The 42,460-nt window shown below is 33.9% G+C and carries 46 protein-coding genes and 2 pseudogenes (1 of these 48 cut by a window edge); 16 read left to right on the forward strand and 32 right to left on the reverse strand.

Annotation, left to right across the window (positions count from 1 at the left end; translation table 11 throughout):
* On the reverse strand, positions 1-412 hold the 5' end (the start) of the coding sequence (locus tag CDH49_RS11375) for a DHH family phosphoesterase (protein WP_100615649.1). Its footprint begins 608 nt before the window's first position; only the first 412 of its 1,020 coding nucleotides appear in the window; its start codon is at positions 410-412; the stop codon falls past the left edge of the window.
* Between the two features lie 177 nt (positions 413-589).
* Between CDH49_RS11375 and CDH49_RS11380 the strand changes: the two genes are divergently transcribed.
* On the forward strand, positions 590-1,009 hold the full coding sequence (locus CDH49_RS11380; RefSeq protein ID WP_100615650.1) for a nucleoside-diphosphate kinase: 420 nt from the start codon (positions 590-592) through the stop codon (positions 1,007-1,009).
* Between the two features lie 92 nt (positions 1,010-1,101).
* On the opposite strand, the gene CDH49_RS11385 is transcribed toward CDH49_RS11380, so the two are convergent.
* The 5 genes from CDH49_RS11385 to recF all read right to left on the reverse strand — a co-directional run bounded on the left by CDH49_RS11385 (position 1,102) and on the right by recF (position 3,857).
* A complete protein-coding gene (locus CDH49_RS11385; RefSeq protein WP_100612357.1) occupies positions 1,102-1,293 on the reverse strand; it encodes a cold-shock protein in 192 nt (63 codons plus the stop codon).
* A 116-nt stretch (positions 1,294-1,409) separates the two neighbouring features.
* A complete protein-coding gene (locus CDH49_RS11390; protein ID WP_100612358.1) occupies positions 1,410-1,601 on the reverse strand; it encodes a cold-shock protein in 192 nt (63 codons plus the stop codon).
* Between the two features lie 153 nt (positions 1,602-1,754).
* Positions 1,755-2,051 (reverse strand): DUF721 domain-containing protein, encoded by a 297-nt coding sequence (locus CDH49_RS11395; RefSeq protein WP_100615651.1) that lies wholly within the window; start codon positions 2,049-2,051, stop codon positions 1,755-1,757.
* A gap of 42 nt (positions 2,052-2,093) precedes the next feature.
* On the reverse strand, positions 2,094-2,774 hold the full coding sequence (locus CDH49_RS11400) for a 2'-5' RNA ligase family protein (RefSeq protein ID WP_100615652.1): 681 nt from the start codon (positions 2,772-2,774) through the stop codon (positions 2,094-2,096).
* A 3-nt stretch (positions 2,775-2,777) separates the two neighbouring features.
* The gene (recF, locus tag CDH49_RS11405) at positions 2,778-3,857 is read right to left on the reverse strand and encodes a DNA replication/repair protein RecF (RefSeq protein ID WP_100615653.1); all 1,080 of its coding nucleotides are present in this window, start codon (positions 3,855-3,857) and stop codon (positions 2,778-2,780) included.
* Between the two features lie 133 nt (positions 3,858-3,990).
* Here recF and CDH49_RS11410 point away from each other — a divergent pair, with 133 nt between their 5' ends.
* The 8 genes from CDH49_RS11410 to CDH49_RS11445 all read left to right on the forward strand — a co-directional run bounded on the left by CDH49_RS11410 (position 3,991) and on the right by CDH49_RS11445 (position 10,677).
* On the forward strand, positions 3,991-4,761 hold the full coding sequence (locus tag CDH49_RS11410) for a tetratricopeptide repeat protein (RefSeq protein ID WP_100615654.1): 771 nt from the start codon (positions 3,991-3,993) through the stop codon (positions 4,759-4,761).
* Position 4,762: 1 nt separating this feature from the next.
* Entirely contained in the window at positions 4,763-5,248 is a 486-nt protein-coding gene (gene ribH / locus CDH49_RS11415) for a 6,7-dimethyl-8-ribityllumazine synthase (protein WP_100615655.1), read from the forward strand.
* Positions 5,249-5,534: 286 nt separating this feature from the next.
* Positions 5,535-5,771 carry a hypothetical protein gene (locus CDH49_RS11420; RefSeq protein ID WP_100615656.1) on the forward strand — a complete coding sequence of 79 codons (237 nt, stop codon included), beginning with the start codon at positions 5,535-5,537 and terminating at the stop codon, positions 5,769-5,771.
* Between the two features lie 18 nt (positions 5,772-5,789).
* Entirely contained in the window at positions 5,790-6,077 is a 288-nt protein-coding gene (locus CDH49_RS11425; protein WP_100615657.1) for a riboflavin synthase subunit beta, read from the forward strand.
* Positions 6,078-6,080: 3 nt separating this feature from the next.
* Positions 6,081-7,931, forward strand: coding sequence for a DNA mismatch repair endonuclease MutL (gene mutL / locus CDH49_RS11430; RefSeq protein ID WP_100615658.1), 1,851 nt, complete (start codon positions 6,081-6,083; stop codon positions 7,929-7,931).
* 89 nt (positions 7,932-8,020) lie between these two features.
* The gene (locus tag CDH49_RS11435; RefSeq protein ID WP_100615659.1) at positions 8,021-8,770 is read left to right on the forward strand and encodes a rhomboid family intramembrane serine protease; all 750 of its coding nucleotides are present in this window, start codon (positions 8,021-8,023) and stop codon (positions 8,768-8,770) included.
* A gap of 2 nt (positions 8,771-8,772) precedes the next feature.
* Positions 8,773-9,642, forward strand: a complete 870-nt coding sequence (locus tag CDH49_RS11440; RefSeq protein WP_100615660.1) for a rhomboid family intramembrane serine protease — start codon at positions 8,773-8,775, stop codon at positions 9,640-9,642.
* A gap of 9 nt (positions 9,643-9,651) precedes the next feature.
* Entirely contained in the window at positions 9,652-10,677 is a 1,026-nt protein-coding gene (locus tag CDH49_RS11445; protein ID WP_100615661.1) for an endonuclease/exonuclease/phosphatase family protein, read from the forward strand.
* Between the two features lie 7 nt (positions 10,678-10,684).
* On the opposite strand, the gene CDH49_RS11450 is transcribed toward CDH49_RS11445, so the two are convergent.
* From CDH49_RS11450 to CDH49_RS11485, 8 genes are all read right to left on the reverse strand, one after another.
* On the reverse strand, positions 10,685-10,993 hold the full coding sequence (locus tag CDH49_RS11450; protein WP_100615662.1) for a DUF6122 family protein: 309 nt from the start codon (positions 10,991-10,993) through the stop codon (positions 10,685-10,687).
* On the reverse strand, positions 10,993-11,616 hold the full coding sequence (locus CDH49_RS11455) for a WbqC family protein (protein ID WP_100615663.1): 624 nt from the start codon (positions 11,614-11,616) through the stop codon (positions 10,993-10,995). The genes CDH49_RS11450 and CDH49_RS11455 overlap by 1 nt, the downstream gene beginning before the upstream one ends.
* Positions 11,617-11,628: 12 nt before the next feature.
* Positions 11,629-11,994 (reverse strand): four helix bundle protein, encoded by a 366-nt coding sequence (locus CDH49_RS11460; protein ID WP_100615664.1) that lies wholly within the window; start codon positions 11,992-11,994, stop codon positions 11,629-11,631.
* Positions 11,995-12,028: 34 nt separating this feature from the next.
* Complete coding sequence (lepB, locus tag CDH49_RS11465) at positions 12,029-13,615, reverse strand: signal peptidase I (RefSeq protein ID WP_100615665.1); 1,587 nt, start codon at positions 13,613-13,615, stop codon at positions 12,029-12,031.
* A gap of 66 nt (positions 13,616-13,681) precedes the next feature.
* On the reverse strand, positions 13,682-14,386 hold the full coding sequence (dapB, locus tag CDH49_RS11470; protein WP_100615666.1) for a 4-hydroxy-tetrahydrodipicolinate reductase: 705 nt from the start codon (positions 14,384-14,386) through the stop codon (positions 13,682-13,684).
* A gap of 7 nt (positions 14,387-14,393) precedes the next feature.
* Positions 14,394-15,008, reverse strand: coding sequence for a DUF5683 domain-containing protein (locus CDH49_RS11475; protein ID WP_100615701.1), 615 nt, complete (start codon positions 15,006-15,008; stop codon positions 14,394-14,396).
* Positions 14,998-15,909: a ParB/RepB/Spo0J family partition protein gene (locus CDH49_RS11480; protein ID WP_100615667.1), complete on the reverse strand. Its 912-nt coding sequence runs from the start codon at positions 15,907-15,909 to the stop codon at positions 14,998-15,000. The genes CDH49_RS11475 and CDH49_RS11480 overlap by 11 nt, the downstream gene beginning before the upstream one ends.
* 3 nt (positions 15,910-15,912) lie before the next feature.
* On the reverse strand, positions 15,913-16,677 hold the full coding sequence (locus CDH49_RS11485; protein ID WP_100615668.1) for a ParA family protein: 765 nt from the start codon (positions 16,675-16,677) through the stop codon (positions 15,913-15,915).
* 214 nt (positions 16,678-16,891) lie between these two features.
* Between CDH49_RS11485 and CDH49_RS11490 the strand changes: the two genes are divergently transcribed.
* Positions 16,892-19,660: a M16 family metallopeptidase gene (locus CDH49_RS11490; protein ID WP_100615669.1), complete on the forward strand. Its 2,769-nt coding sequence runs from the start codon at positions 16,892-16,894 to the stop codon at positions 19,658-19,660.
* A 79-nt stretch (positions 19,661-19,739) separates the two neighbouring features.
* Here CDH49_RS11490 and lpxD read toward each other — a convergent pair whose 3' ends face one another.
* On the reverse strand, positions 19,740-20,732 hold the full coding sequence (lpxD, locus tag CDH49_RS11495) for a UDP-3-O-(3-hydroxymyristoyl)glucosamine N-acyltransferase (protein WP_100615670.1): 993 nt from the start codon (positions 20,730-20,732) through the stop codon (positions 19,740-19,742).
* A gap of 70 nt (positions 20,733-20,802) precedes the next feature.
* Positions 20,803-21,975: an LETM1-related biofilm-associated protein gene (locus CDH49_RS11500; protein WP_100615671.1), complete on the reverse strand. Its 1,173-nt coding sequence runs from the start codon at positions 21,973-21,975 to the stop codon at positions 20,803-20,805.
* Between the two features lie 150 nt (positions 21,976-22,125).
* Between CDH49_RS11500 and CDH49_RS15825 the strand changes: the two are divergent.
* The 4 genes and pseudogenes from CDH49_RS15825 to CDH49_RS11520 form a co-directional block, all read left to right on the forward strand.
* Positions 22,126-22,353: pseudogene (locus CDH49_RS15825) on the forward strand (DUF4331 family protein); the annotation flags it as partial.
* An 81-nt stretch (positions 22,354-22,434) separates the two neighbouring features.
* Positions 22,435-23,358, forward strand: a pseudogene (locus CDH49_RS11510) (DUF4331 family protein).
* Positions 23,359-23,446: 88 nt separating this feature from the next.
* Positions 23,447-24,739, forward strand: coding sequence for a tetratricopeptide repeat protein (locus CDH49_RS11515; RefSeq protein WP_193434731.1), 1,293 nt, complete (start codon positions 23,447-23,449; stop codon positions 24,737-24,739).
* 14 nt (positions 24,740-24,753) lie between these two features.
* Positions 24,754-26,988: a TonB-dependent receptor gene (locus CDH49_RS11520; RefSeq protein WP_193434732.1), complete on the forward strand. Its 2,235-nt coding sequence runs from the start codon at positions 24,754-24,756 to the stop codon at positions 26,986-26,988.
* 146 nt (positions 26,989-27,134) lie between these two features.
* On the opposite strand, the gene CDH49_RS11525 is transcribed toward CDH49_RS11520, so the two are convergent.
* From CDH49_RS11525 to CDH49_RS11535, 3 genes are all read right to left on the reverse strand, one after another.
* A complete protein-coding gene (locus CDH49_RS11525; protein ID WP_100615674.1) occupies positions 27,135-27,920 on the reverse strand; it encodes an alpha/beta fold hydrolase in 786 nt (261 codons plus the stop codon).
* A 162-nt stretch (positions 27,921-28,082) separates the two neighbouring features.
* Complete coding sequence (locus CDH49_RS11530; RefSeq protein ID WP_100615675.1) at positions 28,083-28,904, reverse strand: alpha/beta hydrolase; 822 nt, start codon at positions 28,902-28,904, stop codon at positions 28,083-28,085.
* Between the two features lie 255 nt (positions 28,905-29,159).
* A complete protein-coding gene (locus tag CDH49_RS11535; RefSeq protein ID WP_100615676.1) occupies positions 29,160-29,720 on the reverse strand; it encodes a helix-turn-helix domain-containing protein in 561 nt (186 codons plus the stop codon).
* Between the two features lie 379 nt (positions 29,721-30,099).
* Here CDH49_RS11535 and CDH49_RS11540 point away from each other — a divergent pair, with 379 nt between their 5' ends.
* The gene (locus CDH49_RS11540) at positions 30,100-31,278 is read left to right on the forward strand and encodes a PAS domain-containing sensor histidine kinase (protein WP_100615677.1); all 1,179 of its coding nucleotides are present in this window, start codon (positions 30,100-30,102) and stop codon (positions 31,276-31,278) included.
* A 61-nt stretch (positions 31,279-31,339) separates the two neighbouring features.
* Here CDH49_RS11540 and CDH49_RS11545 read toward each other — a convergent pair whose 3' ends face one another.
* The 3 genes from CDH49_RS11545 to CDH49_RS11555 form a co-directional block, all read right to left on the reverse strand.
* Positions 31,340-31,894, reverse strand: coding sequence for a DUF2867 domain-containing protein (locus CDH49_RS11545; protein WP_100615704.1), 555 nt, complete (start codon positions 31,892-31,894; stop codon positions 31,340-31,342).
* Between the two features lie 90 nt (positions 31,895-31,984).
* Complete coding sequence (locus CDH49_RS11550; RefSeq protein WP_100615678.1) at positions 31,985-32,431, reverse strand: response regulator; 447 nt, start codon at positions 32,429-32,431, stop codon at positions 31,985-31,987.
* Positions 32,428-35,811 carry a CheR family methyltransferase gene (locus CDH49_RS11555; protein WP_239970650.1) on the reverse strand — a complete coding sequence of 1,128 codons (3,384 nt, stop codon included), beginning with the start codon at positions 35,809-35,811 and terminating at the stop codon, positions 32,428-32,430. The genes CDH49_RS11550 and CDH49_RS11555 overlap by 4 nt, the downstream gene beginning before the upstream one ends.
* Between CDH49_RS11555 and CDH49_RS15830 the strand changes: the two genes are divergently transcribed.
* Positions 35,762-35,923: a hypothetical protein gene (locus CDH49_RS15830; RefSeq protein WP_239970651.1), complete on the forward strand. Its 162-nt coding sequence runs from the start codon at positions 35,762-35,764 to the stop codon at positions 35,921-35,923. The two genes, CDH49_RS11555 and CDH49_RS15830, sit on opposite strands and share 50 nt — an antisense overlap.
* Here CDH49_RS15830 and CDH49_RS11560 read toward each other — a convergent pair.
* The 10 genes from CDH49_RS11560 to CDH49_RS11605 all read right to left on the reverse strand — a co-directional run.
* Complete coding sequence (locus tag CDH49_RS11560; RefSeq protein ID WP_100615680.1) at positions 35,918-36,403, reverse strand: response regulator; 486 nt, start codon at positions 36,401-36,403, stop codon at positions 35,918-35,920. The two genes, CDH49_RS15830 and CDH49_RS11560, sit on opposite strands and share 6 nt — an antisense overlap.
* 193 nt (positions 36,404-36,596) lie before the next feature.
* A complete protein-coding gene (locus CDH49_RS11565; RefSeq protein ID WP_100615681.1) occupies positions 36,597-37,931 on the reverse strand; it encodes a hypothetical protein in 1,335 nt (444 codons plus the stop codon).
* 341 nt (positions 37,932-38,272) lie between these two features.
* Positions 38,273-38,650: a hypothetical protein gene (locus CDH49_RS11570; RefSeq protein WP_100615682.1), complete on the reverse strand. Its 378-nt coding sequence runs from the start codon at positions 38,648-38,650 to the stop codon at positions 38,273-38,275.
* A 144-nt stretch (positions 38,651-38,794) separates the two neighbouring features.
* On the reverse strand, positions 38,795-38,971 hold the full coding sequence (locus tag CDH49_RS11575) for a hypothetical protein (RefSeq protein ID WP_157805305.1): 177 nt from the start codon (positions 38,969-38,971) through the stop codon (positions 38,795-38,797).
* Between the two features lie 16 nt (positions 38,972-38,987).
* Positions 38,988-39,290 carry a HigA family addiction module antitoxin gene (locus CDH49_RS11580; protein WP_100615684.1) on the reverse strand — a complete coding sequence of 101 codons (303 nt, stop codon included), beginning with the start codon at positions 39,288-39,290 and terminating at the stop codon, positions 38,988-38,990.
* A gap of 11 nt (positions 39,291-39,301) precedes the next feature.
* Positions 39,302-39,583: a type II toxin-antitoxin system RelE/ParE family toxin gene (locus CDH49_RS11585; RefSeq protein ID WP_100615685.1), complete on the reverse strand. Its 282-nt coding sequence runs from the start codon at positions 39,581-39,583 to the stop codon at positions 39,302-39,304.
* 218 nt (positions 39,584-39,801) lie between these two features.
* Positions 39,802-40,398 (reverse strand): hypothetical protein, encoded by a 597-nt coding sequence (locus CDH49_RS11590; RefSeq protein WP_100615686.1) that lies wholly within the window; start codon positions 40,396-40,398, stop codon positions 39,802-39,804.
* Positions 40,399-40,551: 153 nt separating this feature from the next.
* Positions 40,552-40,983 (reverse strand): hypothetical protein, encoded by a 432-nt coding sequence (locus CDH49_RS11595; protein ID WP_100615687.1) that lies wholly within the window; start codon positions 40,981-40,983, stop codon positions 40,552-40,554.
* Between the two features lie 152 nt (positions 40,984-41,135).
* Positions 41,136-41,768: a hypothetical protein gene (locus CDH49_RS11600; protein WP_100615688.1), complete on the reverse strand. Its 633-nt coding sequence runs from the start codon at positions 41,766-41,768 to the stop codon at positions 41,136-41,138.
* 170 nt (positions 41,769-41,938) lie between these two features.
* Positions 41,939-42,460 (reverse strand): lipocalin family protein (locus CDH49_RS11605; protein WP_204524823.1); only part of this gene is annotated, 522 nt, incomplete at its 5' end.

The raw sequence follows: 42,460 nt of genomic DNA on the forward strand, positions 1-42,460 counted from the left end.
TCATGGCAATATCCGAAAAAACATAATTAGCATAGTCTTCTGGTGTTTGATGATGGTCTATCATTATTTTTACGGCATTGCTTTGGGTTAAAACACCTTCCATACTGCCAGTTCTATGCAAGGCATTAAAATCTAAAGTAAATATAATGTCTGCCTTTTGTATTAAATTGTCACACTCTTTTGTTTGGGAATCGTGTTTTAAAACAGTGTTGTCGCCCGGCATCCACTTTAAAAAATCCGGATAGTCATTAGGTGCAATTACAGTAGCTTGGTGATTGTGTTTTTTTAGGTAATGATATAAACCAAGTGTAGAGCCCATGGCATCGCCATCAGGGTTTTTATGTGGAACAATAACAATCTGTTTTGGAGACCCCAATAATTGTTTAATGCGTTCAATATCTTGTTGTGTCATAGGAAGCGAAGATACAATTTTTTTAAAACTGGATTAACTTGTTTTAATGAGAAATACGTTACTTTTGCACCGAAAATTACAAAGAGGTTTTGAATGTATTTTCTAAAGAGTCGGTTTATGATTTCATGAACATCTAGTTATCAAACAGTTAAAAATTGAATAATTTAAAACAAAAAAATGGCAACAAATAGAACATTTACCATGCTAAAACCAGATGCTGTTGAAAAAGGACACATTGGTGCGATACTTGAAAAAATTTCAGCTTCGGGATTTAGAATAGTGGCAATGAAATTAACACGAATGACCAAAGCTGATGCACAAACTTTTTATGGAATTCATAAAGAACGCCCATTTTTTGGGGAATTGGTAGAGTATATGACTCGTGGCCCTATTGTAGCCGCTATTTTAGAAAAAGATAATGCTGTTGAAGATTTTAGAACTTTAATAGGTGCCACAAACCCTGCGGATGCAGCTGAAGGCACTATTCGGAAAATGTTTGCTGCATCTTTAGGTGAAAATGCGGTACACGGAAGTGATAGCGATGAAAATGCCGCTATAGAAGGTGCTTTTCATTTTTCAGGAAGAGAGATGTTTTAAAAAGCATTCACAATATTTACATATTAAAAAGCCTGCATATTTGCAGGCTTTTAAATTTCTCAAAAGTTAAAATAATAGATAATGTATATATATTAGATGACTTTTACGTTTACTGCGTTTAACCCTTTTCTACCTTCCTGTAAATCAAATTCAACGGCATCGCCTTCGCGAATTTCGTCAACTAATCCAGAAATGTGAACAAAATGCTCTTTTTTTGAACCTTCTTCGACAATGAATCCAAAACCTTTAGACTCGTTAAAGAATTTTACGGTACCTTTACTCATACTTAAAAAATTAAATTTGTTATTATAACAAATATAATAGAAAATATTATTGGAGCAACAAAAAAAGCCTGTCAATTATTTGACAGGCTTTTTTTTGTAAATTGTTAAAGTATATATTAGATTACTTTTACGTTTACTGCATTTAGACCTTTTTTACCTTCTTGTAAATCAAATTCTACTGCATCACCTTCACGAATTTCATCTGTTAATCCAGAAATGTGTACAAAATGTTCTTTGTTGTTGCCATCTTCAGTGATAAATCCAAAACCTTTAGAGTCATTGAAGAATTTTACGGTACCTTTACTCATTGTTATAAATATAAAAAATTAAGTGACAAAGATATAACTATAATTGATAATAGCTAGTTATTTTTTATTTTATATTTTTTTATTTTAAAATATTGATATTGAACTCATTTTAATTGTCCATACAATTGAAAAAGTTTTACATGCGTTCATTAATTAACGTAGCACAATTTTTTTGATTAATGGCTTTCCAAGCGCTTCATTTAGCATAGACATAATTTTATCTTTTCCGTAGCTTAATTCTTCGCGAAGGACGCTAGAACTTAATTGTACATAAAGAATGTCACGTTCAAGTTGCACGGATGTGGTATATTTATTAACCCCATTGCCCATTAAGTTGGACCAAGCATCGGCGACGTTTACTTTGTCTAGTCCGGTTTCTAATTTATTGGTTTCAACAAACTCTTTAAGGGCATCGGCAATACTGATATGGTCGTTATGGCGTTTTGGCATGTTTACTAATTTGAATGTTTTTTACTCATCATAGCCTGATTTTTAAATACTGAATTCATGTAATTTTTTTACAAGCTTTTCTTTTTGATACCAATCGTTATAAACTAATTCTAAGTTTTTCACTTTAAAAGAACCAAAATGATGACTTCTGTATGCTTCAATTAATTTTAAAAATTGTAATTTATCATTTAATTTATTTTGAAATCTCATAACTGTAGTATGGGCCGTTTCTATGGCGTATCGCTTGTCTATACTTTGTTGTAAGTTACTATTTTTAAAATTATTCCTTAAATTATTTCTTATGCTATTTAAAAAATTGTTATTCATAAAACCTTGAATCATGAGACAAGAAGGGGATGCCGTAATGCCTCTAAATTCAATTTCAATTTCAGGGTTTTCAATCAAACTTTTCGATATCAAATCAATATATTCTGAAATATCAATACGTTCTAATTGAAAGCCTTCATAACAGGAGATGATAGACATGACTGTTATATGAATATCCGAATTTTTATAATAATATTGATTAGGTTCAACGGTTTTAATATTATTTAAAAATTTTTGAATGTTATTTTTAACTGCATCAGGAGGTCTTATTAAAAGTGTTATCCCAAACCTATTATCTAAAGATGAATTTATTAATTTATCAACTTCGTAATCGTCATCCATAATCTTTTTCATGGATTCTATATAAAGTTTGTTGTAATGTTCTTCCAGATTCATTTCCTAAAGCCTAAACATTTCGTAAGATTGATGTACTTGTTTTATAACATCTTCAGTTCGTTCTGGGTGGGTATCGCTTATAAATAGCTGGCCAAAATGTTCGTCGTTCACTAATTTAATGATTTGCGCCACACGATTTTCATCTAATTTATCAAAAATATCATCCAATAATAAAATAGGATTGACACCACTCTGAGCTTTTATAAAATCGAATTGTGCCAATTTTAAAGCAATTAAAAACGATTTTTGTTGTCCTTGACTTCCGAATTTTTTAATAGGATGTTCCTTAATATTAAAACTCAAATCGTCTTTATGGATGCCAACATTGGTGTATTGCAAGGCCTTATCTTTATTAATGTTGTTTTGTAAGAGGGTGTTTAGATTGTTTTCAAATAAATCGCTTTCATAAACCAATTCAACATCTTCTTTGTCGTTGCTTATAACTTTGTAGCGCGACTTAAAAACAGGGATAAATGCCTTTAAAAAAGCAGCTCGTTTTTCAAAAATACGTGTGCCATAGTCTGTTAGCTGATTGTTATAAATATCAATCGTATCGGCATTAAACGTATGGTTTAAAGCGAAATATTTTAAAAGTGCATTGCGCTGAGCCAATACTTTGGTATATTTTATTAAATCTGACAAATAATTTTTATCACTCTGGGAAATGACGCTGTCAATAAATTTCCTTCGGGTGTCGCTACCTTCAATAATAAGGTCTCTATCGGCTGGAGATATAATAACCAAAGGCAACAATCCGATGTGGTCACTAAACTTATCGTATATTTTGCCATTACGCTTGATTACCTTTTTTTGTCCACGCTTTAAACTAACCACTATTTTTTCGATGGTATCATCTTTATGGTAATCACCATTAATTACAAAAAAATCTTCATCGTGTTTTATGTTTTGGGTCGCTACCGGATTAAAGTAACTTTTCCCAAAAGATAAATGGTAAATAGCGTCTAAAACATTCGTTTTTCCTAAACCATTATTTCCTACGATGCAGTTTATCTTGTCGTTAAAGACAAATGATTTGCTATCAAAATTTTTATAATTGAGAAGGGAAAGCGATTTTAAAATCATATAAATAATAACTTATAGGGTATTTGGAGTGCAAACTCGTAAAAAGAACTGCAAATTATTGAAAAATATCAAATAAATACCCTTTTAGTTATGAAGAAAAATTATATTTTTGCGGCGCATTAAAATACAATACATGGCAACTTATAATAAAAGAGGAAGCAGACCAAAAACAAAAGAAGAGGTAGAGCAAAATATTGAAGAAAGTTCTACAACAGCAGAGGTATTTAACACACTGGATCAATCAGCTTCAAGAACAGAAGCGTTTGTTGAAAAAAACCAAAAATATATTTTTATTGTAATAGGACTTGTTGCGGCAGTTGTACTAGGGTATTTAGGTTATAATGAATTTATAGCAAAGCCAAAACAAGTGGAAGCCATGAACGACATGTTTCAAGCCCAGAAATATTTTAATGAAGCTATAAATGGTGTTGAAAAAGATTCTTTATTCAATTTGGCATTGAATGGCGGTGAAGGTAAATACGGTTTCTTAGATATTATTGAAGAATATAAAGGTACACCAGCAGCAAATTTAGCTAATTATTGTGCAGGTACTGCCTATTTAAGATTGAAGGATTACAAAAAAGCTGTTGAGCATTTAGGTAATTTTAAAAGTGATGATGAAATTTTAGCGCCATTGGCAAAAGGTAATATTGGCGATGCATTTGTACAATTAAACCAGCCAGAAGATGCTTTAGATTATTATGAGCAAGCGGCTAACATGAGAACTAACGAGTATACAGCACCCATGTACTTATACAAAGCTGGGGCTATTGCTTTAGAATTAGGTAAAGCAGATAAAGCATTAACTTATTTTGAACAAATTAAGGAAGAATTCCCTAATTCGACTGAAGCAGCCACTATTGATGTATTTATAGGTAAAGCACGCGTGTTGGCAAATAAATAATATGGCAACAGCTAATAAAAACTTATCAGATTATGATAAAGCTACAATCCCAAACGCGAAAGATTTTCGGTTTGGGATTGTTGTTTCTGAGTGGAATGATACCATTACCGAAGGGTTATTTCAAGGTGCTTACAATGCTCTAATTGAGAATAGTGTTTCGCCAGAAAGCATTATTACATGGCATGTTCCAGGGAGTTTTGAGCTCATTTATGGCTGCAAAAAAATGCAGGAACAACAGGTAGATGCTATTATTGCCATTGGAAGTGTCATTCAAGGGGAAACCAAGCATTTCGATTTTGTTTGCGAGGGTGTTGCCCAAGGCATCAAAGATTTAAACGTATTACACGATACACCCGTGATTTTTTGTGTACTTACAGATAATACCATGCAACAGGCCTTAGACCGCTCTGGTGGTAAACATGGTAATAAAGGTACTGAAGCTGCTATTGCTGCTATTAAAATGGCTGATTTGCGTAAGAACGCTTAAATAGAAGTTTCAAAGTCTCAAAGATTCAAAGTCTCAAAGTTTCTGAGTCTCAAAGTTGCAAAGTGAATAAGATTTAAAGCCTCAAAGTACCTAAGTATTTTTTAGTTTTAGAATTTTACTCTCCAACTCTCCAACTCTGCAACTTTGCTACCCTGGTACTCTGTAGCTCTGCAACTTTGAAACTCAGAAACTTTGCCACTTGTCACCTGTTAACAATTTTTAGCAATTCCTTTCCTTATTTCTGTCTATTTTTAAGTATTTTTGAGGTACAAGCAATACAACTATTTTGTTCAATCAGCGTAAGAATAAATCATTCAATTATAAATCTAGATTTTCTAAAGAAACAAATTCAGATGCCAATCAGTTAGCCACTGATAGAGACAAGGATTTCGTTTCTAAATGGAAACAAGACAGCCACTTGAATAAGCGCAAAGTAAAAGGTGGTATCTCAATGAAAATACTGATATTGGTTTTGGTATTATTATTGATTTGTATGTATGTATTGGAAAAAAAATACATGTAACATAAACCGAAAAAAATCATGGGACTTTTAAAATTGCGTAAAAATAAAAAATTTAGTTACACACCTCGTTATTTTGATGATAAAGGAGAAGGTAGCCCATTTGAAATCAAACATAAATTTGATGATTACAGAAAAACGGTTGGGAGTAACAACGGACTGAAAACAAAATTCACTAATGCTATAGATGATTTTAAGACAAATCCAGATAAAGAAGCCAATAAACGTATATTGATCATTGCTGCAATACTGCTTCTTATATGTCTTTTTATCATCGGATTCGATTTATCCATTTTCTTTTCAAAGTAATTCATGGCAGACATTATACAGCTTTTACCAGATCATGTGGCTAATCAAATTGCTGCTGGAGAAGTTGTTCAACGTCCGTCCTCAGTTGTCAAGGAACTTTTGGAAAATGCCATTGATGCCGAAGCAACTATCATAAAACTGATTATAAAAGATGCCGGTAAAACCCTTGTTCAGGTCATAGACAATGGAAAAGGCATGAGCACCACCGATGCCCGACTTAGTTTTGAGCGTCACGCCACCTCTAAAATCCGGACCGCCGACGATTTATTTCAACTCCATACCAAAGGGTTTCGTGGGGAAGCATTGGCGAGTATCGCAGCCATTGCCCATGTAGAGTTAAAAACCAAGCAAGAGCATGATGACGTTGGTAATGCCATTATTATAGAAGGAAGCACGATTGTTTCCCAAGATGTTGTGGTGACTCCAAAAGGAACATCCATTTCGGTAAAGAATTTATTTTTTAATATTCCGGCACGTCGCAATTTTTTAAAATCCAATGCTGTGGAATTGCGTCATATTATTGATGAATTTCATCGTGTGGCATTGGCGCATCCTAATATTTCATTTTCATTTTACAATAATGGAAGCGATGTTTTTAACCTCCCAACGGGTAATTATAGGCAGCGTATTGTTGCTATTTTCGGAAGCAAAACTAACGAAAAACTGGTGCCTGTTGAAGAGACTACAGAGGTTTTAAAAATAGCGGGATTTGTGTGCAAACCTGAATTTTCTAAAAAAACCCGAGGAGAACAATATTTTTTTGTAAACGATAGGTTTATAAAGAGCGGTTATTTAAACCATGCTATTTCGTCTGCTTTTGATGGTTTATTGAAAAGCGGTTTGTACCCAAGTTATTTTTTATATTTAACTGTAAACCCCCAAACGATTGATATAAACATCCATCCCACAAAAACAGAGATTAAATTTGATGATGAGCATACCTTGTATGCGTTATTACGTTCGGCTGTGAAACATAGCTTAGGACAATTTAATATTGCACCGGTACTTGATTTTGAGCGCGACCCCAATTTAGATACACCCTATGATTACAATAAAATAGAGGCTAATAATCCTGTTATTGAAGTCGATAGAAGTTTTAATCCATTTAAAGAAACTTATAACTCAGGAAAGCAAACGACCGCATTTAAAACCCAAACCTTAACCAATTGGGATAGCTTGTATGTCGGATTAGAATCTAAAGGAAACGATTTTAGAAAAGAATTTAGTGAAGTTCATTTTGAAAGTGAGGAATCCACGGAATCTATTTTCGGTACTACTTCACAAGCAGAATATGTGCAAACTACGTATCAACTGCATAATAAATACATCGTTAGCACTATTAAATCTGGGATGCTTATTTTGGATCAATACAGGGCGCACCAACGCATTTTGTATGAAGATTTTCTTAAATGCATGACCATAAAAGAAGGGATGAGCCAACAATTATTATTTCCGCTAGAACTTCATTTTTCAACAACAGATATAGAAATCATTAAACAGTTAAAGCAAGATTTGGAACACGCAGGGTTTGTGTTTTCAAACATTCATAATGAGATTGTTGAAATTATGGGGTTGCCCGTAAATATTCCAGAACAGGATGTGCGTAATATTTTAGAGTATTTAATAAGCGATGTAGAGAATGAGGTGCCAAATAGTAACTTTAGCGCCACCGATTTACTGGCAAAATCCATGGCAAAAAGTTTAGCCATTAAAAGAGGGCAATCCCTTAAAAAAGATGAACAAGAACATTTGGTAAATAGTTTGTTTGCTTGCAAAGAACCTAATGTGTCACCCAATAATAAAGTAACGTTTATAACTATGAGCGTTGATGAATTGGATAAAAAATTTATATAATTTAAAGTAATTTTTAATTATTTGTCACCTTGAGCGCAGTCGAAAGGTCTTTTTTAATTTGATTACTTAATAAAGGAAAGATTATAATTATGATGAGGATTTCAGATACCGTGAAACATTTAATAATCATTAATGTGATTATGTTTATTGGCACGTTAACCATTGGTCAAGGCGTTTTGTTTACAGATTGGTTTGCCATGTATTTTCCGCAAAACGAAGCATTTAAACCTTGGCAAATCATCACCCATATGTTTATGCATGGCGGTGTTATGCATCTGTTTTTCAATATGTTTGCCTTATGGATGTTTGGTTCTGCGGTAGAGTATTATCTTGGAAGCAAACGATTTTTATTTCTTTATATATCAGCGGGGTTAGGAGCTGTTGCGCTCCAAGTTGGCTATTATTATATGGAATTTTTACCAGCGTATAATAACTTAATCAATTCTGGATTAACGTCGGACCAGATTTCACAAATGTTATCGACTAATAAAGTGCTGCAAGGGGTTAGTCAATCCCAATTATCTGAACTTCAACAAATATTCCCCATTTTTAATGCGTCTATGGTAGGAGCTTCCGGTTGTATTATGGGGGTTATGGCAGCTTTTGCCATGATGAATCCAAATGCAGAACTCATGCTTATTTTCTTGCCTATTCCCATAAAAGCCAAGTATTTTATTCCAGGTATTATTATTTTGGATTTAATTTCTGGTGTAACAGGTCAATCGTTTTTCAGTCCGAGCAATACGGCTTATATGGCACACGTTGGTGGTGCAGTCGCAGGGTTTTTAATTATGTGGTATTGGAAAAAAAATCAATTTAATAACAATCGCTGGAATTAAAAATGACATCCCTCTCTCAAGATATAAAGACTAGGTTGGCACGTTTGAACGTGTTGGAAAAAATCATTGTTATTAATGTCGTTATTTTCCTTTTTGGTTTTGTATTATCCCTGATACTAGGATATTCACATGGCGTTAGTTTAAGTTGGTTAGAATTACCGAGTGATTTTGAAACATTTATTCTAAAACCTTGGTCTCTCATTACCTATGCATTTGCACATTACGATTTTTTCCACATCCTTTTTAATATGCTGTGGCTGTATGTTATAGGGCAATGGTTTCTCAGTTTGTTTAATCCGAAACTCGCATTAAACGTCTATTTTTTAGGAGCTATTAGTGGTGGACTCTTATTTATGATTTGTTATAATCTATTTCCTAGTTTATTGACAACATCCAGTTTGGTGGGTGCCTCAGCGTCAGTGAGGGCTTTGCTTATCTTTCTTTGTGCTTACATGCCTAATAAAGACCTCCAATTTTTTACATTCAATCTTAAATTGTGGTACATTGGTCTGGCAATTGTAGTTATTGATGTTATTGGGCTTTTCGGACTCAATACAGGTGGTAATTTGGCCCATCTAGGTGGGGCGGTACTTGGTTATGTATATGCAAAGCAATTTTCTAAAGGACACGATATAGGTAAAGGATTTGGAAAATTTATGGATGCCATTGTTGATTTTTTTAGTTTTTCAAAAAAATCGCCATTAAAAACCGTCCATAAAAATAAAAGTAAAGTCGGTGGTTATACTAAAGCCGATTTTAATCAGTTTAATCATCAGAAAAAGATTGATGTTATTTTAGATAAAATTAGTAAAAGTGGTTATGATAGTTTAACTGCTGAAGAAAAGGAATTTTTATTTAGAGCTGGGAAATAGATTATAAAGATGAAAAAACTAAGCCTCATTGATAAAATCATGTTTGTTTTTAATATCATTGTGGCTACTTTACTGCTATTATCTTACATATTACCGTATTTGCCCCCAAAAGCTTTTTTTGTACTTTCTGTACTTAGTTTGGGTGTTTCAGTTCTTATTTTAATCAATGTGCTGTTTTTCCTGTATTGGTTGTTCAAATTAAAAAGCCAACTCTTAGTATCCTTAACGGTTCTTGGAATTGGTTACATTATGTATGATTCTTTATATAAATTTTCATCCTCTAAGAATATTGAGAATGCCAATAATATTAAAGTGATGAATTATAATGTTAGGCTGTTTAATTTATATGATTGGATTTCCGAAGATAGCATAGATGCTAAAATACTGGATTTTATAAAAAAGGAGTCACCAGATATTTTAAATATCCAGGATTATCATCCCAATCCTGATATGGATTTTTCTTTTTTCAAATACAAGTATGAAAAGCTTTCTGGAAAAAAATTAAAAAGTGGTCAGGTAATTTTTTCTCAATATCCCATCATAAACTCGGGGTCTTTAGAGTTTCCCAATACGGCTAATAATGCGATATTTGCCGATGTTGTAAAAGGTAAGGATACGATTAGGATTTACAACATCCATCTTCAATCTTTAAAAATTGATACCAATGTTGAAAAGCTAAAACAAGAGAACACCTCGCATCTTTTTAACCGTGTGGGGTCAACGTTTAAGATGCAACAAGCGCAAACAGAACTTTTTTTAGAGCATAAGAAACAGTGCAAATACAAAATGATTATTACGGGCGATTTTAATAATACGGCTTATTCATATGTTTATAGACGTATTAAAGGCGATTTAAACGATACCTTTATTGAAGGGGGTAATGGTTTTGGACGTACATATGATTTCAAATTTTTCCCTGTACGAATTGATTTTATGCTTGCCGATGAGGCTTTTGCTGTAAATGGGTTTAAGACTTATAATGAGCGTTATTCCGATCATTATCCCATTATGACTAAGCTTAGTTTGGAGGAGTAATCGCTTTTTACATAAACGAACAATCCACCACATCGGCTATCATATGAATCACCAATCCCAAAGCCACTAATCTAGATTTTTTCGGAATTAAAAGACATACATAAAACGTCATAGCAAAATAAGAGTGGAGTGGGTGAAAACCAATACTGCATCTATTCGGGTCAAAAATGGGGGTTGCTAATAAGTGGTCCAAATCAATCAAAATACCAGCCAACATCACTAAAAAAGCATATTTCCATTGCGATTTGTACCAAATTAAAGCCACAAAAAGGGGCAACAATAGATGGCATCCGTAATGAGCAAAAGTTTGTATCATTATAAAGGTGATATGTTTTGGGATTCTAAATAATTTAAGGTGTTGGGGCCTTCATTAAAAAGTACATCCAGAATGCTTAAATTATTTATAAAACCATGCTTTTCTTGAAAGACTTGGTTATACGCTTCAAAAGGTTTTAAACACTCTTTTTTGGCATCTACCAAATATCTGTAATCTGTTGCATTTTCAATGTTTTTTTGAAAGACTTTTGTTTTGGATGTGTTTAATTCCAATTGTAAACAATCACAAATCGCTTCAAAACATTTAAAATTGAAATCTAATATAAAGTCAGCTTTTTCTTGAAATAGTGGTTGAAGCTCATCTTCATAATATTCGAAAAAAGGAGATGTTCTGTAGGCAGACAGTAACGATTTCCAATGCTGGTCTTGCCATTTTTCTGTATTGAATATTTTAACATCTTTATATTTCTGTCGGTCCTTTTGAGTGTGAATAACGGGAATATTTAAAGCTAGCTTTCCGTTGGCTCCATATATATAAGTACGGTTTCTGAGTGTTTGCTTCAAAAAATTATCTTCAACTTCAAAGATGACTTTATCTGCATTTGCCATCGCGACAAAATGGGAGATATTTGGAAAATATGTTGGATGTAATATAATGCTCATTTGTTGATGCGTTTATTCGTTTATTTGATGAGAGTTTCTCAACGCATTCAACTTATTAGTTATACTTTCAATTTGTTCTCTTAAAGCAGTATATTCTTTTAAATTAATAAAATCTAGTTCGTAAGAAATTATAATTTGATTTAAAACTTCAAAAGCAGAGCTAAAAGCCATTATTGTGAAATGGGCTTTATCTTTATTGGTTTTTCTAGCAGAACCTTCAGCTATGTTTGAACAAATAGAAATAGAAGCTCTTCTTAATTGAGAAGTTAATCCAAATTTTTCGTCAGGTGAAAATTTACTGGTAATTGTATAAATATCTTTTGAAAGCTTTTTTACTTCAACCCAAACTTCTAATTTTTCAAAACTATAAGTGTACATTTTCAATCGTTATATCAACAAATAAACAAATCAACTATTTCTTTCTAGCTCTCCATTTATTGAAACCAATAAAACCAATTAGCACTACCAAGAAAGGTATGAAAAAAGAAATTGGTTTTCCGCTACCATTAACGGTTGTAAACATGCGTTCCCAACGAATTTTATTAAAGAATCCTTGTCCGAAACTATTCCAACTCATCCAGATAAATACAGGTTTACCAACGACGTGGGTAAATGGTACTAATCCCCAAGCTCTAGCATCTAAGGAGTTGTGGCGATTGTCTCCCATCATCCAATAGTAATCATACTTAAAGGTATACGTGTTTGCCGCCTTACCATTAATATAAATTTGGTGTCCTTTTACTTCCAAGGTATTCCCTTCATATTCAGAAATGGCACGTTTGTAAAGTGGTAATACTTTTAAATTAATGTTGATGGTTTTTCCAGCTTCGGGGATGTATAAAGGGCCAAAAAAATCATTGTTCCAATTATATTGTGAGTTGTGAGGAAAAATGCTTGGGTCTCTTTCACCTTGTTCTTGTATGTTAGGCGTAATGCTAACGACGTTAGGATTGTTTTTGAAATTTTTTAATGCCTCATCTGAAATGGCTGAAAAGAAATACATGTTATTAGAGTTTGGAATAATGCCAAATCTATCTGTAATATCATATCTATTAGCCATAAACATAGGGTCGAACTTATTTGTTTTTGGTTGGACATAATAGCTAAACTGCAAATGTGCTCTATCGGGTAATTCATTCTTTTTTCCATTGATGTAAACATAGCCCTCTCTAATTTCTAAAGAATCACCGGGAATACCTACACAGCGTTTTACCAAATTGGTTTTTTTATCGATGGGCTTATAATAATTTCTATCCGGTTGAAAATCATTCATATCCAGCAGTGTGTCTGCAGGTTGATTAAAAACCACAATATCATTTCTTTTTATTTTTTGGAACCCAGGAATTCTTAAATAAGGGAGTTGTAATTTGTTCTTCCAAGAATCACTGCCTTTATGGTCGTCAAATAAATAAGATTTTGCGTTCAATTTAGGAATCGTATCATGAACCATAGGTGCAGCGACCGTGGTCATTGGTACTCTGGCACCGTAATGGAATTTGCTAACAAATAAAAAGTCGCCCACCAATAAGGATTTTTCTAAAGACGATGATGGAATGGTAAAAGGTTGAATGAAATACGTATGTACAATAGTAGCGGCCACGACAGCAAATAAAATAGAACTTGCCCATTCACCAGAACTTGATTTTGGATGTAAACTTCTGTCTTTTACATGTTCAACATGGGCGAAATAATTCAAATAATAATTGTAAAATCCAAAAGTGATGATGGCTAAAAACGTGTCTATAGGTTGGTTTTTACCAAAACTTCTCGCCGTTTCTACCCATATCACGATGAACATAATCAGGTTTACTACGGGTAAGAACATCAAAATAACCCACCACCATGGTCTGTTTATTATTTTCATCAATATCACACCATTGTAAACAGGAACAAAAGCTTCCCAAGCTTGTCTGCCCGCTTTTTGGTACAATTTCCAAGTCCCCAATCCGTGAATTACTTGAATAATTAAAATAAATATTAACCATTGTGTTAGCGTCATAATCGTAATTTTTAATTTATAAAGTTAGTGCTTGGTTATATAAACATGTTACACGTTTTCAACGGATTAACCAATATTTAACACATCATTCATGGTAAATATTCCTGTTTTACCCACAATCCATTCAGCGGCAATAACAGCACCAAGCGCAAAGCCACCTCTGTTATGTGCCATGTGTTCGATAGTAATCGTGTCCACATCACTTTCATAAGTGACCGTATGGGTTCCGGGAACATCTTCTATTCGCTTTGCAATGATAGGAATTGTTGTGTCATTTCCTTCATGCAATGCCCAATTTTTATAAGTACTGTGTTTGGCAATAATATCGTTGGCAAGAGAAATAGCCGTTCCGCTAGGGGCATCCAACTTTTTTGTATGATGAATTTCTTCTAAAGATATGTTGTATTGTTTTAGATTGCTCATCATTTTGGCAAGCACTTTGTTAAGCTCGAAAAATATATTCACACCCAAACTATAGTTTGAAGCATAAATAAAAGCGCCTTTTTTTTCTTTGCAAAGGGCGATTGCTTTATCGTAATCATGTAACCAACCAGTAGTTCCAGAAATAACGGGAATTTGATGGTTTAAACACATGGAAATATTATTGAAGGCTACATCTGGAATACTAAAATCTATGGCTACATCGGCTTTTGTAATATCGTAGGCCGTATCGTCTTTATCAACTTTTAAAACAATCGTATGTCCGCGTTTTATAGCAATTTGCTCGATGGTTTGTCCCATTCTTCCGTATCCTAGTAAAGCTATTTTCATTTCTTTTTTAAAATTTAAAATTTAAGGTGAGTCCGGTCTGACCTTTTCCATCTATTTCATTTAATTGGTAATGCGGCGTTAAAGTCAGATTTTCATCAATATTATATTGCATTAAATGGGCATCAACGTTCGCATCGATAATATTCAATGCATATAGGCCAACAGTAATTAAAATGGATAGGTCTTTGTTCCTTCTATAAAATTGTTGCCCACGCTCTAAACCTTCGGTGGTAACTCTCGGATCTTGTAATTGATTACCATTGGCATCAAAATAAAATTCATCATTTTTAAAACCAGCCAACCTGCTTTTGTAAGCATCTCGGTACCTGTTGTATTCTTTATTATTGGTTGTGTAAAAATAAACACCTGTACCTATAGCACCCAATACAATAGGTATTTTCCAATATTTTTTATTGTAAGCTTGTCCTAAGCCAGGCAATAAGGCTGAATAAAAAGCAGCTCTTGCAGGCGCTAAGGCGTCTATGGGTTTGCTAATGACTATGGTGGAATCTATAATGACTTCTTTTGGCAGATTTATTTTTGTTGAATCCTTTTCTTGAGCTATCAATGAAAAACAAAACAAACATGAAAACACACAAACTGCCAGACATTTATTTAGCACCTTCAACTAATTTTTTTAAACGGTTAAAATCTTCTTCGGAATGAAAAGGAATGGTAATTTTTCCTTTCCCATTACCAGAAACTTTAACGTCAATTTTGTGCCCAAAGTATTCAGAGAACACTGGAATGCCATTTTTTATGAAATTTGGAATCTCTTGATTTCCAGTATTTTTTGATGGTGTTTCAATATTTTTAGAAACATTAAAATTGCGAACAAGTGCTTCTGTATCTCTAACGGATAATTGTTTTTCTAATATCTTCTCGTAAATATCCAATTGGATTTTTTGGTCTTCAATATTAATTATGGCTCGACCGTGACCCATAGAAATAAAGCCATCTCGAATGCCTGTTTGAATAATAGGGTCTAACTTGAGTAAGCGAAGGTAATTGGTGATGGTTGAACGTTTTTTGCCAACACGTTCACTCATTTGTTCTTGGGTTAAATTAATCTCATCAATTAATCGTTGGTATGATAAGGCAATTTCAATGGCATCTAAATCTTGGCGTTGGATGTTCTCAACCAAAGCCATTTCCAACGATTCTTGGTCGTTGGCAATTCTTATATAAGCAGGAATGGTTTCCAATCCAACAATCTTGGAAGCTCTAAAACGGCGTTCTCCAGAAACTAATTGGTATTTGTTAAATCCAGATTTTCTAACGGTTATGGGTTGAATAATACCCAATTCCCTAATGGAAGAAGCTAATTCTAAAAGAGACTCTTCGCTAAAATTGGTTCTTGGCTGAAATGGGTTTACCTCAATAGCATCCAAATCCAATTCAATAATGCTACCAATAACTTTATCCGCATTTTTATCTTGGACAGATTGTATGTCGTTGCTAGGGTCTTTTAAAAGAGCGGACAATCCTCTACCTAAAGCTTGTTTTTTGAGTGCCTTAGCCATAATTTAAGAGTTTTTATCAATAATTTCTTTTGCCAAACTTAAGTAATTACTAGCGCCTTTACTAGCGGCATCGTAATTAATTATATTTTCACCATAGCTAGGAGCTTCGCTTAACCTTACGTTGCGTTGGATAATGGTTTGAAACACCATATTATTAAAGTGCTTTTGGACTTCTTCAACAACTTGGTTGGACAATCGTAAACGCGCATCGTACATGGTAAGTAACAACCCTTCAATATCCAATTCCGCATTATGGATTTTTTGAACACTTTTTATCGTATTTAATAATTTACCTAAACCTTCTAGTGCAAAATATTCACATTGTATGGGGATAATAACAGCATCTGCGGCAGTTAATGCATTAAGGGTTAATAAACCTAAGGAAGGAGCACAATCAATAATAATAAAATCATAATCGTTTTTAATCTCCTTCAATGCTTTTTTAAGCATGTATTCACGCTCCTCTTTATCAACAAGTTCAATCTCAATAGCCACTAAATCTATGTGTGACGGGATGATGTCTAAATTAGGAGTATTTGTTTTTATTATGGCTTCTCTGGCAGTACTTGAATGTTCTAAGAGTTGATAGGTACCTATTTCTATGGATTCAACGTCTATTCCTATTCCGGAAGTTGCATTTGCCTGAGGGTCAGCATCAATAAGTAACACTTTTTTTTCTAAAACACCAAGGGAAGCTGCTAAGTTAATAGATGTTGTTGTTTTTCCAACACCTCCTTTTTGGTTTGCAATTGCAATGATTTTACCCATCGAATGATTTGGTTTTATTAGCGGTAAAAATACGATTATTTATGAGGAATAAAAACCGAACTTATTAATATTAGATGAGTTTTTCAAAACGCTTAAATGATCATGCATTTTAACGGGATTATTAATACGGATAAAATGTAATAAAATTCATAATTTTTGTTTCAAATTAAGAATTTAAATTTTATATTTATAAAAATTAAAAAAATATTAAAATATGAAAAACATCAATCAAAATCTTAATGCTTTTGTGCTTTTTATGATGCTATTTGTGGCATCCATGACGTATGCGCAAATTAAAGAAACCGCCACTGTGGAAGGCATCACGGAATACAAACTTGAAAATGGTTTGAAAGTGCTTTTATTTCCTGATAATTCGTCACAAACCATAACCGTAAACATAACCTATTTAGTAGGATCGCGTCATGAAGGTTACGGAGAAAAAGGCATGGCTCATTTATTAGAGCATATGTTATTTAAAGGCTCCACCAACCATCCCGATATTCCAAACGAGTTAACAAAGTACGGATCAAGACCAAATGGAACGACTTGGTATGATAGAACAAACTATTATGAATCTTTTAATGCTACTGATGAAAATTTGGATTGGGCATTGGATTTGGAAGCCGATAGAATGGTGAATTCCTTTATAGCCAAAAAAGATTTGGAATCTGAATTTTCAGTAGTTAGAAATGAATTTGAAATGGGAGAGAATTCCCCATCCGGTGTATTAATGGATAAAGTAATTAGTGCGGCTTTTTTATGGCATAATTACGGAAATACTACTATTGGCAATCGTTCAGATATTGAACGTGTACCTATTGAAAACCTACAAGCTTTTTATAAAAAATATTATCGTCCAGATAATGCCATATTGATGGTTACCGGAAAGTTTGAAAAAGATAAAACCTTAGCTCTAATTGAAAAAAAGTTTTCTGGTATTAAAAACCCAGAAACTCCTTTAAGAGACATACCCACTGTAGAGCCCGCCCAAGACGGTGAAAAAAGAGTAACTCTTAGTCGTGTAGGGGATTTACAAATTGTATCGGCGCTTTATCATGTGCCGGCAGGATCACATGAGGATTATGCAGCAGTCGAAGTGCTACAGGAAATTTTAACAGATCAGCCTTCAGGCAGATTATATAAGGCGTTAATTGATGGAAAAAAAGCGGCTTCGGTTTGGTCTTTTTCACCATTTACAAAAGAACCATCTTTTTTATATTTTAATGTAGACGTGCCTTCGGACAAATCGTTGCAAGAGGCCGAGACCACTCTATTGTCTGTTTTAGATGGTTTTACTGAAACAGCTGTTACAGAAGAAGAGGTTAATAGAGCTAAAGCCAATTTATTAAAACAATACGATCAAATTAGTAGAAATTCTGCTTATTTAGGCACTTATATGAGTGAATTTATTGGTGCGGGGGATTGGAGACTTTCTTTTATTCTACGCGATAGGGTAGAAAGTATGACTGCTGATAAGGTTAATGAAGCCATTCAGCGCTATTTAATAAACACGAATAGAACCGTTGGGAATTTTATACCTAGTAAACAACCCATTCGTGTAGAGATTGAACATACCGAAGGATTGGAAGCTTTGGTTTCAAACTATAAAGGGAAAGAAGGTTATGGTGCTGGCGAAGCTTTTGATGTGTCTTATGAAAATATTCAAAATAGGTTAAATACAGGAACACTGTCCAAAACTCCAATAGAATATGGTTTTATAAAAAAAGATAACCGTGGTAAAACAGTTAATTTAAGATTCATGCTTAGAAATGGTGATGTAAACGACTTTATGGGGAAAGGTAAGGTTGCTAGTTATACATCACGAATGCTTAATAAAGGAACTCAAAGTAAAAGCAGACAAGACATTGAAGATAAATTGAGCGCTATTAAGTCATCCATTAATTTTTATGGTTCAAACGGTCGTGTTGCAGCAACGATTAGTACCACTGAAGAGCATTTAATGGAAGCATTGGATTTAATGACAGATATGCTGAAAAACCCTAAGTTTGATGAAGCAGAATTGGAAAAACTTAAAACCCAAGAGTTAGCTAGTATCGAAGCAAATAAAACAGAACCAAATTATTTGGCAAGCAAAAACCTAGCATTAATAAATCAAAAGTATGAAAGAGGCCATCCCCTTCATGTTAACACTATAGAAGAAGATATTGAAGATGTTCAGGCTCTTAACATTAAAGCTTTGCAGGATTATCATAGTGCATTTTATGGGCTTTCAAATAGTGCTACCTTGGTTGCTATTGGTAATATAGATGAACAGGCTTTACAAAATTATTTTGAAAAGGAATTTACGGATTTTAAATCCAATAAACCATATACACCGATAGTTGATAAATTTAGCCCTAATAAAGCTGTAAATGAAAAAATCAAGACACCAGACAAGAAAAATGCCATCAGTATAGGTCTTTTGCCTTTTGAAGGAAGTCAAGAAGATGAAGATTATGCAGCATTACAAATAGCCTCAGAAATTTTTGGGGGTGGAGTTTTAAGTTCAAGAATCACAACCCGTTTAAGACAACAAGATGGCATCAGTTATGGTGCTGGTGGACAATTGAGTGTAGATAGCGATAAAAATGGCAAAAATTCTTCCCTATTGGTATATGCAATTTATGCTCCAGAGAATGCAGCTAAAGTACAGGCTGGATTTAAAGAAGAAATTGACCGTTTCATAAAAGATGGGATTACAGAGGAAGAATTAAAAGTAGCTGTTACCAGTTGGGTGCAAGGCGCCAATGTTTCAAGAGCAAATGATGGTGAGCTTGAAGAAACTATTAATAATAACTTGTTTTACGATAGAGATATGATGTTTCATAAAGGTATTGAAGATAAAGTGACCAGCTTAACCGTTGAGGATGTGAATAAAGTGATAAAAAAATACTTTAAAACCCTTGATAAGTGGACGGTGGTTAATGCAGGTGATTTTGTTGAAGATGCCGATATAAAAAGCACGGATAAAAAAGTAGATTAGTTATTTTAAAAACATTTAAAAAAGCCAGATTAACATGTTAATCTGGCTTTTTTATTACTATTTATTTTGAATAATAAATTCAACTTTTGCCTAACCGCTTCATGGCTACCCATTGTTTTAGCATTTCCCGGGCTTCTTGGGCAGGGTATCCCAGAACTGTTTGGCCTGCAGCAACATCTCCCATAACACCAGAACCCGCACCTACGGTCGCTCCAGAATGTATGGTCGTATGGTCTTTTATGGAGGCACTTCCCCCAATAATCACGCCATCTCCCAAAGTTACAGAACCTGCTAAACCGCTATGCCCTGCCATGATGCAAGAACGTCCCATAACACTATTATGGGCTATTTGCACCAAATTATCTATTTTACATCCATCACCAACAATGGTTGAGCTAAACTTAGCACGATCCACACACGAGTTGGCACCTATCTCAACATAATGACCAATAATAACATTGCCTATTTGAGGTATTTTTGTAAGCCCTTGTCCGTCATCACTTGGGCGATATCCAAAACCATCCGCACCAATGCTTACATTGGTATGAAAAATACAGTGGTTTCCTATAATGCATCGTTCCCTAATAACAGTTCCAGACCAAACAATGGTAAAGTCACCAATATTGGTTTCATCAAACACACATACATTAGGATACAAAATAACGTTGTTTCCTAAAACTACATCCTTGCCTACATAGCAGTTAGCGCCTATTTTGCAACCATTACCTATGGTAGCGGATTTATGAATAACAGCTGTAGGGTGAATATCAACATCAAATTCTGGGGATTCCGGATTGAAAAGCTCCAATACTTTTGCCATTGCCAAATCGGCATTCTTGACTTTGATAATGGCACAGTTTTCCCTAGGCTCTAAAGTTAAGTTGTCATTTATAATAACAGCACAAGCTTTTGAGTCTGCCCAATGTTTTGTGTATTTTGTACTTCCTATAAAAGTAATTTGTGAGTTGGAGGCCTTTTTTAGTTCTTCAGGCCCCGTAATTTGTTGTTTGGTATGTCCAATTAATTCGCCTTTTAAAACGTCGTTAATTTCTTTAATGGTATAAGACTTCATAATTGGTATTCAGATTAGTTTGGTTAGATTGTGGTAAATCTAATGGAAATATTTGTAAAAATGCCTTTAACTAATCGTCAATTCTATTGTCGTCAAATGCTGAAGGCAATAATTTGGGAATGAATTTTATAACCAAAGGCAACAATAGCGCACCGCCCGGAAGCATAAATATAGCCAAACTTGGTATGGATTTAAAGATATCCAAAAGTTGTTCCTGTACTTTTTTTTGTTCTTTTGGAGTTAAATCCCTCATGGTAGATTGTGAGAGTAGTACCATTAATTCCTTACTGTTTTTTAACTCTTGGTACAACCGTTTACTGTTTCTTGTAATGAGTTTCATCACCATTTTGCTAGAGTTGTCGTAAAAACTATGAACGATGTTTTTTGAACTCAACAAGGCAATATCATTTTTATGTTTGGTGTAAAACTGATTGATGGCCAAAATAGATTCATTAATTCTGTTCGGTGTAATATGCAAATCCGTGCCAAGTTGAACAAGAAATTGCTGTTCTTTTTTGTCAATTTTTAAATCGCTCCAAGTGGCCATGCATGCTAAATCTAGAACGTAGTAGGTCTCAGTCGTGTTTCTTATATAACTGATGGCTTCAGGGTATTTTAAATGTGTATCATCTTGATACCGTAGTGAAGCATCAAAAAGCTTTATTAAGCTTTCATCGTAGTGGTTTTTATTTTTTTTTGAGTTTAATGCATTCAAGGAAATGAATGCGATAGACGCTTCTAGATTTTTAATGTGGGTTATTGAAATATTTTCCCGATTTAAATACTCTTGATAAGCCAACACATCAATGTATAACAACGCATTTATAATAAAATAGTTGAAGTTTTTTGTAATAACATTGGTGTCTATTTGAATTCGCTTGTTTATAATCTTTTCTAAAAGTTCATTGGAATTTTTAGTGCTTAGGAAATCCTTAAAAAATGATGTTTTATGTTCATTGATTATTTTGTAAAAATCTACAACAGTTTCAATAAAGGCTTTTTTTGAATTTGAATTGCCATGTATATATAAAAATGACAACAATAAATTGACTTTACAAAGTTCTTCTTCGGTTAGGTCGTTTTTACGAATGGTATTTGCAATCACTTCCACATTGCTGCCATATATAAAGCCGCATGTTCTTAAGGCATCGTAAAATTCAATATCGTTAAAACTTAAGAATGAATTGTTCTTATCAACGTCTTTGAGTAATTTTTTTATCCAACCATTAGCTGATGGATTCATGGCTTCATGTCTTTTGGCTGCAAAAGTAATGTTTTAGATGGGAAATTTGCAAATTTTCATTTTAACAAATTTTTAACAAAACCGATGTTTTCATTATTGCGTAGGTATGTGTGAGAATCGAAAATAACAAATAACAAAATCTCAAAAATCATGAAAAATTTAAAAAAAGTTTTAGGAATTGGAATTATAGCGATAGCTGGATTCTTAGTAGTGGTAGCGGCAGACCATATTGATGCCCCTGCAGTTCAAGGCGGTACTAGTGATATTACCGATTTTTATGCCTTTCAAGGTGAGAATACAAACAATTTGGTGTTTGTGGCAAACGTACAAGGCTTGTTAAGCCCTTCTGCAACTAGTAATACTTCGTTTAGTGAAAATGTTTTAATTGAATTTAACATTGACAACAATGGCGATTTTGTTGAAGATTTGGTAATTCAAGCCATTCCTCGTGATGGTAAAATGTATTTCTTTGGGCCTGTTGCTCCTTCACAAACGGGTCTTAATAGTACTATTGCTACCAACGCTGCTGTTGGTGGAGTCGTTGATATTACTACGGGTCCTAATGCTATTGTGTCTACAAATGCGGGAATGAACTTTTTTGCCGGCCCTAGAGACGACCCATTCTTTTTTGATTTTGCCCAATACTCTCAAATCATTGGAGGTATGGCAACAAGTTTCAACAACCCAGGATCCGATACGTTTGCAGGAACCAATGTAATGTCTGTTGTGGTTGAAGTACCAAAATCACTTATTGGTGGCTCAGGAACCATAAACACTTGGGTAGAATCAAAAACTAAATAATCAAAATAACCTTAAAGATTTAATATTATGAAAAATATAAAAATAGTAGCATTGGCTATAGCAGTTTCGTTAATGGCATTTAATTGCAATAATGATGATGATAATAAACTACCAACTGGCCCTGATTTTTCGGGAACCTATACACAAGCAGATCAAATGGGTAGACCAGCAGTTAACACGGTATTTGTGTCTTCGGGAAGTAAGGATATGTTCAACACAACCATACCTTCAGCTCAAAACGCAGCATTTCAAAGTATGTTTCAAACTAATTTAACAGCTTTAAGTCCTGCTTATGCAAATCCAGGAGATGAAAATGCATTAGGCTTAGATGCCGCTGCATTTACTGGCGTATTGGCCACAGATGTTTTAAATGTGTCGTTGGATGGAACCACCACATTTTTTGATGGAACCAATGTGCTAACGGGTCGTAACCTAAGTGATGATGTGATTACCGTAGAATTACTGCTCATTTTTGGTGGTGAAGATTTTACTGAAAATCCAACCCTGAGTGATGACCATGTAGATGCAAACGATAAACCTTTTTTGACCTCATTTCCATATTTAGCTGCTCCTTGGATGTAGTTTAAATAACATTTTAATCAGAGTATGCTCCCTACAGGCATACTCTGATATATTGCCTACAAAAACAAAACCTAATAAAACAATAATTATGAAACGTCTTTTTAACCTTATTATATGTGCTTTGTTACTAGTAATTAACAGTTGTAAGGAAGCCCCCAAAAAAATTACAGATTCAAAAGATTACAATGTGTACTTAGCACCTAATGAGAGCGAGATGTTGCAATTAACCCAAGAGGATTTCAAGTTTTGGGAAGAAAAGCTAGAAAAAGAACCTACACAGTTTCCTTATTTGGTTAAAGCTGCAGCATCTCAATCTCAATTATTTAAAGAAACTGGCCATATTGAAGCATTAATCCAAGCTGAACAAAAGTTAATTGAAGCCAATAAGAAAACAAATTATAACACACCTAGTTATTTAAGGGCTTTAGCTAGAAATTACATCTCTCAACATAAATTTAAAGAAGCCTTAACATTATTAAAAAAAGCTGAAATTATTGGCGAGGGTTTAATCGGAACACAAAAAATGCTTTTTGATGTGTGTCTGGAACTGGGCAATGTGGATAAGGCCAAAGTATATTTAGACAAAATTGAAAATTATAAGGATTTTGATTTTCTTATTCGTTTATCAAAGTGGAGCGACCATAATGGCGATTTAGATAAAGCTATTTTGTATTTAGAAAAAGCGACTGAAATGGTTGAGTCTTCTAAAGATAAATGGCTAATGCAATGGGCATATACCAATTTGGCTGATTTTTATGGACACAACGGACAAATTTCAGAGTCTTATGATTTCTATTTAAAAGCCTTAAAGTTAAACCCTAATGATGCCTATGCTAAAAAGGGCATTGCATGGATCGTGTATTCCCATGAACGTAACCCGAAAGAAGCATTACGAATTTTAGATTCCATCATGGTGCAACACAAGTCGCCCGATTATTTTTTGTTAAAAGCTGAAATAGCGGAGTATATGAACGATGATGATGCGAAACAAGATTATTTGGAGTCTTATTTTGCTGAGGTAAAAAATGACCATTATGGAGATATGTACAATACCTTCAATGCTATTATTTATACCGAAGACTTAAACAAGATTAAAGAAGCCACCGACTTAGCTTTAACAGAGATTAAAAACAGGCCTACACCACAATCATATGGTTTGTTGGCTTGGGCATATTTTAATTATGGCGACGCTAAAGAAGCACTACAGATCATGGAAGAACATGTGGCCAATAAAACCTATAGTCCAGAAACATTATTCCATTTAGCCCAAGTTTATAAAGCCAACGGAAAACTAAAAGAGGCCGATGCTCTAAAAGAAGAATTGTTAAAAAGCACATTTGAATTAGGCCCCTTAATGGAACAAAAAATCAATAATATTTAATAAAAATAGTTCCGATGAAAATTTTGAAGCAGCTGTTATGTGTTATGGTTTTGTTGGTTTCTTGTTTTACATTTTCGCAACAAATCAATGGTTTTATTGTCAATGAAACCAATCAACCACTAGAAGCAACATATATATATAATTTAAACTCTAAAAGCCATTCACATTCCTTGGAAAACGGATCGTTTATTCTTAATGATACCAAAGTAAATGACAGTTTGAAAATAGGCTTGTTAGGTTACGAAAACAAAACCATTCTCTTAGATTCGTTGGCTTTTAAAGCCAAGTTTAAAATTATATTACAAGAAAAAACATTTCAGTTAGATGAAATGGTCGTTACCGAGCAATTGGATGCATTGAGTTCCATTTCAAAATTAGATTTAAATACCAATCCTGTGAATTCTTCTCAAGAAGTTTTAAGAAAAGTTCCTGGGCTTATTATCGGGCAACATGCGGGTGGTGGTAAAGCAGAACAGCTTTTTTTAAGAGGTTTTGATATCGATCATGGTACCGATATTTCGATATCTGTAGATGGCATGCCAGTGAACATGGTTTCTCATGCCCATGGACAAGGGTATAGCGATTTGCATTTTTTAATTCCAGAAACAGTCAATAAAATTGATTTTGGTAAAGGTCCTTACTATGCGAAAGAAGGCGATTTTAATACTGCGGCCTATGTGGATTTTTCAACGAAAGATTATCTTAAAGAAAGTTCGGTGTCTTTTTCGGTAGGACAATTTAATTCATTACGAACTTTAGGGATGTTTAACCTTTTGGAAGATGTTAAAAATCAAAATGGTTATGTCGCCATAGAATATTTAGCAGGCGATGGCCCTTTTGAGTCACCCCAAAATTTCAATCGTCTCAATGTATTTGGTAAATATGTTATGTTTTCGCCCGAAAACGATAAACTCTCCATATCGGTTTCTCATTTTAAAAGCAGATGGGACGCTTCTGGGCAAATACCACAACGCGAAGTTGATAACGGCAATATTTCAAGGTTTGGAGCTATTGACGATACCGAAGGAGGAAACACGTCGCGTACCAATTTGAATATAGACTACAATAAATATGTAAGGGAGAATGCAACATTGAATACCAATGTGTTTTATTCCCATTACGATTTTGAGCTGTATTCTAATTTTACTTTCTTTTTAGAAGACCCTACGAATGGCGATCAAATTAAACAGAAGGAAGATAGGGACATTTTTGGTTTGAATTCGACTTTAACTTACGATACGTTTTTAGGAAAAACAGCTTTAAAGCTAACAAGTGGTTTGGGTTTTAGATACGATATGGCAAACGATACGGAACTTTCAAGAACGTTAAATAGAACAACGATTTTGCAAAATGTTCAATTGGGCGATATCAATCAAACGAATATGAGTGGTTTTGTAAATGCCGAATTTGAATTTGGAAAGCTTAAAGTAGCTCCTGCCTTACGATTGGATTATTTTAAATTTTTATACATTGATAAACTACAGGTAAGTTACAATCCTCAAGCTATAAGCAAAACAATTTTAAGTCCGAAGCTTAACTTTTTCTACGATGCCAAAAACAATTTACAACTGTACTTAAAATCGGGAATCGGCTTTCATTCTAACGACACTAGGGTTGTGGTCAATAATCTGGGTGAAGATATTCTACCAAAAGCTTATGGAGTGGATATTGGAAATATTTGGAAACCAACACCCCAACTATTTGTTAATACGGCTTTATGGTATTTATTTTTAGAACAAGAGTTTGTATATGTAGGTGATGCCGGTATTGTGGAACCTAGTGGAAAAACAGAACGTTATGGATTGGATTTTGGTTTGCGTTATCAATTCTTGGATTGGTTGTTTTTTGATACCGATGCGACGTTAACAAACGCAAGAAGTATTGAAGATCCAAAAGGACAAAATTACATTCCATTAGCACCAGATTTTACAATGGCTGGGGGCATTTCGGTTAACAATCTAGATGGTTTTTCTGGTGGCATTCGATATAGATTTATTGATGACAGACCGGCAAATGAAGATAATAGCATTGTTGCTAAAGGCTATTTTGTAACCGACTTTAATGCCAATTACAGGATTAAAAATGTGACATTAGGATTAACAATAGAGAATATATTTGATACAGAGTGGAATGAAACACAATTTGCTACAGAATCCCGACTTCAAAACGAAGCGCAATCGGTAGAGGAAATTCATTTTACGCCTGGCACACCTTTTTTTATAAAAGGCACCATTTCATATTCATTTTAAATAAGCTTATAAGGGTTTGACTATTAATTTGAGGGAATTAATACTGAGGTAGAAATTAAATTTGGAGAGTAACCTAAGTGTTGATTTTGGTTTTTTTTGTTAGGTGGAAAGTAGCCCGGTTAGAAATATAATCGGGCACTTTCTTTTTATTTTGTTTCCCACCCATCAATTAATTTTTCAATGTATATGGTGGAATCAATCTCGTGACTCGCATTATGTATCACATTCAAAGTAATATTTTCGTAATCTTTAGTAAAGAGTTCGGCACTTTTAAAAGGAACATTCACATCATTTTCACCATGCCACCAGTCTACATAAATATCTTTATTTATGGCAGCGTATAACGATTCAGATAAAATATACTTTAGGTCATTATAAGACGCTTTAATAAACATTTCCTCCGATTCCGTTCCTGCTTGTTTCGCAATTTGGTCTAAGTTTGGAAATTTCAAAACGGCATCCTTAAACCCATCATATCCCACTAAAACCTTAGTAAATAAATCTTTGGTAATGGCAACATCGGCAAATTCAAAATAGGTATCTTTAGAAACCATGCCACTAATCACTCCGCAATGTTTCAATTTAAATTTTGAAGCTAATAACATAGCAATAGGGCCACCGCCACTCGTTCCAATTATGGCATAATCATGTTCTTTTAAGCCGGCATTTTTAGCAAGTTCATACAGTAACGCTTCATTTGTTTCTGTATATTCTGTTCCCCCAAATCCAGGTCTGTTAAATGAAATGAAATTATATTTTTCTTTAAGACTATCAGGAATAAAGTTTAGTATGTCGGTAGTGGACGGCGTACCACCAACAATACAAATAGTTGGTTTTATATTAGAAGTTTCCTTTGTATTGGTTTTGCAGGAAACATTAATAAAAATTAAGCCAATTATTGCGAGATAAATAAATTTTAAAAAGCGAATCATGATTAAAAACTTAAATTAAGTATATGTTTTTAGAAACGATTAGTTAAGCTTTTTTGTTACATGGGATATATCATTTTCATGTAGATTTACTTAAATCACTAAAAAAAATTAACTACTTATGATATGTTATATGATTTCAAAATTGAAAGTCTACTTAAATAGTTATTGTCTTTTAAATGTATCATTAAAGAAAACCAGTTGGTATTTAATGGCATTCGCCCAATAATTCCAATTATGTGTTCCAGGTCTTTCTATATAATCGTGGGGAATATTTCTTTCTACTAACAAATCATGAAGACGTTTGTTGTCATCAAAAAAGAAATCGTCATAGCCACAATCTATAATGATTTTTAAATCGGCATCCAGTAAATAAACCAAATTGATGACACTATTTTTTTCCCAATTTTCTTTGTTCTCCGGATAGCTGCCTAAACGTTTTTTAATATCCCAGTTGTTTGGAAACGGACGAATATCAACCCCGCCACTCATGCTACCGGTAGCACCAAACACATCTTGATGTTTAAAAGCAAGATATAAACCACCATGTCCACCCATGCTTAATCCTGTAATGGCACGACCGTTTTTATTAGGTATGCTTTTATAATTTTTATCAACAGCTTCCACCAATTCTGTAGAAACGTAGGTTTCATATTTCATTGTATTATCAATAGGGCTATCAAAATACCAACTGGTAACGCCGCCATCAGGACAAACAATCATCATATTGAAATCGTTGGCATATTTTTTTATTAGAGGCACTTTAGAAATCCAATCTTTAAAATTTCCTCCTGCACCATGAAGCAAATACAAAACTGGTAAACGCTCACTATTGCTGGCATGATTATCAGGAGTAATTACCATATTTGGAATGTTTTTGTTCATGGATTTACTAAAAACCATCAAGGTGTCCACTTGAGATATTGCAGCGTTTATAAAAAATACATGGATGGTTAGTAATAGAAGTGTTGTTTTAAATTTTGTCATAATGGGTTGTTTTTAGTTTAGAAAGTCGCTTTAAATTTTCCTTATGGATGATATGTTAGTTTAATATTTGATTTTGTAGTTTAAGGACTAAGATAATTAAAAAATACAAACCTTAATGTTTGCAAACACAAAGCTTTGGAATCACGAAAAGACACGAGTAAAGCTAATATATGATTGTATTGAATAGTAGAATATTACCTTTTAGACACAACTATTTTTTTGAATTTATAACCATAAGTATTGGTTATTAGGTTGTTAAATATTTTGAATGGTTATTCTTCTTTTTTCTTTTAGTGCTTTAAAATGTGAAGGCGTTAACCCTGTTGCCTTTTTAAACTGTGATGATAGGTGCGCCACGCTGCTATAATTTAGTTTATTTGCAATTTCTGAAAAGGTATCTTCTCCAAAAATAATCAACTCCTTAATGCGCTCAATTTTTAACGCAATAATGTATTGTTCAATAGTTGTGGCTTCAACTTCTGAAAAGAAATTGGCTAAATACGTATAACTATGATTTAATTCTTGGCTCAATAAAACAGAGAACTTGACATTTGACCTGCTACCTGAATTATTAACATAATCAATCATGACTTTTCTGATTTTTTCTATAAGTACCCCTTGCTTTTTTTCTAACAATTCCATCCCAGCTTTTTTGATTTGGCTATTCAGTTTCCTCTTGTCATCATCAGAAACGTCTTCCTTAGTTTCTATTTCACCTAATTCAACTTTAGCCGGCGATATGCCAAGTTCATCTAAAGCATCTTTAACAAAAAGTTTGCAGCTTTCGCAAGCCATATTTTTAACATAGATTTTCATGAATTATTTCTTTTGATGGTTTTTGTGCTATAGCTTGGGCTAACACAGGGCTAATTAATTGCGTATAAAATTATGTTGTTATACCAATTGCGGCTTTCAGACTGGGTTTTTCGCTACGAAAGACGAAGTTATGAAAATAAAATGCTCTTTAACTAAAAAACAACCAAATGCTTTTATCATGGGTGTTTCTTTTTATGATTTTATATCAGTTAATGTACTTTGTCCAAAGCCAATCAGGCTGTTATTACAAAAATTCTGTAACAATTAGAAAAAGTTATGCAACACGTGTAACGAAGTAAAGAGATATATTTACCCCTTATATTTTTACTTAAAACCGGGTATTGGTATAACAACTTTAAATAGGGATTATACACGCAAAATGGATAAAATTATTAAAAAATACTATGTACCAGCTACAGAATTTTATAGCCAAATAATAGATAGTTTACAAGACTATGCCATTTTTACCGTAGATGTAGAATTAAACGTGAATAGTTGGAATTCGGGTGCTACCAAAATATTTCAATATACTACTGAAGAGATTATAGGGAAACCTTTTAGTATTATTTTTACAGAAGAGGATAAAACAAACGGTGTTCCAAATCTGGAAATTGAAATCGCTTTAAAAGCAGGAAGATCCAATGATATACGTTGGCATTTATGTAAAGATGGTAGTATATTTTATGCCGATGGCCTAGTATTTCCATTAAAAAATGAAGAAGGCGTGGTAATAGGCTATGTGAAAATATTACGCGATATCACTGCAAGAAAAGCATCAGAAGATGCCATAAAAAAATACGCGCAAGAGCTTAAGGATCTTAACACGCACAAAGAAAATGTACTTGCCATTTTATCGCACGATTTAAGAAGTCCGCTAGCAGGTATTATCCAAGGGGCTGAATATCTGAAATTAAATTATGATACCATCGAACCCGATGTAGCCAAAGATTTGCTAGAAGAATTTCACAAGGCAGCGGTTAATGAATTAAATATGTTGGATTATTTAGTAGAATGGGCACGAATTAAATATGCGGCCGACGTATTTGTTCCCGCTAAAATAGACCTTCTACAGTATGTGAAACAAGTTTTTGAATCATTAAAAGAAACCGCAGCCATTAATGCCATTAATTTCCATAACGACATAGAAGAAAATAGCAGCGTATTTGCTGATGAAAAAATGCTCGTATCCATTCTACAGAATATAGTATCGAATGCCATAAAACATTCGCATAAGGGTGGAAAAGTGACTGTGTCTGCTAAAAAAAGTGAGGACATGATCATTATAGAAATAAATGACACAGGTAAAGGGATGTCTAAAGACATTAAAGATTCGCTTTTTACACCTCAGGTAAAATCGCTTTCCAAATCAGTAGAAGAAAACAAGGGCGCGGGCATAGGTCTCTTATTGGTTAAAGGATTTTTAGAAAAAAATGGTGGGCATATTTGGGTAGAAAGTAAAGAAGGTAATGGGTCGTCTTTTTATTTTACATTGCCAATTAATAAACCTTTAGATAAGATAGATGTTTTTGAAAAGCCCCAGGCTATTCCAAGTATATAAAAAACAGTCTAAATGGTGTTCGTTTGAAGGTTCGAGAAGTTGTAAAACAGAGCGTTTTTTATTAGATGATTCCTGTATTTTGTTTATCTAATTCTTTAGCAATGCTTTTTAACATGGTTGGCACAATGCGTTTATGGAAAGGTCGAACAGGTAAAAAATAGAGTCGCCCAAACCAATTATTAAACTCTACGGCAGTTGAAACGGTTAGTTCTTTGTAATATGTTTTGTTAGTTTGTTCTTTAAGAAATAATGACACTCTAAAATTTAAATGTTTATCGTCTTCCCCTAAAATTACTTCATTCTCTGTTTTAGTAAACACTTTAAATAGTCCCAGTCGCTCACCTGGCTCACATTTAAAGTTTTCAAGTTGTCTCTCTCTATCGGTAAGGTTACCCGCAGTTTTTAACCCAAATAAGGACGCGATTCTATTTCTCATTGCAAATAAATGCCCAATCCATTTTGGCCCGCTTGAAAAAAAAGCCTTACCTACGTCACCGGAAGTAAATTTGTTATTAGCGTCATTAATAATGCCTTGAAAACTGTCAACATAATGGTATTTTTTATGAGAAGCATTCAGTACCGAGTCATTTGGAATTATCGTTTTAATTACTTTCATTTTCAGTTGGTTTGTATTTTTTCCTAGAATGCACGCAAGAGCTACCTGTTTTTTCAAACTAAAATACTGTTGTGGCAAATTTAACGTTCATTAAATCCGAAGCAAAAAATTTTTTCTATCAAAATATATCCCTTCATATAAATGCGTTGTTGAGACTGCTTTGTATAATAATTGTTTGAGCATATTAAAATCATTGGGCTTGGTAATGAAAATATTTGCTCCATGGCCCAAGGTGTCTTCTATATCTTTTTCACTGTTTGATGTTGAATAAATGGCTATGGTAATATCCCGTAATTTTTTATTGCTTCTTATTTCTTTCAAACATGCCACCCCATTTTTAATAGGCATGTTAAGGTCGAGAAAAATGAGATGGGGCAGGAGGGCCTTTTTTTTAGTAAGATAAGCCATCAATTCCATACCATTATTCACGGTTTCAACAATGGGTTTTATTTCTAATTCTTCCAGAGCTTGTTTAAATATAAGTCTGTCGCCTTCATCATCATCAGCTAATAAAATATGGAATCGTTTGTAGTTCATTGTGAGTCATTTTGTAGTAAAGTAGGAATATAAATGTCAAATGTAGTTCCTTTATTCACTTCGCTTGTCGCGGTAATGATACCGTCATGGTTGTCAACTATTTTTTTTACGATAGCAAGACCTATGCCCGTACCAGCGTATTCTTCTTTGCCGTGAAGCTTTTGGAAGACTTCAAATATTTTTTTGCTGAATTCTTTTTCAAAGCCAATACCGTTGTCGATAATACTAATGTGGCAGTATTCTTTTTGCAAAGGAAGGTTTGCCGCATTTTCTTTACTGAATTTTATATTGCGGCTCTCTATGGTTATGTGGGGCGGTGTCTTTGGGTTTGAAAATTTAAGCGCATTGCTTATAAGATTGTGCATGAGTTGGCGAAACTGGAAAGGAATAATATAGACTTCGCAGATTTCCTTCAATTCTATCACAGCGTGTTTTTCTGCAATGGCTTCTTTAAATTCTATTAATACATCTTCTATGATGATGTTCAGATCTGTATTTTCAAATGTCCGCTCCTCAGCACTTATACGAGAAAAGGCAAGTAAATCCTGAATAAGTTGTCGCATTCTTTCTGCTGCTTGTTGCATCAATTGGAAATAATTTTTCCCCTTGTCAGATAAATTTTCCTTTTCGTTTTCTAAAATAATCCCTGCAAAGGTTTTTAATTTTCTAAGTGGCTCTTGTAAATCGTGACTTGATACATACGTGAATGCCTCAAGTTCTTTATTCATGTTCACAAGTTCTTGATTTTTATGTTCGAGCAATTCATTGGCTTCCTTTAGTTCTTGTGTTCTTTCGGTAACCGCTTGTTCTAATCTTGATTTTTCAGTTTTACGTTCATTAATTTCTTTCTTGAGCAATTCTTTTTCTCGTAATTCTTTTTCTGCAATTAGGCGTCTTACTTCCGTAATATCAGCAATAATAAGAAGGATTAATTGTTCGCGATGTGTTTTTTGGATGATACGGCTGGCATTGAGCGACATTATTTTTTCGCCTAAGTCCAAGAAGGTGTGTTTAACTTCGTAATTATATAAAGGTGAATTTTTGGGAATGATGTCTTCAAGTAATTCACGCAATGCTGGAATGTCCCATTGTTTGTTACCTAAATCATATAAAAGGATGCCTTCGGTTTGTTCTTCTGTAACGCCAAATTTTTCGTAGAATGCTTTATTGGCCGATTTTACACGAAGGTCTTTTCCTAAAATAAGCATGGGTTCATGCATGGTGGAAACGATAGCATTGGAATATTCATACGATTCATTAAGCAGGTCATTGCGTGTTTGCAATTCCTGATTCGTGGTGGTGAGTTCTTCGTTGGCAGATTCTATTTCTTCTTTTGAGGTTTCCAGTTCTTCATTCAAGGTTTGCAATTCTTCGTTGCTCGAAACTACTTCTTCATGGGCACTCTGCAGTTCTTCAGTAAATGCTTCTTGCTCTTGTGCGATAGAAAGCGCATCACTATGTGCTATTTCTAATTCCTGTTCTAATTTTTTTATTCTCCTGTCTTTTGCAGGCGAATTATTTCCTCCGCTGTTTGCTAACTGCGAATAAATTTCGGTCGGTTCCTGTTCGGTAAAAAGAATAAGTAATAAGGGTTCTTGCCATTCTATATTAAGTGGAACGATTTCTAAACTTATAATTTTTACTGTCGAATTGATTTTCAATTCAATGCCGCTTTTACGAAATTTTTGTTCCGTTTTAATGACTTTTGAAATGGCATTACGCAATTCAAAAGCAATTTCGGGTCGTGCCATTTTTAAAATATTAAAAGTGGCACGGCCTTTTGGGTGCGTGAGAAATACATCGGTTATGCCGCGAAACTGAATGATTTCCATTTGGTGATTAATAACCACACTGGCAGGCATAAATTCGGCAACAAGCACGGCATCAATAGCTTGGTCCAGCCCATGTTGCTTTATAACGGTATGTTGCTGTGTGACATTGCGCTGAACTAATGGCACATTTTTTTTGGTTACCGTTTGATGGGTCAAGCGCTGTGAAAGTTCGGGTAGCCGCTGTGGGCCTGAATTTATTTTGCGTGAAAATATTTTATACTTTTTATTGGTAATGGTAAAAAGATTCGATGAGTGACTGATGTTCTCAGATTTGCCAAGCATTAAAAATCCGTTGCTATTTAAAGCATAATGAAACGTATTTACTGCTTTTTTTTGAGCAACTGTATCTAAGTAAATAAAGAGGTTGCAACAACTTATAAAATCAAGACGGGAAAAAGGCGGATCGCGTAAAATATTATGCGGTGCGAACACACACATATCGCGTAGGGACTTATTCACACGGAAACTACCATCTGCTTTTGTGAAAAAACGTTGGACACGTTTTGGTGAAACGGTTTCTAATTCCTCCTTGGTGTAAACACCTACACGGGCTTTGCCTATGGCACCTTCACTAAGGTCGGTTGCGAAAATCTGGACAGGTATGTTGGTGTCTAGGCTTTCTTGGACCTCAAGCAACATGATGGCCATGGAATAGGCTTCTTGGCCCGTTGCACATGCTGGTATCCATATACGTAACGAATCTCCCAAATTTTTACTTTTCAGCAATTTTGGAAAAAGACTTTCTTTTAAATATCTGTGGGTGTCGGTGTCTCGGAAAAAACTGGTAACGTTAATAAGCAAATCCTGAAAAAGAATATCTATCTCCTCGTTTTTTTGGCTAAGCAGTTTAGCGTAGTCTTTGAGGTTCTCTATTTTATACAACAACATTCTACGAATGATGCGCCTTTTGATGGTGTTCATTTTATAAGCACTGAAATCAACACCTGTGGCTTTATGTAATTGGTTGAGAATGATTTTTAAATCAGGGTCGCTGTTGTCAATTAAATCCTCGCTATTGGTTTTTGTACTAGCTTTTACAAGTGGATGCTTGCTCAGTCGGGCCAATTCGAGTGCAATGTCCTTGGGCGATAAAATAAAGTCAATCACACCAGCTGAAATCGCAGAACGGGGCATGCTCGTAAATTTAGCCGTGTCGTCTTGTGCAAAAGTTAACCCGCCCTCGTGCTTAATGTCTTTAATGCCAATGGTTCCATCGCTGGCACTACCTGAAAGCACAATACCGATAACCCGTTCTTTTTGTGCATGGGCAAGAGATGAGAAAAGTATATCGATAGTAATGGCAGTACTGAGCTCTGATCGGGGAATTAATTTTATGTGGCCGTCCGTTACTTCAATACCTTTATTGTATGGAATGACAAATACATTATTGGGTTTAATTTTATCCATGTCATCAATCTCCTGAACTTTCATTTCCGTCTTATTCGATAAAATTTCAGTCAGCATACTTTTGTGGTCGGGACTAAGATGCTGTACGTAAATGAAAGCCATGCCCGTGTTGGATGGTAGATGTTGTAATAACTCTATCATCGCTTCCAAACCTCCTGCTGATGCACCAATGGCGACTACTCGAAAGGAATTTTCTTTTACTTCCTTTTTTGCAGGCGATTTTTTTTTGATTGGAGTGGCTTTCATGTCATAAAATTTTAGCGTTTAAGCTTTTAAGTAAAAATTTTTCTTTTGGTGGTTGTGCACTGTTTTTTTGTAATATGAGTAAGAGCGCCTCTTGAATAATTCGTTTTAGTTCAGAAAACTCAGCAGGTTTGCAAATGTAATACTGTGCTCCGTTTTTGTAAAGTAGGTCGGCAACGCTCTGCTCATATGATGTAGAGAAAATAATTATAGGAAGTGATTTTAGTTTGTTGTTACTTTTTATTTCTTCTAAACACACAAAACCATTTTTACGTGGCATATTGAGGTCGAGAAAAAGAACGTCGAAAACGTCTTTTGAATTTCCATGCCTACCGGTAGGCAGGTTTGCGAGCAGTTGCATGAGCTGTTCACCATCATGAACCAATGTAAGTGTGGTTTGGAGTTTCAATTCTTCCAATGCTTCTTTAAACAAGAGACAATCGTCTTTGTCGTCATCGGCAAGAAGTATGTTGATATGTATAGAAGCCATATTGTGAAGGTAGTCATATTAGCTTGGTATAACTACTACTAAAGCAATTATATTTAATAAATGCTATTATGAATCAATATATGATGCTATGTACGGGTCATTAATTTTTATATTATTTTTTGAAAATAATGACTTACAAGGTTTATCCGAAATTTACATAACATGCCGTGCTGCATTGTCAATGCTAGGGTTTTTAGTTTAATTCATATATTTTGTTAAGATGTTTTTCAAACTCTGTCTTGTCAATTTTGTGGTTTGTTTTCATTTTATCAATTAACTCAATGTTTTTGTCCGATAGTTTTTTGGTTATTATATCAGGAGAAGTTGTTATGCTGTTTTCTTTTACTATTCTATTAAAATCCTCTACAAATTTATTGTTGGCAATTATTTTTAATTCTTGAATTTCCCGGTAACTATTGTACAAATCCCTAGACCTCACTTTCATCTCAAAAGCCATATTGCTTATTGTGACAAGATGTGTTTTGTTTACTGCTGAATTTGCTTTTAATGCCTCTATTTTGTTGGAGATTTGAATGGTTATTTCTCGTGTGGTAAGATTAGTGTCTAAAGTAAAGGCTGGATCCATTTTTCTAAGAGGTGTTTCAAGTCCAAAACAAAACTCCCTTAATTCAATTCCCAAAATTCCAACGTCCGTCCGTATGTTTTGTAGTCTCATAAGATATTCGTTATCAAGTTTGGCCATGTGGTCGTAAAAGGATATAATCTGGTTTAATTCGTTCAATATTTGGGTTTGGGAATTTTTTATTTCTGTAAGTAATGTGTTTTTATACTCGTTTTTAATCTCTTTTGGGTCTAAAGCACTCAAAACTAAGCCTGAAGTTGTTCCAATGATGCTTTTTATAGTGGAAGCAAATGGTATTATTCCAGTGACATCATTTACGATTGGATTATCTAAAACAGAGGTAACGGTACTTAAAATATTGGATACTTTGGACTGAGTTTCATTCTTTTTACTTCCATCTTTCATGACTTTATCGATCAAGTCTTTATAATTTTTTGATAATGCCACTTGTAATTTATCAGAAAGTTTAAACCCTAGAGAACCAGATTGCGGATTGATGATTTTTCTAAATTCTACTGCTAATTCCTCGCTTGTTAGTTTTTCATCCAGTTGGCTGTATTTGTCACCATAAAACTTAATATAATGATGAAAATTTTCGAGGATTTCTTTATTTCTTGTGATGTTTTGTTTTTGAAATTCTTCTTTTTCTATATCAGTTATTTTAAGTTTTTGTTCAACATTGTCAGCCCTACTTGTTAAATCACTGTATTTACTGTCCAGTTCCTTGCTTACGTTTTCTACTTTTGAATTAACAGAAGTAGAACTATTTTCAAAAGTGGTTTGTGTCAAATCAAGTTGGATCTTTAAAGAATTGTATAGCTTCGTTAGTGCTTCTAACTTGGCATTTAGTTCCATAATTGTATTGTCACTTTTTGGTTCGTTTTGTCCGAATACTGAAAAGTATAAGAGCAACATCCATGTTAGAGATGCCATTTTTTTTGTCATTTTAGTAGTTTTTAAGTTGAGTTATCCCCTAATATCTTATACAACGAGTTTGTACATGATTCCGTTGTGTAAATAAAAACAAAAGATATGTAAAAAAGAAACAAATTAAGGGAAGGGGAAAATTTTCCGTAGCATAAGTGCAAAGCGAACTAGCATTCAAAATTATCAATTCAGTATTCATTTTTTATTGAATAAACAGATTTCAAAGGTTGTTGGCAACTCGCAGGGGACCAGGTTCTCTTCACAACGAGAAAACGAAAAGAAGTACAACCGTTAGCGTTTTTATAAAAAAAACCTTAAACAAGTGTTTAAGGTTTTCATGGAATAATAGGTTGTAATTTCTAATTGAAATGTTCCGTAATGAATACAGCAAGATTTTCGTCGCTCATTTTATTGGAAGTGCTTTCACTTGAAACCACATTTTTGTATTGTGGGGTTTCGGCTAAAAATTTCATAAACTGCTCTTGAATTTGGCCAGTGCCGGTTATATGGATTTCATCAATATTGGGCATAATGCTGGCAATATCTTTGAAGAATTTTTGCGTTAAACCAATTTCGTGATTGTTTGAAGTTTTCTCATTAGAATTATTGTCTGGTCCCGCGTTTTCAACGTGTCCAAGAACAATAAATTCCCCAGTATCAATATCTTCTTTTCCTATGATTGTTGCATTGCGTGAGTCCATCCAAACCCCAAACAGCTTTTTGTTATTATTTGACATACTTTTATTTTTACTTAAAGGTAACCCCTCTTAAAGTAAAATATTGAATTTTGTGTTAATATTGTGATTAGTGGTTATTTGGCCTAATTATAGAAAATATTTAATTGGCGTTCACAACACCGCCAGAGCCTATAATATCCAGATTTAATTCTGGATTAGCTTGATAGAATACTTTTCCGCTGCCTTAATATCTGCTTTTAAATTTCCGTAACAATTTACTTCGAGATGTCCTGCGCCAATATTTTCCATATCACCATCTTTAAATGTAAAATCGGAAGCCGGCAAACCCGTAACAACCTTTGTGTTAGCTAAAACTAGCAATTTTTTATACAAGGTGCTAGGCCACGTTTTTGTTTGCGTAGTGTTTTATTTCGTTCAGCTCAGATTCTTTCGATTCTTTTTCCTCTTCAATATCATAATCGTCTTGAAGTCCAAGCCAGAATTTTGCAGAATTTCCAAAATATTTACTCAATCGCAATGCTGTGTCTGCGGTAATTCGGCGATTTCCTTTTATGATTTCCGAAATCCGAGTTTGCGGAATTTTCAAGTCTTTGGAAAGTCGGTATGCGGTGATTTCCAAAGGCTCAAGAAATTCATAATTCAAGATTTCTCCAGGATGTACATTTGCTAACTTTTCCATTTTATATTTTTTTAATGATAATCAATTATTTCCACTTCGCTTGCGTTTCCTTTGTCCCAAATAAAGATAATTCGCCATTGGTTATTAATCCGAATACTATAAAATTCGTTCAGTTTTCCAGTCAATTTTTCCAGTCGGTTTGAGGGTGGAATTCTTAAATCCGAAATATCTTGCGAGTTGTTTAACATTCTCAATTTCCGACGCCCAATGTTCTGAATTTCAATCGGCATTTTCTTAACTCGAATTCCGTTCCAAATCTGTTCGGTCTCTTTCGAGCCAAAGGAAATAATCATATATTCGTCTTACGTTACTAACGTCAAAGATAAGTAAAATATTTTTATTTATAACGGATTTCATCTTGGACGTGTTCGTGTATGGAAAGTTGCGTGTTTGTGGGCGAGGATTTTCCGAAGGACACGAGCGCAGCGAACTGGCGTAAGGAAAATCGGAAGCCAGCAAACGGGCAACCAACTTTGATTTAGCTAAAACTAGCAATTTTTTATACACGGTGTTACCACACGTTTTTATTTTCAATTTCGTAATGATATGGATTTTCAGTATCCATTTCTCCACTATGATAAATTAAAAACTCCGCTTTATTTTTGTCAAATTCAACGGTTTCTATTTTATTAATTCCTGTCAAGCATGGTTTGTCATAAATCAATTCTTTGTCAAATATCAATAATTTTGATTTAGTCAACCTTATTATTTCTCCACATCCTAAAAATCCTTCCCGACTAACTATAATATTTACATCCTTATTTATTTCGTAACGACCTAAAACATTTATAAAAAAATGAAAATAAATACTTAGTAAGAAGAAAGGCATTAAAAGTATAATTCGGAATATTTTTCTTTTTGTGTTTTTTACTATTCCAAAATAGCAAAGGCTGGCAATTATTAAAATCAGCCCGATGATAGAGTTTGTGTAAAGTCCTTTAAGTTTAAGTCCGATAAATGATAGTATCGTTATGATTAAAAATATAACCAATGTAAAAATTAATATTCGTGTGATTAATTTTTCCGTCTGAGGAAATTCTTTTTTTGTCAACTCTGGAATTAAGTTGATGCCAATAATAATTACTATTAATATTAAAATTGCAGTCATTTTCTCAAATGTGTGGTAACGTGTTCGTGTATGGAAAGTTGCGTGTTTGTGGGCGAGGATTTTCCGAAGGAAAATCGGAAGCTGGCAAACACGCAACCAACTTTGTGCCAGCTAAAACTAGCAATTTTTTATACACGGTGTTAGCTACCGTTTTTATTTCTCTTTTTGATTTTTTATAATTCTTATTATTATAATTCCAAGTGTAAATAAACAAATACTTATCATCCACAACCAATAACCTAATTTGTATTCGGTTATCAGTGAATAAGTCGGAGCCTCACTAGAAACAATTTTATCAAAAAACAAAAAAGCGAAAGAAATAATTGATGCTAAAACTCCGCTTACAATTGCAATTTTTTCTGATTTTATAACAAAAAGCCAAGATATTAAAATAAGAGGATTTGCAAACCAGGTTAAAGCACTTCCTCCGCCAATTATTGCTCCCAACCAACCAATAAAGATAATTCCAATTGGGTTAGACCAAGCATCATAATCAGTTCTGTCAATATAAAAAGCAGGTTGAGTTAAGGAAACAATAAATATTACGATACTTGCAATTAATATGATTTTTTTTTGTTTTTTCAATTGGAGTTCGTTTTTTTTAAATGGTAGCTAACGTGTTCGTGTATGGAAAGTTGCGTGTTTGAGGGCTAGGATTTTCCGAAGGAAAATCGGAAGCCAGCAAACGAGCAACCAACTTTGTGTTAACTAAAACTAGCAATTTTTTATACACGGTGTTACCTTGCGTTTTTTCTCCTGTTTTTATTTGTAGGATTCTTAATTCCGTGTACTTTATAAAAATCTGCTGTTAAATTAGCAAATGGTAAATAATTTCCAATATTTTCAAGGTCGTAAAAACTTTTTCCACTTGAGTATTCAATAAACTTCATCAATAATTTGAATTCCGTATCTCTTGGGTTTTGCGTTTCTGAATAAAAAATATAAGTGTCTTTTAGGCAATCCAATAATTTCATCCAATATCCTCCAGTATGAGGTCCTTTTTGTCCAAGTTTATGTGAGTAAAATTGTCCGACTCTTTTCTGAATTGGATTTGTTTTTGAAGAAGATTGTCCGATGTAAAGTATATTTTCGTTAGGGTTCCAAAATTCGTTCAAATGATTTGTAAATTCGTTAATTCCGTCAGACTCCTTTCCATTAATCTTTAATTCAGTCGCTTCTTTAGTCCACGATGAAAAGGCGTCTGGACAAATTCCAAATTTTGGATTTTTCGCAATTATTGTAAATGGGTCGCTCGTTTGTGCAATTATATAAACTCCATTGAATTTAGCTTCAAACTTTTCATTCCACTTTATCGCTTTTGAATAGTTTAAATTAAATTCTGAAAAAAGTTGATTTATTGATACTGCCATTGGTTTTGTTCAAATGCAAGGTAACGTGTTCGTGTATGGAAAGTTGCGTGTTTGGGGGCGAGGATTTTCCGAAGGAAAATCGGAAGCCGGCAAACAAGCAACCAACTTTGTGCCAGCTAAAACTAGCAATTTTTTATACACGGTGTTAGCCACTGTTTTTTTATATTTAATTACTTTTTTATAAAATGCAATTCGGCCGTAAATTCAATGTCCTCAATTCCGTCCATATGTTCAATTATTACAGCTTTCAGTTCAGATTCGGTTAATTTATTCAAGTTCATATCTTTTAATTTATAACCTGAATTTGTTATTTTGATTGTATTTGTTTCTTTATTCAATTCAAAGGTTCCGTCGAACTTACTAAGTAGTGAGTCATTCAAATTGTATGTTCTATGTTGATAAGTTCCGTTTTCAAAAAATGAAATTTCACGAATCCTATTTGATTCATACATGTCACTCGATTCGGTTTCAATCCAAGTTCCAGTTAATTGATTTAAATTAATTTTATTAGAACAGGATGCAAATACAATTGCGATGGTCAGTAAATATATTCTCTTCATTTCTTTAATTGTGGCTAACGTGTTCGTGTATGGAAAGTTGCGTGTTTGTGGGCGAGGATTTTCCGAAGGAAAATCGGAAGCCGGCAAACAAGCACCCAACTTTGTGTTAACTAAAACTAGCAATTTTTTATA

The organism is Confluentibacter citreus, from assembly GCF_002807055.1.
GTDB lineage: Bacteria > Bacteroidota > Bacteroidia > Flavobacteriales > Flavobacteriaceae > Confluentibacter > Confluentibacter citreus.

Bases quoted from the DNA above. Each gene is read 5' to 3' on its own strand.
- CDH49_RS11380 (WP_100615650.1), top strand. From the start codon at position 590: ATGGCAACAAATAGAACATTTACCATGCTAAAACCAGATGCTGTTGAA.
- CDH49_RS11385 (WP_100612357.1), bottom strand. From the start codon at position 1,293: ATGAGTAAAGGTACCGTAAAATTCTTTAACGAGTCTAAAGGTTTTGGA.
- CDH49_RS11390 (WP_100612358.1), bottom strand. From the start codon at position 1,601: ATGAGTAAAGGTACCGTAAAATTCTTCAATGACTCTAAAGGTTTTGGA.
- CDH49_RS11395 (WP_100615651.1), bottom strand. From the start codon at position 2,051: ATGCCAAAACGCCATAACGACCATATCAGTATTGCCGATGCCCTTAAA.
- CDH49_RS11400 (WP_100615652.1), bottom strand. From the start codon at position 2,774: ATGAATCTGGAAGAACATTACAACAAACTTTATATAGAATCCATGAAA.
- recF (WP_100615653.1), bottom strand. From the start codon at position 3,857: ATGATTTTAAAATCGCTTTCCCTTCTCAATTATAAAAATTTTGATAGC.
- CDH49_RS11410 (WP_100615654.1), top strand. From the start codon at position 3,991: ATGGCAACTTATAATAAAAGAGGAAGCAGACCAAAAACAAAAGAAGAG.
- ribH (WP_100615655.1), top strand. From the start codon at position 4,763: ATGGCAACAGCTAATAAAAACTTATCAGATTATGATAAAGCTACAATC.
- CDH49_RS11425 (WP_100615657.1), top strand. From the start codon at position 5,790: ATGGGACTTTTAAAATTGCGTAAAAATAAAAAATTTAGTTACACACCT.
- mutL (WP_100615658.1), top strand. From the start codon at position 6,081: ATGGCAGACATTATACAGCTTTTACCAGATCATGTGGCTAATCAAATT.
- CDH49_RS11435 (WP_100615659.1), top strand. From the start codon at position 8,021: ATGATGAGGATTTCAGATACCGTGAAACATTTAATAATCATTAATGTG.
- CDH49_RS11440 (WP_100615660.1), top strand. From the start codon at position 8,773: ATGACATCCCTCTCTCAAGATATAAAGACTAGGTTGGCACGTTTGAAC.
- CDH49_RS11445 (WP_100615661.1), top strand. From the start codon at position 9,652: ATGAAAAAACTAAGCCTCATTGATAAAATCATGTTTGTTTTTAATATC.
- CDH49_RS11450 (WP_100615662.1), bottom strand. From the start codon at position 10,993: ATGATACAAACTTTTGCTCATTACGGATGCCATCTATTGTTGCCCCTT.
- CDH49_RS11455 (WP_100615663.1), bottom strand. From the start codon at position 11,616: ATGAGCATTATATTACATCCAACATATTTTCCAAATATCTCCCATTTT.
- CDH49_RS11460 (WP_100615664.1), bottom strand. From the start codon at position 11,994: ATGTACACTTATAGTTTTGAAAAATTAGAAGTTTGGGTTGAAGTAAAA.
- lepB (WP_100615665.1), bottom strand. From the start codon at position 13,615: ATGACGCTAACACAATGGTTAATATTTATTTTAATTATTCAAGTAATT.
- dapB (WP_100615666.1), bottom strand. From the start codon at position 14,386: ATGAAAATAGCTTTACTAGGATACGGAAGAATGGGACAAACCATCGAG.
- CDH49_RS11480 (WP_100615667.1), bottom strand. From the start codon at position 15,909: ATGGCTAAGGCACTCAAAAAACAAGCTTTAGGTAGAGGATTGTCCGCT.
- CDH49_RS11485 (WP_100615668.1), bottom strand. From the start codon at position 16,677: ATGGGTAAAATCATTGCAATTGCAAACCAAAAAGGAGGTGTTGGAAAA.
- CDH49_RS11490 (WP_100615669.1), top strand. From the start codon at position 16,892: ATGAAAAACATCAATCAAAATCTTAATGCTTTTGTGCTTTTTATGATG.
- lpxD (WP_100615670.1), bottom strand. From the start codon at position 20,732: ATGAAGTCTTATACCATTAAAGAAATTAACGACGTTTTAAAAGGCGAA.
- CDH49_RS11500 (WP_100615671.1), bottom strand. From the start codon at position 21,975: ATGAATCCATCAGCTAATGGTTGGATAAAAAAATTACTCAAAGACGTT.
- CDH49_RS11515 (WP_193434731.1), top strand. From the start codon at position 23,447: ATGAAACGTCTTTTTAACCTTATTATATGTGCTTTGTTACTAGTAATT.
- CDH49_RS11520 (WP_193434732.1), top strand. From the start codon at position 24,754: ATGAAAATTTTGAAGCAGCTGTTATGTGTTATGGTTTTGTTGGTTTCT.
- CDH49_RS11525 (WP_100615674.1), bottom strand. From the start codon at position 27,920: ATGATTCGCTTTTTAAAATTTATTTATCTCGCAATAATTGGCTTAATT.
- CDH49_RS11530 (WP_100615675.1), bottom strand. From the start codon at position 28,904: ATGACAAAATTTAAAACAACACTTCTATTACTAACCATCCATGTATTT.
- CDH49_RS11535 (WP_100615676.1), bottom strand. From the start codon at position 29,720: ATGAAAATCTATGTTAAAAATATGGCTTGCGAAAGCTGCAAACTTTTT.
- CDH49_RS11540 (WP_100615677.1), top strand. From the start codon at position 30,100: ATGGATAAAATTATTAAAAAATACTATGTACCAGCTACAGAATTTTAT.
- CDH49_RS11545 (WP_100615704.1), bottom strand. From the start codon at position 31,894: ATGAAAGTAATTAAAACGATAATTCCAAATGACTCGGTACTGAATGCT.
- CDH49_RS11550 (WP_100615678.1), bottom strand. From the start codon at position 32,431: ATGAACTACAAACGATTCCATATTTTATTAGCTGATGATGATGAAGGC.
- CDH49_RS15830 (WP_239970651.1), top strand. From the start codon at position 35,762: ATGAAAGCCATGCCCGTGTTGGATGGTAGATGTTGTAATAACTCTATC.
- CDH49_RS11555 (WP_239970650.1), bottom strand. From the start codon at position 35,811: ATGATAGAGTTATTACAACATCTACCATCCAACACGGGCATGGCTTTC.
- CDH49_RS11560 (WP_100615680.1), bottom strand. From the start codon at position 36,403: ATGGCTTCTATACATATCAACATACTTCTTGCCGATGACGACAAAGAC.
- CDH49_RS11565 (WP_100615681.1), bottom strand. From the start codon at position 37,931: ATGACAAAAAAAATGGCATCTCTAACATGGATGTTGCTCTTATACTTT.
- CDH49_RS11570 (WP_100615682.1), bottom strand. From the start codon at position 38,650: ATGTCAAATAATAACAAAAAGCTGTTTGGGGTTTGGATGGACTCACGC.
- CDH49_RS11580 (WP_100615684.1), bottom strand. From the start codon at position 39,290: ATGGAAAAGTTAGCAAATGTACATCCTGGAGAAATCTTGAATTATGAA.
- CDH49_RS11585 (WP_100615685.1), bottom strand. From the start codon at position 39,583: ATGATTATTTCCTTTGGCTCGAAAGAGACCGAACAGATTTGGAACGGA.
- CDH49_RS11590 (WP_100615686.1), bottom strand. From the start codon at position 40,398: ATGACTGCAATTTTAATATTAATAGTAATTATTATTGGCATCAACTTA.
- CDH49_RS11600 (WP_100615688.1), bottom strand. From the start codon at position 41,768: ATGGCAGTATCAATAAATCAACTTTTTTCAGAATTTAATTTAAACTAT.